General features: G+C 72.3%; 55 protein-coding genes (2 of these 55 only partly in view). 28 read left to right on the top strand and 27 right to left on the bottom strand.

From position 1 onward, the window contains the following. From ACFYL4_RS07990 to ACFYL4_RS07930, 13 genes are all read right to left on the bottom strand, one after another. Positions 1 to 1,441, bottom strand: partial view of a class I adenylate-forming enzyme family protein gene (locus ACFYL4_RS07990; protein WP_387517352.1) — the 5' portion only. 179 nt of this gene lie to the left of the window's left edge; 1,441 of the gene's 1,620 nt are visible here — the first part of the coding sequence; it begins with the start codon at positions 1,439 to 1,441; its stop codon lies beyond the left edge, outside the window. Beyond that, a complete protein-coding gene (locus ACFYL4_RS07985) occupies positions 1,438 to 2,787 on the bottom strand; it encodes a protoporphyrinogen/coproporphyrinogen oxidase (protein WP_387517350.1) in 1,350 nt (449 codons plus the stop codon). Before ACFYL4_RS07985 ends, ACFYL4_RS07990 begins: the two co-directional genes overlap by 4 nt. Next, positions 2,784 to 3,770 carry a UbiA family prenyltransferase gene (locus tag ACFYL4_RS07980; RefSeq protein ID WP_387517348.1) on the bottom strand — a complete coding sequence of 329 codons (987 nt, stop codon included), beginning with the start codon at positions 3,768 to 3,770 and terminating at the stop codon, positions 2,784 to 2,786. Before ACFYL4_RS07980 ends, ACFYL4_RS07985 begins: the two co-directional genes overlap by 4 nt. Next, positions 3,767 to 4,912, bottom strand: coding sequence for a DegT/DnrJ/EryC1/StrS family aminotransferase (locus ACFYL4_RS07975; protein ID WP_387517346.1), 1,146 nt, complete (start codon positions 4,910 to 4,912; stop codon positions 3,767 to 3,769). The genes ACFYL4_RS07980 and ACFYL4_RS07975 overlap by 4 nt, the downstream gene beginning before the upstream one ends. After that, on the bottom strand, positions 4,909 to 6,114 hold the full coding sequence (locus ACFYL4_RS07970; protein WP_387517344.1) for a DegT/DnrJ/EryC1/StrS family aminotransferase: 1,206 nt from the start codon (positions 6,112 to 6,114) through the stop codon (positions 4,909 to 4,911). The genes ACFYL4_RS07975 and ACFYL4_RS07970 overlap by 4 nt, the downstream gene beginning before the upstream one ends. Before the next feature lie 80 nt (positions 6,115 to 6,194). Continuing rightward, the gene (locus ACFYL4_RS07965; protein ID WP_357768884.1) at positions 6,195 to 6,722 is read right to left on the bottom strand and encodes an EF-hand domain-containing protein; all 528 of its coding nucleotides are present in this window, start codon (positions 6,720 to 6,722) and stop codon (positions 6,195 to 6,197) included. Between the two features lie 156 nt (positions 6,723 to 6,878). Next, on the bottom strand, positions 6,879 to 7,349 hold the full coding sequence (locus tag ACFYL4_RS07960; protein WP_357768882.1) for a DUF6917 domain-containing protein: 471 nt from the start codon (positions 7,347 to 7,349) through the stop codon (positions 6,879 to 6,881). Further along, entirely contained in the window at positions 7,346 to 8,275 is a 930-nt protein-coding gene (locus ACFYL4_RS07955) for a Gfo/Idh/MocA family protein (protein ID WP_387517342.1), read from the bottom strand. Before ACFYL4_RS07955 ends, ACFYL4_RS07960 begins: the two co-directional genes overlap by 4 nt. Next, a complete protein-coding gene (locus ACFYL4_RS07950) occupies positions 8,272 to 9,414 on the bottom strand; it encodes an Ldh family oxidoreductase (protein ID WP_387517340.1) in 1,143 nt (380 codons plus the stop codon). Before ACFYL4_RS07950 ends, ACFYL4_RS07955 begins: the two co-directional genes overlap by 4 nt. Beyond that, positions 9,411 to 10,700: a M20/M25/M40 family metallo-hydrolase gene (locus tag ACFYL4_RS07945; protein ID WP_387517338.1), complete on the bottom strand. Its 1,290-nt coding sequence runs from the start codon at positions 10,698 to 10,700 to the stop codon at positions 9,411 to 9,413. Before ACFYL4_RS07945 ends, ACFYL4_RS07950 begins: the two co-directional genes overlap by 4 nt. Next, a complete protein-coding gene (locus tag ACFYL4_RS07940; RefSeq protein WP_387517336.1) occupies positions 10,697 to 11,548 on the bottom strand; it encodes a sugar phosphate isomerase/epimerase family protein in 852 nt (283 codons plus the stop codon). The genes ACFYL4_RS07945 and ACFYL4_RS07940 overlap by 4 nt, the downstream gene beginning before the upstream one ends. Before the next feature lie 10 nt (positions 11,549 to 11,558). Next, complete coding sequence (locus ACFYL4_RS07935; protein ID WP_387517334.1) at positions 11,559 to 12,572, bottom strand: oxidoreductase; 1,014 nt, start codon at positions 12,570 to 12,572, stop codon at positions 11,559 to 11,561. Positions 12,573 to 12,806: 234 nt separating this feature from the next. After that, positions 12,807 to 13,115 (bottom strand): hypothetical protein, encoded by a 309-nt coding sequence (locus ACFYL4_RS07930; RefSeq protein WP_387517332.1) that lies wholly within the window; start codon positions 13,113 to 13,115, stop codon positions 12,807 to 12,809. Positions 13,116 to 13,483: 368 nt separating this feature from the next. Here ACFYL4_RS07930 and ACFYL4_RS07925 point away from each other — a divergent pair, with 368 nt between their 5' ends. Continuing rightward, positions 13,484 to 14,404, top strand: a complete 921-nt coding sequence (locus ACFYL4_RS07925) for a ketopantoate reductase family protein (RefSeq protein WP_387517330.1) — start codon at positions 13,484 to 13,486, stop codon at positions 14,402 to 14,404. 40 nt (positions 14,405 to 14,444) lie between these two features. Here the strand turns inward: ACFYL4_RS07925 and ACFYL4_RS07920 are convergent, their stop codons facing one another. The 3 genes from ACFYL4_RS07920 to ACFYL4_RS07910 are packed head-to-tail and all read right to left on the bottom strand — an operon-like array spanning position 14,445 to position 17,562. Continuing rightward, positions 14,445 to 15,314: a carbohydrate ABC transporter permease gene (locus tag ACFYL4_RS07920; RefSeq protein WP_357768867.1), complete on the bottom strand. Its 870-nt coding sequence runs from the start codon at positions 15,312 to 15,314 to the stop codon at positions 14,445 to 14,447. Next, entirely contained in the window at positions 15,311 to 16,306 is a 996-nt protein-coding gene (locus ACFYL4_RS07915) for a carbohydrate ABC transporter permease (RefSeq protein ID WP_387517328.1), read from the bottom strand. The genes ACFYL4_RS07920 and ACFYL4_RS07915 overlap by 4 nt, the downstream gene beginning before the upstream one ends. Continuing rightward, complete coding sequence (locus ACFYL4_RS07910) at positions 16,303 to 17,562, bottom strand: ABC transporter substrate-binding protein (RefSeq protein WP_387517326.1); 1,260 nt, start codon at positions 17,560 to 17,562, stop codon at positions 16,303 to 16,305. Before ACFYL4_RS07910 ends, ACFYL4_RS07915 begins: the two co-directional genes overlap by 4 nt. Before the next feature lie 286 nt (positions 17,563 to 17,848). Here ACFYL4_RS07910 and ACFYL4_RS07905 point away from each other — a divergent pair, with 286 nt between their 5' ends. Then, the gene (locus ACFYL4_RS07905; protein ID WP_387517324.1) at positions 17,849 to 18,370 is read left to right on the top strand and encodes a hypothetical protein; all 522 of its coding nucleotides are present in this window, start codon (positions 17,849 to 17,851) and stop codon (positions 18,368 to 18,370) included. Positions 18,371 to 18,379: 9 nt separating this feature from the next. On the opposite strand, the gene ACFYL4_RS07900 is transcribed toward ACFYL4_RS07905, so the two are convergent. The 4 genes from ACFYL4_RS07900 to ACFYL4_RS07885 form a co-directional block, all read right to left on the bottom strand. After that, positions 18,380 to 19,642, bottom strand: a complete 1,263-nt coding sequence (locus tag ACFYL4_RS07900) for an MFS transporter (RefSeq protein ID WP_387517322.1) — start codon at positions 19,640 to 19,642, stop codon at positions 18,380 to 18,382. Positions 19,643 to 19,705: 63 nt separating this feature from the next. Then, positions 19,706 to 20,389: a GntR family transcriptional regulator gene (locus ACFYL4_RS07895; protein WP_387517320.1), complete on the bottom strand. Its 684-nt coding sequence runs from the start codon at positions 20,387 to 20,389 to the stop codon at positions 19,706 to 19,708. A 241-nt stretch (positions 20,390 to 20,630) separates the two neighbouring features. Then, a complete protein-coding gene (locus tag ACFYL4_RS07890; RefSeq protein WP_357768855.1) occupies positions 20,631 to 22,421 on the bottom strand; it encodes an ABC transporter ATP-binding protein in 1,791 nt (596 codons plus the stop codon). Beyond that, on the bottom strand, positions 22,418 to 24,217 hold the full coding sequence (locus ACFYL4_RS07885; RefSeq protein ID WP_387517318.1) for an ABC transporter ATP-binding protein: 1,800 nt from the start codon (positions 24,215 to 24,217) through the stop codon (positions 22,418 to 22,420). The genes ACFYL4_RS07890 and ACFYL4_RS07885 overlap by 4 nt, the downstream gene beginning before the upstream one ends. Before the next feature lie 248 nt (positions 24,218 to 24,465). Between ACFYL4_RS07885 and ACFYL4_RS07880 the strand changes: the two genes are divergently transcribed. From ACFYL4_RS07880 to ACFYL4_RS07810, 15 genes are all read left to right on the top strand, one after another. Beyond that, positions 24,466 to 25,233: a siderophore-interacting protein gene (locus ACFYL4_RS07880; RefSeq protein WP_387517791.1), complete on the top strand. Its 768-nt coding sequence runs from the start codon at positions 24,466 to 24,468 to the stop codon at positions 25,231 to 25,233. 262 nt (positions 25,234 to 25,495) lie between these two features. Beyond that, entirely contained in the window at positions 25,496 to 26,494 is a 999-nt protein-coding gene (locus ACFYL4_RS07875; protein ID WP_387517316.1) for an ABC transporter substrate-binding protein, read from the top strand. 328 nt (positions 26,495 to 26,822) lie between these two features. Further along, positions 26,823 to 27,569 (top strand): SAM-dependent methyltransferase, encoded by a 747-nt coding sequence (locus ACFYL4_RS07870; protein ID WP_387517314.1) that lies wholly within the window; start codon positions 26,823 to 26,825, stop codon positions 27,567 to 27,569. 133 nt (positions 27,570 to 27,702) lie between these two features. Then, positions 27,703 to 28,305 (top strand): TetR/AcrR family transcriptional regulator, encoded by a 603-nt coding sequence (locus ACFYL4_RS07865; protein WP_387517312.1) that lies wholly within the window; start codon positions 27,703 to 27,705, stop codon positions 28,303 to 28,305. Positions 28,306 to 28,311: 6 nt separating this feature from the next. Continuing rightward, positions 28,312 to 29,514, top strand: a complete 1,203-nt coding sequence (locus ACFYL4_RS07860; RefSeq protein ID WP_387517311.1) for a GDSL-type esterase/lipase family protein — start codon at positions 28,312 to 28,314, stop codon at positions 29,512 to 29,514. A 399-nt stretch (positions 29,515 to 29,913) separates the two neighbouring features. Beyond that, positions 29,914 to 30,621 (top strand): haloacid dehalogenase type II, encoded by a 708-nt coding sequence (locus ACFYL4_RS07855; protein WP_387517309.1) that lies wholly within the window; start codon positions 29,914 to 29,916, stop codon positions 30,619 to 30,621. A gap of 333 nt (positions 30,622 to 30,954) precedes the next feature. Further along, the gene (locus tag ACFYL4_RS07850) at positions 30,955 to 32,079 is read left to right on the top strand and encodes an iron ABC transporter permease (protein ID WP_357768842.1); all 1,125 of its coding nucleotides are present in this window, start codon (positions 30,955 to 30,957) and stop codon (positions 32,077 to 32,079) included. Further along, positions 32,079 to 32,864 (top strand): ABC transporter ATP-binding protein, encoded by a 786-nt coding sequence (locus ACFYL4_RS07845; protein WP_387517306.1) that lies wholly within the window; start codon positions 32,079 to 32,081, stop codon positions 32,862 to 32,864. The genes ACFYL4_RS07850 and ACFYL4_RS07845 overlap by 1 nt, the downstream gene beginning before the upstream one ends. Next, a complete protein-coding gene (locus tag ACFYL4_RS07840) occupies positions 32,861 to 33,862 on the top strand; it encodes an ABC transporter substrate-binding protein (RefSeq protein ID WP_387517304.1) in 1,002 nt (333 codons plus the stop codon). Before ACFYL4_RS07845 ends, ACFYL4_RS07840 begins: the two co-directional genes overlap by 4 nt. Before the next feature lie 262 nt (positions 33,863 to 34,124). Next, positions 34,125 to 34,637, top strand: a complete 513-nt coding sequence (locus ACFYL4_RS07835) for a hypothetical protein (protein WP_387517302.1) — start codon at positions 34,125 to 34,127, stop codon at positions 34,635 to 34,637. A 545-nt stretch (positions 34,638 to 35,182) separates the two neighbouring features. Next, positions 35,183 to 35,572 (top strand): DUF5753 domain-containing protein, encoded by a 390-nt coding sequence (locus ACFYL4_RS07830; protein ID WP_387517817.1) that lies wholly within the window; start codon positions 35,183 to 35,185, stop codon positions 35,570 to 35,572. Continuing rightward, complete coding sequence (locus tag ACFYL4_RS07825) at positions 35,572 to 35,826, top strand: DUF397 domain-containing protein (protein ID WP_387517300.1); 255 nt, start codon at positions 35,572 to 35,574, stop codon at positions 35,824 to 35,826. Before ACFYL4_RS07830 ends, ACFYL4_RS07825 begins: the two co-directional genes overlap by 1 nt. 168 nt (positions 35,827 to 35,994) lie before the next feature. After that, positions 35,995 to 36,165, top strand: coding sequence for a hypothetical protein (locus ACFYL4_RS07820; RefSeq protein WP_387517298.1), 171 nt, complete (start codon positions 35,995 to 35,997; stop codon positions 36,163 to 36,165). After that, the gene (locus tag ACFYL4_RS07815; RefSeq protein WP_387517296.1) at positions 36,138 to 36,740 is read left to right on the top strand and encodes a phosphotransferase family protein; all 603 of its coding nucleotides are present in this window, start codon (positions 36,138 to 36,140) and stop codon (positions 36,738 to 36,740) included. The genes ACFYL4_RS07820 and ACFYL4_RS07815 overlap by 28 nt, the downstream gene beginning before the upstream one ends. Positions 36,741 to 36,929: 189 nt before the next feature. Next, a complete protein-coding gene (locus tag ACFYL4_RS07810; protein WP_387517294.1) occupies positions 36,930 to 38,249 on the top strand; it encodes a YjiH family protein in 1,320 nt (439 codons plus the stop codon). Positions 38,250 to 38,398: 149 nt separating this feature from the next. On the opposite strand, the gene ACFYL4_RS07805 is transcribed toward ACFYL4_RS07810, so the two are convergent. Further along, a complete protein-coding gene (locus ACFYL4_RS07805) occupies positions 38,399 to 40,975 on the bottom strand; it encodes an ATP-binding protein (protein WP_387517292.1) in 2,577 nt (858 codons plus the stop codon). A gap of 129 nt (positions 40,976 to 41,104) precedes the next feature. Here ACFYL4_RS07805 and ACFYL4_RS07800 point away from each other — a divergent pair, with 129 nt between their 5' ends. The 3 genes from ACFYL4_RS07800 to ACFYL4_RS07790 all read left to right on the top strand — a co-directional run bounded on the left by ACFYL4_RS07800 (position 41,105) and on the right by ACFYL4_RS07790 (position 42,741). After that, positions 41,105 to 41,320 carry a hypothetical protein gene (locus tag ACFYL4_RS07800; RefSeq protein WP_387517290.1) on the top strand — a complete coding sequence of 72 codons (216 nt, stop codon included), beginning with the start codon at positions 41,105 to 41,107 and terminating at the stop codon, positions 41,318 to 41,320. Then, complete coding sequence (locus tag ACFYL4_RS07795; protein WP_387517288.1) at positions 41,307 to 41,834, top strand: DUF6879 family protein; 528 nt, start codon at positions 41,307 to 41,309, stop codon at positions 41,832 to 41,834. Before ACFYL4_RS07800 ends, ACFYL4_RS07795 begins: the two co-directional genes overlap by 14 nt. A gap of 238 nt (positions 41,835 to 42,072) precedes the next feature. Further along, the gene (locus ACFYL4_RS07790) at positions 42,073 to 42,741 is read left to right on the top strand and encodes a methionyl-tRNA formyltransferase (protein ID WP_387517286.1); all 669 of its coding nucleotides are present in this window, start codon (positions 42,073 to 42,075) and stop codon (positions 42,739 to 42,741) included. Between the two features lie 175 nt (positions 42,742 to 42,916). On the opposite strand, the gene ACFYL4_RS07785 is transcribed toward ACFYL4_RS07790, so the two are convergent. The 4 genes from ACFYL4_RS07785 to ACFYL4_RS07770 are packed head-to-tail and all read right to left on the bottom strand — an operon-like array spanning position 42,917 to position 46,510. Next, positions 42,917 to 43,933, bottom strand: coding sequence for a pyridoxal-phosphate dependent enzyme (locus ACFYL4_RS07785; RefSeq protein WP_387517284.1), 1,017 nt, complete (start codon positions 43,931 to 43,933; stop codon positions 42,917 to 42,919). Then, positions 43,891 to 44,970 carry a GHMP kinase gene (locus ACFYL4_RS07780; protein ID WP_387517282.1) on the bottom strand — a complete coding sequence of 360 codons (1,080 nt, stop codon included), beginning with the start codon at positions 44,968 to 44,970 and terminating at the stop codon, positions 43,891 to 43,893. The genes ACFYL4_RS07785 and ACFYL4_RS07780 overlap by 43 nt, the downstream gene beginning before the upstream one ends. After that, on the bottom strand, positions 44,967 to 45,758 hold the full coding sequence (locus ACFYL4_RS07775) for a Rossmann-like domain-containing protein (protein WP_387517789.1): 792 nt from the start codon (positions 45,756 to 45,758) through the stop codon (positions 44,967 to 44,969). Before ACFYL4_RS07775 ends, ACFYL4_RS07780 begins: the two co-directional genes overlap by 4 nt. 23 nt (positions 45,759 to 45,781) lie before the next feature. Further along, positions 45,782 to 46,510: a methyltransferase gene (locus ACFYL4_RS07770; protein ID WP_357767899.1), complete on the bottom strand. Its 729-nt coding sequence runs from the start codon at positions 46,508 to 46,510 to the stop codon at positions 45,782 to 45,784. Positions 46,511 to 46,821: 311 nt separating this feature from the next. Between ACFYL4_RS07770 and ACFYL4_RS07765 the strand changes: the two genes are divergently transcribed. Both ACFYL4_RS07765 and ACFYL4_RS07760 read left to right on the top strand, forming a co-directional pair. Next, a complete protein-coding gene (locus ACFYL4_RS07765; RefSeq protein ID WP_387517280.1) occupies positions 46,822 to 48,054 on the top strand; it encodes an MFS transporter in 1,233 nt (410 codons plus the stop codon). Beyond that, entirely contained in the window at positions 47,985 to 48,269 is a 285-nt protein-coding gene (locus tag ACFYL4_RS07760; protein WP_387517278.1) for a VOC family protein, read from the top strand. Before ACFYL4_RS07765 ends, ACFYL4_RS07760 begins: the two co-directional genes overlap by 70 nt. Before the next feature lie 67 nt (positions 48,270 to 48,336). Here the strand turns inward: ACFYL4_RS07760 and ACFYL4_RS07755 are convergent, their stop codons facing one another. Beyond that, positions 48,337 to 49,146: a DeoR/GlpR family DNA-binding transcription regulator gene (locus ACFYL4_RS07755; RefSeq protein ID WP_357767891.1), complete on the bottom strand. Its 810-nt coding sequence runs from the start codon at positions 49,144 to 49,146 to the stop codon at positions 48,337 to 48,339. A gap of 162 nt (positions 49,147 to 49,308) precedes the next feature. On the opposite strand from ACFYL4_RS07755, the gene ACFYL4_RS07750 reads away from it, so the two are divergent. From ACFYL4_RS07750 to ACFYL4_RS07735, 4 genes are all read left to right on the top strand, one after another. Beyond that, positions 49,309 to 50,700, top strand: a complete 1,392-nt coding sequence (locus tag ACFYL4_RS07750; protein ID WP_387517276.1) for a homoserine dehydrogenase — start codon at positions 49,309 to 49,311, stop codon at positions 50,698 to 50,700. 1 nt (position 50,701) lies between these two features. Continuing rightward, on the top strand, positions 50,702 to 52,105 hold the full coding sequence (locus ACFYL4_RS07745; RefSeq protein ID WP_387517274.1) for a GntP family permease: 1,404 nt from the start codon (positions 50,702 to 50,704) through the stop codon (positions 52,103 to 52,105). A gap of 95 nt (positions 52,106 to 52,200) precedes the next feature. Continuing rightward, the gene (gene otnK / locus ACFYL4_RS07740; RefSeq protein WP_387517273.1) at positions 52,201 to 53,448 is read left to right on the top strand and encodes a 3-oxo-tetronate kinase; all 1,248 of its coding nucleotides are present in this window, start codon (positions 52,201 to 52,203) and stop codon (positions 53,446 to 53,448) included. After that, the gene (locus tag ACFYL4_RS07735; RefSeq protein ID WP_387517271.1) at positions 53,445 to 54,095 is read left to right on the top strand and encodes a class II aldolase/adducin family protein; all 651 of its coding nucleotides are present in this window, start codon (positions 53,445 to 53,447) and stop codon (positions 54,093 to 54,095) included. Before otnK ends, ACFYL4_RS07735 begins: the two co-directional genes overlap by 4 nt. 84 nt (positions 54,096 to 54,179) lie before the next feature. Here ACFYL4_RS07735 and ACFYL4_RS07730 read toward each other — a convergent pair whose 3' ends face one another. Beyond that, complete coding sequence (locus tag ACFYL4_RS07730) at positions 54,180 to 55,202, bottom strand: zinc-binding dehydrogenase (RefSeq protein ID WP_387517269.1); 1,023 nt, start codon at positions 55,200 to 55,202, stop codon at positions 54,180 to 54,182. Positions 55,203 to 55,357: 155 nt separating this feature from the next. Between ACFYL4_RS07730 and ACFYL4_RS07725 the strand changes: the two genes are divergently transcribed. After that, the gene (locus ACFYL4_RS07725) at positions 55,358 to 55,810 is read left to right on the top strand and encodes a helix-turn-helix transcriptional regulator (RefSeq protein ID WP_387517267.1); all 453 of its coding nucleotides are present in this window, start codon (positions 55,358 to 55,360) and stop codon (positions 55,808 to 55,810) included. Between the two features lie 10 nt (positions 55,811 to 55,820). Next, on the top strand, positions 55,821 to 56,071 hold the 5' portion of the coding sequence (locus ACFYL4_RS07720; RefSeq protein WP_357767872.1) for a VOC family protein. The gene runs 160 nt beyond the window's last position; only the first 251 of its 411 coding nucleotides appear in the window; the start codon lies at positions 55,821 to 55,823; the stop codon falls past the right edge of the window.

Here is a 56,071-nt window from a genome sequence, read left to right as displayed (position 1 = left end):
CGGAGTCGGTGGCCACCACCGGCACGGGATCGCCTTCGCGGACACCGAGCACGACGCACTCCAGGGCCTCGGGCAGGCGTTCGTCGACGACGTCCTCGATCTCCAGGCAGCCCCCCTCGGTGAGGGCGTCCACCTCGCGGTCCACCAGGCGGACCGCCCCGGTGCGGCTGATGGAGCCGACGTCACCGGTGCTCCACCACTGGCCCACCAGCTTGGAGCGCCAGCGCCCCTCCTCCCCCACGTAACCCAGGCACAGGGCGTCGGTCCGGCAGAACAGCAGCCCCGGCGTGCCGGCGGGTACGGGGAGCAGGGTCTCGGGGTGCACCGCCCGCAACCGGGTCCGGCCGGGGACCGGACGCCCCAGGTCGCGGGTGGTGGGCGAGGTCCCCTGGTCGCGCTCCAGCGAACGGCGGGTGAGGAAGCGGAAGGTCAGCGGCCCGGTCTCGCTCTGGCCCCAGCCCTGCGTCCAGAGCGGCCACCGGTGCCCGGTGGCGTTGAGGTAGTCGCGGACGGTGGAGGGGTGCAGGGCGTCGAAGGTGCTGACGAACAGCCGCACCCGGTCGAAGGGGGTGCTCTTTCCCCTCGTGTGCCGCTGCCAGCTCCTCAGGGTGGAGGGCTGCGCCTCCAGGACCGTGGGGCGGTCCAGCTCCAACGCCGGGGCCGCCTCGGCCCAGTCGGCGGAGGTGATCACCGACAGCGTCCTGGGCGCGAGCCGCAGGACGCTGGCCGTCCAGGCCAGGGCGCGGCCGTGCGCGTAGGAGTAGGAGGAGACGACCGTGTCGTCCGGCCTGCTCCCCAGTACGGGCCACCGGTGGGCCTCGAAGCCCGCGAGCCGCCGCATGAGGGTGCGGGTGGAGTGCACGACCAGCTTGGGGGTACCGGTGGTCCCGGAGGTGTGCATGATCGCCAGGGGCGCGTCCGGGTGGGGGCGGCGCGACGGCGGCACGGCGGCGCCGTCGAGGTCGTCCATGCTGAGGGCGCCCTCGGCGGGGCCGTCGACGACCAGGGTCCGGCGCGCGTGGACGCCCGGGTCGCGGCCCTCCTCGCGGGCGGCTCCCAGCAGAGCGGTGTCGGTCACCAGGAGCGCGGGGGCCAGGCGCTTGAGGAGCTCCTCCAGCGTTCCCGGCTCCAGGTGGGCGGAGAGCGAGGCCGGGACGGCGCCCAGGCGGGCCGCCGCGCTCGACAGCAGGACGTAGTCCCAGTGGTTGCGCTTGGCGATCGCGACCCGGTCGCCCGGGCCGACCCCGGCCAGTGCCAGGCGGCCCGAGAGCTGACGCACCAGAGCGGCCACCCGGGGGACGTCCAGCGCGATCCCCTCCCGGGGGGCGACGTCCAGGGGCCTGCTCAGGCGCACGGCGGTGGAGGTGCCGCGCTCCTCCAGGTCGTCGAAGAGAGTCCCCAGGTCCAGCGGACGGTGCGGGGGGCGGCTCAGTGGCTTCATGGTTCCTCGATGCGGATCGGTTCACGGGTGGCGGACAGGAAGGCCGAGACCCGCGCGGCGGCGGTGGTCGCCGACGCCACCGCGCCCTCACTGCACGGGCGCAGCGAGATCCAGTCGCCGGCGTAGTCGACGGCGGCGGGCGGGCGGGCGGCGAAGGCGGAGCGCGCCGCCAGGGCCCTCGGGCCGGGCAGGGGAAGCCCGTGGCGGAACCGGTGCGCCACGGTCCGGCGCACGTGGGCTCCGAGTCCGGGCAGGAGGCGTTCGGCGCTCGCGGTGAGCCCGCGCGCGATCTCGTCGTCGGATGCCGCGGCCAGGTCCCGGGCCGCGCGGGGCGTGGCGACCAGGGAGACCAGTCCACGCCCCTTGGGCGCCCGGCCCTCGTGTTTGTGGTGGTCGACGGTGAGCACCGCCAGCAGCGGGTCGTCGGGGACCAGCACGGCGAAACCCCGCCGCGACCCGCGCGGCGACAGCGGCGCGTCCAGGAACAGCGACAGCCGGAGCATGGGGGCGTATGCGCAGGACTCCAGGTAGGCGCGTTCCTCGGCGCGGGCGCCCGGGTGGAGGCGGGCCGCCACGGGGGCGGGGACCGCCAGGACGGCGGCCCGGGCGGTGAGGTCGCCGCGCGGTGACTCCAGGCGCACCCCGGCGTGCTCCTCGACCACCCCCGTGACCGGGTGTTCGGTGCGCACGTCGAGCCGTTCGGCGAGCGCGCGGGGCAGGGTGTCCATGCCGTCGCGGTAGGTGCGCCAGGTGGCGGTGCTGCCCGAGGCCGCCAGGTGGGCGGCGAAGGGAGCGGCCGCCGCCCGCTCCAGCGGCCACCCGAAGAAGCCCGAGGCCAGCGGGCCCAGGAGGCGTTCTCGGATCTGGGGGTGGCGCGGTCCCAGCAGGTCGGCGACGGTGAGGCCGGTGAGGTCGCCCCGCTCGGGGTGGTCGGGGTCCAGGTCGGCGCGGCCCAGTTCGCCGAGCAGGCGGGCCAGGTCCAGCCGGGCGCCCGGTGAGAGCCCCATGCCGGTGAGCAGCCCCAGGGGGCGCCCCGCGTGGGGGCGGGCCCGCCCGCCCCACCACACCGACAGGGCCTGGCGTACCCGGGGCACGGCGCGGGGGTCGGTGTCCAGGCCGAGTTCGCGGACGAGCCGCCAGGTCTGCGGGTAGGCGTTCGCGGACGGGATCATCTCCGCCCCGGTGTCGACCAGGTGCCCGTCGACGCGCAGGGTGCGCGTGCGCCCGCCCACCGCCTCGGCGGCCTCCAGCACACGTACGGAGCGTCCGGCGCGGGCCAGGGCGTGCGCCGTCGCCAGCCCGGCCGGACCGGCTCCGACCACCGCGACGTCGATCCTCGGGGTCACGCCGCGCTCCCCCAGAGCAGGGCGGCGCCGAGGTTGGCGCCGATCAGCAGGACCACGGTGACGCGGTGGGTGTGGATGGCCAGACGCCGCGCCCGCAGGATGTCGCCGCGCACGAACCCGACGTACAGCTGGGCCGCGCGCATGAGGGCCACCGGCAGGAGCGCCACGGGGAACCACCACGGGGAGATCCCGGCCAGGTAGGAGCCGGTGACCAGCAGGGTCTCCGCGAGGGTGAGCACGACGATGAAGACGGTGTTGGTCCTCGGGGAGACCTGGGCGGCGACGGTGATGCGTCCCGCCGCGCGGTCGCCGTCGGCGTCGTTGGTGTTGGAGTAGAGCCCGAACAGCATGGGGCCGCCGCCGAACACCAGGGCCTGGACGACGACGAACCCGTCGATCTGACCGGTGAGCAGCCCGTACGGCACCAGGACCCAGCCCACGCCGAGGCCGACGAGGAAGAGTTCCTGGAACCCCCGGTAGCTGATCTTCAGCCCCCAGGAGTACTGGACCGACGCGACCAGGCACAGTGCCGCCCCCACGATCGCCCAGGTGGGCCGGTGCGGTGCCAGCGCGATGACCAGCGCCCACAGCGCGACGCTGGCGACGGTCGCGGCCCGGCCGAAGGCCAGCGCCTGGGACTCGGTCAGGGTCCCGGCCACGAGGGGTTTGCGGGCCAGGCGGCGGCGCGCCGCGTCCGATCCGTAGTTGGCCGCGTCGCTGCCGTCGCGGTAGCCCGTGACGTCGTCGAAGGCGACCATGGCGGCCACCACGGCCACCTCCGCCACCAGGACGAGCAGGAGCAGGCCGAGGGTGTCGGTGCGCCAGCCCAACAGGGGCAGCGACATGACGAACACCAGGGGCAGGCCGATGTAGTAGTCGACGATGTCGAGCTTGGCCAGGCGGGCGTAGGCCGCGAGGGTGGCGCGCCCGGTCCGGGGGGTCGCCTCGGGCGCCGCGACGGGCGCGGTCATCTGGTCGGTCATCCGGTCCTCCGGCGCGCGAACGCGCGTACGTTGTCGGCCACCCGTTCGACCTGCGCGTCGGTCAGGTGCGGGTACAGGGGCAGGGAGATGTTCAGGCGCGCCGCCTCCCGGGCCTGGGGCCAGTGCCCGTCGGGGCTGGCGTACGGGGCGAAGGCGGGCTGGTCGGGCAGAATCCTCGGGTAGTAGACGTGGGTGGTGATCCCCTCCGCCTCCAGGTGCGCGCGCAGTCCGTCGCGGTCCTCGCACAGCAGGGTGTAGACGTAGGGGAAGCGTCCGTCGCCGCCCACCCCGGGTGCGGTGATCCCGGCGTCCGCGAGGTCGCCCAGGCGCTCGGAGTAGTACGAGCAGATCTCGGTGCGGCGGGCCACCCGCGCGGGGAGCCCCGCCATGCGGTGGAGCTGGAAGGCTGCCATCACCTCGTCGAAGCGGCTGTTGTGCCCGACGTGGTGGTGGAGGAAGCGGTTGCGTCCGTCCTGCCCGTGGTTGCGCAGCATGCGCACCCGTTCGCCCAGCTCCGTGTCGTCGGTCAGCACCACACCGCCCTCGCCGGGCATGCCGAAGACCTTGACCTGGACGAAGGAGTGGACCCCGGCGTCGCCCCACAGCCCGGCCGGACGGCCTTCGAGGGCGCCGCCCTGGGCCAGGGCGGAGTCCTCGACGAGCCGCAGGCCAGCGCGGTCGGCCACGTCCCGCAGGCGCGGCATGTCGGCCATCACGGAGAACATGTGCGCGGGCATGAGCGCGCGGGTGCGCTCGGTGACCAGCGCCTCGGCTCCGGCGGGGTCCATCGTCAGCCGCACGGGGTCGATGTCGGCGAAGACCGGCCGGGCCCCGCTGGCCAGGACGGTGCTCGCCAGGGGCGCGCACCCGAAGGCGGGGACGACGACCTCGTCGCCGGGGCCGATGCCCATGGCGGCCAGGATGAGTGTGAGGGCCGAGGTCCCGCTGGAGCAGGCCACGGCGTCGGCGGCCCGGGTCTCGGCGCGCAGGGCCTCCTCGAAGCAGGCGGTGCGGCCGCCCAGGATGAACTTCTGGTCGGGGCAGGTGCCGACCTCGTACAGCAGTTCCAGGAGGACGTCGCGGTCGGCCTCGAACAGGTCCGGCGCGAAGAACGGGACGGCGTGCTCGACGGTCGCGGTCATCGGGTCCCCCCGGTCAGGAAGCGCTCGACCTCGTCGCAGACGCGGTCGATCTGGGCGTCGGTCAGGTCGGCGTGCAGGGGCAGGGCCAGCGCCGACCGGCACACCCGCTCCGCGCGGGGGAAGTCGCCGGGCCGGTACCCCAGGTGCGCGAAGCAGGGCTGGAGGTGCAGCGGGCGCGGGTAGTACACCTCGGTGCCGATCCCGGCGGCGGCCAGATGGGCGGCGAGGGCGTCCCGGTCGTCGACCTCGACGAGGTGGACGTAGACGACCCGGTCCCGTCCGGGCGCGTGCGGGGCGTCGCCGGGGACGGCGCGCACGCCGGGCAGGTCGCGCAGGCGTTGGTCGTAGCGGTGCGACAGTTCCGACCGGCGGGCGATGTCGGCGTCCAGGCGCGCGAGCTTGGCGAGCAGGACGGCGGCCTGGAGGTCGTCCATCTTGCTGTTGCAGCCGGTGACCACCGTGGGGTTGGAGATGCCGGGGAACGCGGCCAGGGTGCGGCCGGACCTGCCGTGGTGGCGCGTCATCCGGGCGGTCTCGGCGACGGCGTCGTCGTCGGTGAGCAGGGCTCCGGCGTCACCGACGGCGCCGAGGGTCTTGGCCGGGAAGAACGACAGCACGCCCCCGGTGCTGAGCAGGCCCGCGTGGGTGCCGCCCGAGCGCATGCCGATCGCCTCGGCGCTGTCCTCCAGGACGGTGAGTCCGTGGGCGCGCGCCACCCGCGTGACGCCCTCCATGTCGGCGAGGCGGTCGAAGAGGTGGACGGGCATGACCGCGCGGGTGCGTTCGGTGACCGCCCGTTCCACCGAGCCGGGGTCGATGCCGTATCCGTGGGGTTCGATGTCGGCGAAGACGGGGACGCCGCCGGCGTGCACGACGGCGGTGGCGGTGGCCACGAAGGTGTAGGCGGGGACGACGACCTCGTCGCCGGGGCGCAGGCCCGCGGCCCTGAGCAGGAGGACAAGGGCGTCGGTCCCGGAGTTGACGCCGACCACGTGCCGGGCGCCGGTCCACCGTTCCAGCGCGCGTTCGAGTTCGGCGACCATGGAGCCGTGGGAGAACTTACCGTCGTCCATGACGCGGACGCAGTTCTCCCTGATCTCCGGCCACAGTCTTCGAAACGTCTCCGACTGGTCGAAGAACGGTATGTCCGTGCGTTTGTCGAGCTGGTCCTCGCGCACACCGGAGGAGAGTACTGGATTCACGTATTCCGTTTCACGAAAAGGGGTACGACCCGGCCGCGGAGAGAGCCGCGGCCGGGCTGGGAGGGGGACCTCGAAATGTCTTAGGCGCCCAGGAGGGGGATGTCGTTCTTGCCCAGGTGGTAGTCGCGCACGGCGGCCACCAGCTCGGCGGTGGAGAGGTTGCCGCTGTTGTCGGCGTCCATCTGGGAGAAGGCCTGGTCGGCCTGGGCGCCGTCGAGACCGATGGCGGCGAACCACTTCTGCATCTCGGAGGGGCTGACCTCGCCGTCGCCGTCCGTGTCGAGCACGTTGACGATGGCCTGGATGGTCGGCTGGACCACCCGGGCGAAGCCCGCGTCGCCCTTGCTGACGATCTCCTGCTCGGCGACCTCGACGAACTTGTCCTGGCTCATCCGGTCGGTGCCGGCGGCGGACGCGAGCAGGTCGAACATGGCCAGGTAGCTGTCGCGGAGGGCGTCGCCCTTGGGCGTGCCCGCGGCACCGAGACTGCTGAGGATGCCCTCGGCCTCGACCTCGAAGTCCGCGCGCTCGATCACGCCGTTGCCGTCGTTGTCCCACAGACGGAAGCGCTCTTCGAGGCGGTTCTCGGCCTTGGTCGCAGTGGTCATCAAATCTCCTTGGCGTTTGCATGGAAAAAGCGAATGCAATAAATGCGATGGGGTGTTCCGGCGATCTCCCGATCGCCTTCGACCCAGGAAGAGATTACCGCCTGACGCCACCCGGGAAAACCAGAATTCCGAAGAACACCGAGGGTAATGCGACTTTTATATCGGACATTCTCTGCCATTTTTTCCACTGTTCGCGAAAAGCTCGGTCCCGTCCTCGTCCGAGCGCGCCTGCTCGAACACCACGGGCTCCTCGGGCAGGAGCGCGAGGGTGGCTCCGGTCGGCACCGGGTCGGCGTGGATCAGCACGTTGTAGTGGTTCGGCGTGTGGCAGGCGTCGAAGCCCAGGACCACACCCACCCGACGGCCGCCGATCCACACCCGGTCGCCCCGGTCCACGACCCCGGCCGCGGTGATCTCCGCGAAACCGAGGAACCCCACACGGTCGATGCGGGCCCCCTCCTCGGTCTCGGTGTGGTCGGTGGCGACCAGTTCGTGGACCTCGCCCGCCCGCACGCACCTGCTGGCGAACGGCTCCAACCGCATGCCCCGCTCCGTCCGGCGGTGCACCAGCACCTTCACCAGGGCGCCCGTCACGTGCCGCTTGGGTCCGTCCTCGCCCGGGTTCACGCGCCCACCCCCTCGGCACGGGCCCGCCGCGCCTCGCGGTAGACGTCCTCGACCAGGCGCAGGGCCGACAGACCCGCACCGTCGGGAACGCCCTCACGCACCCGCCCAGCGAAGTCGGACACGATCGCGTCGTACTCGTGCCAGAGCGACTCCTTGAAGGCCGGACGGCCGGCCAGCATGTCGGCGGTCAGGAGCCGCCCGTCGACGGTGCGCACCTCGACGTCCTTGCGCTCCCCCGGGTACGACCAGTCGAGCAGGACCCGGGCCCGCGCACCGGTGGCGACGAGTCCGACGTCCGCCCGGCGGTCCACCCCCGAGGGGTCGTACTCCACCCGCGCGGTGTCCACCTCGACCCGGCCGAGCAACGCCTCCACCAGGTCGAACGCGTTGGGGCCGTTGTCCGCCACGCATCCCCCGCCGCACCGGGACGGGTCCAGGTACCAGGTGTCGTCCCCCGCGTGTTCCTCGATCCGTTCCAGGTAGCGCACGGTCACCTGCGCCGGGACGCTCCCCGCCAACCGCTCCCGCAGGGCCGCGAACTCGGAGTTGTACCTGCGGTGGAACGCGGTGAACAGCACGGCCCCCCGTTCCCGGGCCAGGGCGGCCAGGGGCGCGCCCTCGTCCGGGTCCAGGGCCAGCGGCTTCTCCACGCACACCGCCAGGCCCCCGCGCAGGGCGTCGGCGCAGATCCGGGCGTGGGCGTCGTTGGGGGCGGTGACCACGACCGCGTCCAGCTCCGCCTCGGCCAGCATCACCGTGTGGTCGGTGTACCCGACCGCGCCCTCGGGCGGATCGGCGACCCGGGCCGGGTCCAGGTCGCACACCGCCACCGTGCGCCAGGACGGGGACGCCGCCAGGGCGGCGAGGTAGAAGCGGGAGATGAACCCCAGTCCCACGACACCCACGCGCATCGGCGCTGTGTTCAACGCTGCTCTCCTCGTACCTCGGGGGCCCGTACTCCGGCCCGTTCGGCCTGTGCCACCAGCTGCGCGTACAACGGCGCGGGCAGGGGTACGCCCCGTTCGGTCCGCTCGCGCGCGAACCGGTGCTCGTGCCACCCGGGGTAGCGCACCGGCCGCTCCTGATCGGTCGGCGGGCAGTCCACCAGCGCGCCGAAGAGCCCTTCGGCGTCGGCTCGCGCCCCCGGTCTGAGGGTGTCGGGGGCGATGGCCATCAGCAGGAAGCCGATGTCGTCGTCGCGTCCGCTCGGTCCGCCGTCCCCGTCCCAGGCGTCCGGGTGCGGGCCGCGGCCGGACCCGGAGACCAGCGCGGACAGCACCTCCACGACCAGGCCCAGGCCGAACCCCTTGAACCGGCCGACCTCACCGCCCAGCCACATCAGGTGCGCGTCACCGGCGTCGAAGGCGGCGGGATCGGTCACCGGGGCTCCCGCGTCGTCGCACAGGAGGCCCTCCGGCAGCGCGCGCCCCTCTCGGGCCGCCTGCCGGACACGCCCGGTGGGGGCCGCGGTGGTGCTCATGTCCAACAGGAAGGGCGGGTGGGCTCCGGCCGGGGCGGAGACGGCGAGGGGGTTGGTGCCCAGCATCGCCACGGCACCGCCCGGCGGCCGCGCGATCCGCTGGCCGCCGCAGTTGCTGGAGACCACGCCGACCATGCCGCGTTCGGCGGCGCGCAGGGCGTGGTATCCGGCGCAGCCCAGGTGCGTGGCCCGGCGCACCGACACCATGCCCACCCCGTGCCGCGCCGCCCGTTCGACGGCCAGGTCCATGGCCCACGACGCCGCCCACAGCCCCAGCGAGCGGTGCGCGTCGACCAGCAGGGCCGCGCCCAGGTCGGTGACGACCTCGGGTTCGGCGCGTGGGTCGGCCCGCCCCTCGTCGAGCAGCGGCAGGTAGAGCCCGGCCAGGTTGGCGACGCCGTGCGAGTCCATTCCGGTCAGGTCGCCGTGGACCAGGGCCCGTGCCGACGCGTCCGCCCGGTCCGGGGGCAGGCCCCGCCGGGTGAACACCTGCGTGAGGAAGCGCGTCAGCTCGGCGTGGTCGACCAGCACGGGAGTCCCGGCCGACGACGCGGTTCCGGATGACTCCGAGGAGAGGGTGGTCACGATCCTCCATGGGTGTGTTCGGTGAAGACGGCCAGGAGACGGGCCACCGTCGCGGCGAACCCGTCGAGGTCGGACAGGCGGGCGGACTCGGCGTCGCCGTGCGCCCCGTCGGCGGCCAGGTCGCCGGGGCCCAGGACCACGGTGCACGCGTCGGGCAGATCGGCCGCCCAGATCGCGTCGCAGGTGAAGGCGGGCTCCTCGGCGGGCCAGGCGGGGACCCCGGCGCCGCGGAGCAGCGCACGGCCCCAGGGGTCGTGGTCGTCCAGCACCGGCAGCCCGCGTTTGGGCCAGTCCAGGCGGGTCGTGCGCCGGGCGTCGCGGGCGGTGCGGGCGAACAGCGCGGTGGCGGAGAACTCGGCGGTGAACTCCGCGAGGGCCGACTCGAAGGCCTCGGTCACCGCCCCCTCCAGGGAGCGGCCCGTGGCCGCGTCGCCGTACGCCAGGTTGAGCAGGAGGTCACCGCTGCCGTAAACGCGGTTGTGCAGGGTGCCGGTGTGCAGCCCGGCCACGCAGACCGCCCCGTCGCGGGCGTGCCCGTCCAGGGCGCGGCCCATCCGCTGGGCGAGGAAGCCCAGCAGAACGGAGGCGTTGTGGCCGGTGTGCGGGCGGTCGTCGATCGCGTCGTCGCCGCGTACCGACACCCGCGCGGTCATCGACGCCGTGCTGCGGGTCGAGAACCGCCCCGAGGTGGGTTCGCAGAACACGTTGAGCCGACCGGTGTACCCGAGCTCCACCAGGGGCCGGGTGCCCAGGGCCCCCATGGCGCCGCCCTCCTCGCCCGCGACGGCCTGCACGAGCACCGCATGGTGGCGGCCGAGTTCGGGGCGTCCCCCCAGGGCGGCCCGCACCCCGGCCAACAGGGCCACGGCCGGCCCCTTGGCGTCGATCGCGCCGCGACCACGGAAGACCTCGCCGTCGAAGGTGACCGGGGGGTTCCCGGCCACGGTGTCCAGGTGCACGTTGAACATCAGGGTGCGTGCGCGGGGGACGTCGTCCGGGCCCAGTCGCAGGACCAGGCTCGGCTGCGCCTCCAGGAACCCGGGGTCGGCGGCGGCCGCGACGCGCACCGCCTCGGGCACCCCGGGCCGTTCCAGGTCGGCGGGCCGGGCCGCCGCGTGGCGCACCACCCGGAAGCCGAGCCGCTCGGCCGCACGGGCGTAGTCGCGCTGGGCCTCCCACAACCTCGGCGCGGGACCGTCCCGTCCGGTCTCCAGGGGACCGGCGGTGGGCAGGCGCATCAGCCGCAGCAGCAGGGCGCGGTCGTCGGCGTTCAGAGCGGCTCTCACGGGTGCGCCTCCTCCTTGAGGACCCGGTGCACCAGGGTCTGCGCCGCCCGCCCGTACTCGACGAACGCGTCTGGGTCGCCGAGCCCGGGGTCCGCCCCCGTGGCGCTCAGGTGGGGTCGCAGGTGCAGGTGGGGTTCGATGGACCAGGCGCCCCGGTAGCCGTGGGCGGCGAGCAGGCGCACGCACTCCTCGACCCCGGCCCTTCCCCGTCCGGGCCCTACGTAGGCGGTCTCGCCCCCGGGGAGGGGGACGGCGTCCTTGACGTGAACGTGCGCCACGTACTCGACGAGCGGGCGGAGCAGGGCCGGGGCGTCGTATCCGTGGGCGACCCCGTTGCCGGTGTCGAACAGCAGCCGCAGCGCCGGGCTGTCGGCCTCGGCCAGCAGCTCCAGCGCGCGCTCGGCGCTCTCTCCAGCCCATCCGGCGCAGTTCTCGTGGACCAGGACCAGACCGGCGTCCTCGGCCCGGTGCGCGAGCTCGCGCACCCGGGCCCGGGCGGCCCTGCCCCACTCCGGCTCGGCCGTGCCGCCCGACGGGAAGGACATGATCCGTACCAGGCGCGTGCCGAGCCGGGCGCAGCGACGAGCCAGCACGTCGAGTTCGGCCAGGTCCACGGCGGGGTCGGCGGTGACCGGCCGGGACCAGTCGCCGATCTTGGCGGCCACGGCGACGACCCCGACACCGGCCCGCGCGATCCGGTCGGCCGCCCGGGCGAAGTCCGGTTCGGGCAGGGCGGCGACGGGTACCCCGCCCAGGGAGCGCAGTTCCAGGAGGTTCCAGCCGAGCGCGCGCACGGCGTCGAGCTGGTCCCCGAGGCCCGGGGCGGCCTCGTCGCCGATCCCGGCCATGCGCGGTGTGTCAGGCGCCGACGGCACTGTCGACCTCCCTGGCCCCTGTTCCCGGCGCGCACAGGTTCCTGGCCTCGGCCAGGAGGCGCACCGCCTCGATCTGCGCGGTGAGGTCGCCGCCACCGGGCCAGGAGCGGGCGTAGCGGCCGTAGCACGAGCGCAGGAACGCGGGCAGCGCGTCGTCGGCGAAGACCGACCGCGCGGGGGCGCGCCCCTCCACGGCGACCGCGAGCTGGGCGGTGTGGTCGGCCTCGCTGCACGGGTAGTGGCCGGTCAGGACCGCCGTGTCGAACTCCAGCACGATGCGGCGCTCCCGGGTCGGGCAGGTCAGGTCCGACTCGATCCGGGTCATCGTCCCGCTCTGGTGGAGGAGGTCCACGCGGGCCGCTCCCAGGCCGGGCATCCGGACGCCCTCGACGCACATGTCGCTCAGGTCCGCCGAGACCACGTCGGCGTCGCCCGCGAGAGAGACCGCGACAGCCAGGGCGTGCGGGACCTCGATGTCGAGGGCCGTGGGATGGGAGGTGGACTCCAGGCTGCGGGTGAAGCGCGGCTTGTTCTGGACGACCGTGAGGGCGCGCAGCGCCCCGAAGACGCCCGAGCGCCGGACCACGGTCAACCGTCGTGTCAGGGAGCTGGCCGACCACGGGGTGGCCACGTTCAGCTCCAGGTCCCGGGCGCGGCGCAGCCGCGCGATCCCGGCCAGCTCCACCAGGTCCAGGGCCAGGGGTTTCTCCACGATGACGCGCCGGTATCCCAGGTCGGCCAGGTCCCGCAGCATCTCCAGGCGCATGCGCGGCGGCGTGCACAGGTGGACCACGGTCTGCGCGGGCGGGCGTAACCGGGCCGCCTCCTCCAGCGAGCCGACCGTGCGCACCCCGTCGACACGGTCGTGCGCGGGGTCCAGGCCCAGGAGCGGCCCCGGGGCGAAGAGGAAGGGTGCCGCCGCCCGCGCCTTGGCGAGCGACGGCACGTGCAGACCCCGCCCGGATCTGCCCAGGCCGACGATGAGGGTGTGCAGCATGAGGTGCCGGCACCTTTCCGGTTCCTTGTTCCCGTACCGCTCGGTGTTCCCTTCGGGCACACGAGCCGTCGAACGGGCACTCATCCTCTGCGGACCGCGGGAACGGAGTCAAAGGGGAGGTCCGGTTCCAGCACCCCAAACCCCGGCCGGGACATTCCTCAATCAGGAAGTAAGAGGCAACAAAGGGGGAGATCGACGGTAGACGCCTTTCGCCCCTTTTTGCCTTCGGGGGAATCAGGCCACCGAGAAGCTGAAGAGTCCGCTCGGCGGCGCGTGCCATCCACGGTCGGGGACCACGAGGACCCCCCGGGTGAGGCAGGTGGTACCGGGATGGATGCGCACCTCCGAGTCGGTCATGTTGAACAGGACGTGCGCGGTGGCGGGGAGCTGGTGGCAGCTTCCCGGCGCCGGATCGGTGTAGCGTTCCAGGTCCTCGAACTCGGTCTTGAAGACCACGACCTCTCCGGTCGCCGCGTGTGCCGGGACGGCGCCCATGAGCACGCCGCCGAGGACGAGGGCGGCCACCGTGGACAATGCCTTCATTCCACCATCCTTTCCTCATTCATGTGCGTTTTGTGAAGCGAACCCTCCTTTTTTCCATTAACACGGAGGGTTCCGGAAGGATGCTCTCCGAACCCGGAGCCGAGCGCAACCCCGATATCCGGTAGAGCCTTTTCGGACCCCGGTTTCCGGACCCGTGAAAACAGCGGAGCACAACGCCTATGAAGTGATATCTCGCCATTCGTCAGCCCGGCGCGTGCCGACCGCCGGGGACGAGTTCCCCGTCCGCCCCATCCGCGCCGTGACCGACCCCACCCCGCCCCGAACACCCTCCAAGGACCCCCGGTCTTGCCAGCCCCACCCCGGAGCCCTACGTTTTGCGAAGATCACGAACTATCGGTGGGAGAGACATGAAGATCCTCGTCGTGGGTGCGGGAGCGGTCGGCGGCTACTTCGGCGGGCGGCTCGTCCAGGCGGGGCGGGACGTCGACTTCCTGGTCCGGCCCGCACGCGCCGCGCTCCTGGCCGAACGCGGACTCGACATCACCTCAGTGGAGGGGCGCACCGAGAACATCGCCGTCACACCGGTGACCAAGGACCAGCTCACCGACGCCTACGACCTGGTGCTGCTCTCGGTGAAGTCCTACGGGCTCGAAGGCGCGGTCGAGGACCTCGCCCCGGCCGTGGGGCCCGGGACGGTGGTCGTGCCCTTCCTCAACGGCATGCGCCACCTGGACGTCCTGGTGGAGCGGTTCGGCGAGGACCGCGTGTACGGCGGGGTGTGCATGGTGATGACCCGCCTGGACGAGCGGGGCGGCATCGTGGAGGTGGGAAGGATGGGCGAACTCGTCTACGGGCCGCTCTCCGGCTCCCCCGTGGTCGGACTCGACCGCGTGCACTCCGCCCTGGAGGAGGCCGGGTTCACCGCCCGCCCCACCAAGGACATCCGCCAGGAGATGTGGGACAAGTGGGTCTTCCTGGCCAGTCTGGGAGCCGTCACCTGCCTGATGAGGGCACCCATCGGCCGGGTGAACCGCGCCCCGGGCGGTCAGGAGTTCAGCGCGGGGATGTTCGCCGAGGCCACCGCCCTGGCCACCGCCGCCGGGTACCCGCCCAGCGACCGTATCCGGGGGTTCGCCGAGAAGGTCATCTCCGACACCGAACGCGAGACCTCCACGTCCATGTACTGGGACCTGACCCACGACAACCCCGTGGAGGGCGACCACATCGTCGGCGACCTGGTCGCGCGGGGCCGCGAGCTGGGCGTTCCCACCCCGCTGTTCTCCCTGGCCCACACACACCTGAGCGTCTACTCGGCCGCCCGCGGCTGAGGCGCGTGGCCGCCGGGGCGTGCCCCGGCGGCCACGGGGTTCACCCCTTGAGCGCCCCCGCCATGAGCCCGCGCATGAAGTACCTCCCCAGCACCAGGTAGATGAGGAGTGTCGGCAGCGACGCCAGCACGGCCGCCGCCATCTGCTGGTTGTAGGGCACCACCATGGACCCGGCCACGTTGTTCAGCTGCACCGTGACCGGCCAGCTGTTGGGACCGGTCAGGAACACCGCGAAGAGGAAGTCGTTCCACGCCGACGTGAACTGCCAGATCAGGGTGACGGCGAACGCCGGTGCCGATACCGGCAGGATGACGTGGGCGTACGTCCTCAGCAGCCCCGCTCCGTCCACCCGCGCCGCCTCGATGAGGGAGCCCGGGACGCTCGCGTAGTAGTTGCGGAAGATCAGGGTGCAGATCGGGATGCCGTACACCGTGTGCGCCAGGACGAGCGGGAACAGCCCGCCCATGAGGTCGGCGCCCACCAACATCTGCTGGAGGGGGATCATCACCGCCTGGTAGGGGATGAACATCCCGAACAGGAACAGCGTGAACACCGTGTCCGCGCCGGGGAAGCGCCAACGGGCCAGCACGTAGCCGTTCATGGAGCCCAGCACCGCGGACAGGACCGCGCTCGGCACGGCCATACGCACGCTGTTCCACAGTCCGGGGGCCAGCGCCGACCAGGCCGTGGACCACCCCTCCAGGCTCCACTCGCGCGGAAGCAGCCACGCCCGGGCCGCCGTGGCCTCCGAGAAGGGCTTGAACCCGGTCACCGCCAGCACGTACATGGGCAGCAGGAACAGCGCCGCCAACACCAGCAGGACGGTGAACCGGACGGCCCGTCCGCGTGAACCGCCTGCCGCGCCCACGCCGGAGGGGGCGTTCACCCGTCCGGGCGATCTCCGGGTCATCGGCCCTCGCTCCGTTCCTTGCGCACGGTCCAGACCAGGTAGGGGATCACGAACACCGCCACGGCGAGCAGCAGGTAGGACGCGATGGTGGCCCCCTTCGCCGGGTCCCGGACCTCGAAGACCATCGCCCACATGTACACGGCGGGGACGTCGGCGACGATCTGCTGCCCCGCCACCGCGATGATCAGGTCGAACACCTTCAGGGACATGTGGCCCAGGATGATCACGGCGCTCAGGGTGACCGGGCGCAGCTGCGGCATGACCACCCGCCAGTACACGCCCCACTCCGAGCACCCGTCCACCCGGGCCGCCTCCCGCAGCTCCTCGGGCACCCCCCGGAACCCGGCCAGGAACAGCGCCATGACGTATCCGGCCAGTTGCCAGACGGCGGGCAGCGCCATCGCCGCCATGCCGAGGTCGGGCGCGGTCCACCAGTCGTTGACGAGGAAGTCCAGGTTCAGGTGGACGAACAGGGCGTTGAGACCGGTGGCGCGCTCGGCCGGCGCCGGGTTCATCAGCCAACGCCACACGACACCGGTGGCGATGAAGGAGACCGCCATCGGGGCGAGGAAGAGGGTCCGGAACACCGCCTCGCCCCGGATGCCCTTGTCGAGCAGCAGGCCCAGCAGCCAGCCGAGGAACAGCGCTCCGCCGACGAAGACCACGGTGAACACCACCGCGTTGGCCACGGCGGCGGGCCAGCGGGCCTCCTGCCACAGCTGGACGAAGTTGGCCAGCCCCACGAAGGAGCCGTCCTGGATCGGGGCGTGCTTGTCGCTCAGGGCCAGCTGGGTGTTCCAGCCGATCATGCCGTAGACGAACACGCCGATGAGCAGGATCGACGGCGAGACCAGCAGCAGGCCCGGGAACCAGGTGCGGGCCCTGGCCAGCGCCCGCCGCAGCCGGGTCGGACGCGCGCGGCGGTCCGGGACGGGGGGTTTCGGGTGGCCGGGGTCGCCGGGCGCGGCCCCCGCCTGGGTGGGGGCGCTCATGCCGACTGGGCGGCCTCGTGCAGGGCCGCGTTGAGGGCCTCCAGGTCCTCGTTCTGGAGGTAGAGGCCCACGGCGGTGTCGATGTCGTTCTTCCACCGGTTGCCCACGGTCACCCCGTGCCAGAACGACCCCGCCAGCTCGGGCCCGGCCTGCCACTCGGTCAGCGCGGACTCCAGGTACGGGTTGTCCGCGTACCGGCCGGGGTCGGCGTCGGAGCGGGCCGGGATGGAGCCCTTGAGGGGGTTGAACAGGTCCTGTCCCTCCTGGCTGGCCACCAGGGCGAGCCAGGCGCGGGCGTTCTCCTCGTTGGGGGCTCCCGCGGGGAGGGTGAAGCTGTCCGACAGCCACATGTACGTACCGTCGGTCCCGGGCGAGGGCGCCCAGTCGTAGTCCTCTCCGGGGAGCGCTCCCAGTTCGTCGAAGTACCCGGCGGCCCAGTCCCCCATGACGTTGAAGGCCGCCTCCCCCTCCGCCACCCGGCGCGAGGCCTCCTGCCAGTCCTCGGCCGCCGACTCCTCCTGGGTGTGGGACAGGATCGTCTCGAAGGTCTCCAGCGCCTCGGCCATCCGCGGAGTGTCCCAGTCCGCGCCCGGCTCCCACAGGGCGTTGTACGCGTCGGTGCCGAGCGAGCCCAGCAGCACCGACTCCAGCAGGTGGTCGACGGTCCACTGGGCGCCCACCGCCATGGGGATGGCGTCGGTCTCGGAGGCGACGGCCTCCAGGGCCTCCACGAGCTCCGCCAGGGTCCGGGGCGGCCCCTCCACCCCGGCCTCCTCCAGCACCGAGGGGTTGAACCACAGGACGTTGGACCGGTGGATGTTCACCGGGACCGAGTACACGCTGTCCTCGTAGGAGATCTGCTCGACCAGCTGGTCGGGGTAGGCCTCTCGCAGACCGTGTTCGTCGAAGAAGTCGTCGAGCGGTGCCAGGTACCCGGCCTCGACGTAGTCCTGGAGGGACGCCCCGGCGTGGCCCTGGAAGGAGTCCGGCGGGTCCTGGCTCTGGAGCCGCCCCTCCAGCACGGCCTGGGCGTTGGTGCCCGACCCGCCCGCCACGGCGGCGTTGACGAACTCGACCCCCTGGTTCTCCTCCTCGAAGCGCTCGATGAGGGCGTTGAGCCCGGCCTCCTCGCCGCCCCCGGTCCACCAGGAGAAGACCTCGACCTGGTTCCGGTCCCCGCCTCCCGCACCGCACGCCGTGGCCAGGAGCGCCAGTCCCAGCCCCGAGGCGGCGATCGACCACCGTCGTGAACGCATACGCATTCCTCTCCGGGCGGCCGACCCGTCCCGCGGCGACGGACCGCCCCACTGTGTCGCATATCACCAAATTCCAACCCCGCCATCCTTGGCAACCCCGGCGACGTAGGTCAAGGGAGCGGCGGATCACGAATCGGAGACGCCCCATCGGCGACGGACACGCCGAAACGGCGACGCGAACGCGGAGTGCCACCGCCCCGGTCTGACCTGTGGCGTTCCCGTCCCCCGCCGCCCGCGCCCGGCGCACACGCCCACGGCGCGCCACGGGGATTGGCACAATCACGGCATGCCAGTCCTCGACCGAGCCGCCCTCCGACGGTGGGCGCTCCTCCCCCCGGCCTGTCTGCTCGTGTCCGCCTGCGCGCCGGACGGCGGCGCGGTGGGCGCCGTCGCCACCGGGCACTTCTCCGCGCGCCACCAGTTCCCCGTGGTCCAGGTGGCGTGGTGCGGGGACAGCCCGCCCGCACGGATCGACCTCACCTCGGAGGAGCACGGGTGGCGGCTGACCGCCAACCGCGCCTTCGAGGGCGACCGGCTGGAGGTGGACCTGTCCGCGCCCGGCGAGGACTGGACCATCACCGACACCGGGGGCAAAGCGGCGTACCGGGTGGTGCCCGACTCCCCCGAGACCGCGTACACGCTGGAGGTGACCTCGGCCGCCGGCGCGGAGGACGGCGCCGACGGCGACATCGCGGCGCTCGAGTTCCACACCGAGTCGCTGGCCTCCGACGACGGCCTCATCCTGGGCACCCACCAGGGCGGCGAGGGCACGCTGGTGGGCGCGCAGGAGTTCCCTCCCGAGTGCTGAGCCGACGGTTCAGCGCGGCGCGGGCAGGTGACGGCGCCAGGACAGGGAGACGGCCAGGACGCACAGCAGGGCGAGTCCGGTGCCGACCGCGAACATGGCCGGGTAGCCGAACCAGCGGGTCAGCGCCGCCAGCGAGGCCGGGACGAAGAACCCCAGGTAGGTGAGCGAGTAGTACACGGCGGTCAGCCCGGCCAGGCGGTCGGGCCCCGCGATGCGCTGCGCCTCCTGGAGTCCGGAGACCAGCAGCAGGCCGTACGCGGCGCCCAGGACGGCCGCCGCGACCAGCGCCGCCGTGACGGTCAGCGCGGTCGAGGCCCACACGGCCAGGGCCATCCCGGCCGCGGCCACGGCCAGGGCCGCCACCACCGCGCGCGAGGAGTGCGGACTGTCCACCCGCTTGGCCACCTGCTGGCTGAGGACACCGCTGGCCAGGGCCACCAGGCACAGGAGTCCGGAGAAGCCGATCTCGAAGCCGGGAACGCGGTGGGCGAGCAGGTTGGGCAGGACGGCGTAGGCGCTGGCGGCGGTGCCGAACACCCACGGCGCCATGGGCACCACCACCAGAAGGAAGCGGCGGTGGAACGCGTCGGGCACCCGGAGGTCGTCCATGAGCCTGCGGGGCGTCGTCGAGCGCGCGTGCGTCTCCGGCGCGCCCAGCAGGACCAGGGCCAGCGCGAGGGTGAGGACGATGTTGACCGCGTACGGCAGGACGGCGGACATCGGCGCGAACTGGGCGATGGCGGCCGCGACCACCGCGCCCAGGAGGAAGCCGAGGGTGAGCGCGAGCGAGGCGCGCGCCGCGCCCGCACCCGCACCGGCCCCGGGGTCGTGCGGGGGCTGGGAGAGCTCCTTGACCCAGCTGGTGCCCACCGCCATCGCGAGGCCGAGCGCCAGGCCGGAGAACACGCGCCCGGCGAAGAGGAGGGCCACCGAGTCCGAGCCCGCGGCCAGCAGAGCGCTGCCGACCACGCACAGGAGCGGCGCCGGGAGCATCAGGGGGCGGCGCCCGTGGCGGTCGGAGAGCGGACCGCCCACCAGCAGGGCGGGCACGATGCCCAGGACGTAGGCGCCGAGCAGTACGTTGACGACCTGCGCGCTCATGCCGCTGTCCAGGCGGTACATCACCAGGAGCGGCGTGAACTCGTTGCCGCCCCAGGCGACGGCGAAGAGGGTGCCGCACACGGCGAGCCATCCGGGGAGCGCGCGGCGGCGCGCGGGGTCGGTGCCTCTCCCGGGTTCCCGGTGCGGTCTGCGGGCCTCGATCGTGGCCATGGTCGGTACTTCTTCCTCAGCGGTTCGGGGTCAGGGAGGTAGGAGGGGTGTCGGCGTGCGGTGTCAGAGGGTGGAGCCGTGGATGTCGTTCAGGTGTTCGGCGGTGGCCCGGGCGTAGCCCTCGTGGTCGCCCTCCTCGATGAGCCGGGCCAGACCCGTGTGCTGGGCGATGGCCAGGTCGGCGCGCGTGGTGTCGTGGCTGATCGACTGGGTGGTCATGCGCCGGTGCCGGTCCTGGAGGAGCTGGTGGAAGCCCTGGAGGATCGAGTTGCCCCCGGCGGCGACCACCTCGCGGTGGAACTCCACGTCGGCGCGGGTGAAGGCGGCCAGGTCGTCGTCCTCCCAGGCGCGCCGCTGCCGTTCGATGACCTCGCGCAGGCGCCGCACCAGCCGCTCGGAACCGCCCGGGGAGGCGCACACGGTGCGGACCGCCTCGGTCTCGATGAGCTGGCGCGCCTGGAGGACCTCGCGGAACTCGTGCGGGGGCACGGGCCGCACCATGGCACCGCGTTTGGGGTACAGGCGCATCCACCCCTCCGCCTGGAGCTGGAGGAAGGCCTCGCGGACGGGGGTGCGGCTCATGCCGAGTTCGGCGGCGATCCGACCCTCACTGAGCATGCTGCCGTCCTCGAACTCACCGTCGAGGATGCGGTCGCGGACGACGGCGTAGGCCCGCCCCGCCGCCGACTCCGGCTCGGCGGCCACCCCGGCCACCGGTTCTCCCCCGTCGCCACCACTGGCACTCACTGGGCCTCCTCTTCTTGGATACAACATAGATACTAGTCGTATGCCAGAGCCGGTCCCAGGGCGGCCCCTGATCTGGGACCAGGGTCACCCGCCCGACAGGCGCCCCACGACGGCGGGGAGGGCGGGGCGGGGCACGGTGCGCGTCAACGCGGAGCATCCGGCGTTGACGAGAACCGGCCCCGAACACAGGGGAAGGGGGTGCCCGCCGGTGCGGGCACCCCCTCCTCCGTGTGCGGGCGGGTCAGCCCCGCCAGCTGTGCCACAGCCGCGCGTAGCGGCCGCCGTCGGCGACCAGCTGGTCGTGGGTGCCCTCCTCCACGATCCGCCCCTGCTCCATGACCACGACCCGGTCGGCCGTCTGCGCCTGGGTGAGGCGGTGCGCGACCACCAGGGTGGTCCGGCCCTTGGTGGCGGCGACCGCGGCGTCCTCCAGACGGCGCGCCCCGGAGCTGCCCGCCTCGGCGGTGGCCTCGTCGAGCACCGCCAGGTCGGGGTCGGCCAGGACGAGCCGGGCCAGGGCCAGGTGCTGGGCCTGTTCGGCGGTGAGCGCGTGACCGCCCTCCCCCACGACTGTCTCCAGGCCCTCGGGCAGGGCGAGCGCCCAGTCGAGAGCGCCCACGGTCTCCAGAGCGTCCCGCACCTGCTCGGGGGTGGCGTCGGCACGCGCCAGGCGCAGGTCCTCCACCAGCGTCCCGGCGAACACGTGGGTCTCCTGGCTGACCAGGAACACGTGCTCGCGCACACGCGCCTCACCGAGGTCGTCGAGGGGAATCCCGCCCAGGGACACCGTCCCGGACGTCGGCGCCCGCAGACCGCTGACCACGGCGGCCAGGGTGGTCTTGCCCGCTCCGCTGGCACCGACCAGCGCCACCCGCTCCCCGGGTGCCACCCTGAGCGAGACGCGGTCCAGGGCGCGCGGGGCCCCGGGGGCGTAGGAGTGGCTGACCGCCTCCACCCGCAGGGAGGAACCGGCGGGGCCCTCCTCCGCTCGCGGGTCGTCGGCGACCGGCAGGTCGATGACCCCCGCCAGACGGGCCAGGCTCGCCCCGGCCTGCTGGACGTCGTTGAAGTTCATCACCAGGAACCCGATCGGCCCGAACAGCCGGTGGAAGAACAGGGCGGCGGCGGTGACCATGCCCACCGTGGCGAGTTCACCGCGCACCAGGAAGAAGCCCACGACCAGGACGGCGCCCAGCCCCACGAACTCGGAGCCGTTCATCCGCGCGCCGAGCCTGGTGAAGAGGTAGAACACGTCGATGGTGAGCCGCATGGCGGTGCGGGACCGGTCCGCGATGACCCGCTCGTGCTCCTCCTCCAGACGGTAGGCGCGGACGGTGCCCCGGCCGCGCAGGGCACCCATGAGCGCGTGCGAACGCTCTCCCATGGCGATCCGCTCACGTGCGTAGTACGGGCCCGAGCGCGGCATGTACCAACGCACCGCCCACACGTAGAAGGGCAGGGCGGCGAGCCCGGCCAGGCCCAGACGCCAGTCGAGGGCGGCCATTCCGGCGGTGGTGAGCACCACCATGGCCAGGGCGGTGACGACCTCGGGGCCGTTGCGCGCGATGGCGTTGGTGACCACCGCCACGTCGTCGCCGACCCGGGAGAGCAGGTCGCCGATCCGTACCTTCTCCAGGCGCGCCGCGGGCATGTGCAGGACGCGTTCCATCACGCGTTCGCGCAGGCGGGCCAGGACCGTCTCACCGACCCGGCTGACCTGCCAGGCGCCGAGTCCCACGAAGACGCCGCCGACCACGGCGGCCCCGGCGATGAGGGCGGCTGACCGGAGGATCGCCTCCGGTCCGGCGCCCTGGGAGATGTCGTCGACCATGGAACCGAGCACCCACGGCGCGACGAGTCCGGCGGCGCTGCCGAGGAGCACGGTGGCCAGGGCCAGCGCGGTCGTCCACGGGATGGCCCGCAGCCCGTCACCGAGGACGGCCCAGGTACGCCGTGCGTCGGCGGTGGGCAGGAGTTCCGGGGTCGCGGCCGTGGCGGGCGCCCCGGGTTCGGTGGTGGGTTCCGTGCTCAACGCAGCACCGCCTCACGGTAGTGGGGGTCGTCTTCGGCCAGTCGTGCGTGGGTGCCCTCGGCGTGCACGCGGCCCTCGCGCAGGACCACCACCCGGTCGGCGCGTGCCAGCAGCGCGGGGCTGCTGGCGATGACCAGGGTGGCTCCGCCGGGGGCTCGGGCGGCGCGCAGTGCGGCGGTGCCCTGGGCGATGGCCGCCTCGGTGACGGCGTCGACCGCCGTGGTGGGGTCGTGCAGCACCAGCACGGGAGGGTCGGCGACCAGCGCGCGAGCGAGGGCGACCCGCTGGCGCTGACCGCCGGAGAGGTTGGCGGCTCGGTCGGCGACGGGCCGGTCGAGCCCGTCGGGATGGCCGCTGACCAGGTCCTCGGCGGCTGCCGCGGCCAGGGCTTCGCGCAGGAACCGATCGTCGTCGGTGTTCGCCGCGGCTTCGGTGGAGGGAGCGGTGTGTCCGCCGCGCGCGGTCCGGCTGACCACGAGGTTGGTGCGCAGGGTGCCCTCGAACAGGACGCTGCCGTGCTCTTCCACGAGCACGGCGCGCCGCAGGGAGGTGAGGTCGAGTTCGGGGACGGGCCGGCCGCCGACGAGCGCGGTGCCTCCGGCTCCTTCGGCTCGTCCGGCGAGGAGGTCGACCAGGCCTTCGGCGTCACGGGGGTCGGTGGTGAGGATGCCGACGAACTCTCCCTGGGCCAGGGTCAGGTCGACGTCGTCGAGTGTGCCGTGGGAGACGCCGCGCAGTTCCACGGCGGGCGGGACCTCGGGGAGAGCGTCGGGGAGGAGCCGGTCACCGGGGTGGACGGCGTCCGGGGCGTTGAGGAGTCGGGTCAGGCGCTGGGCGGAGGCTCGGGCGATGGCGAACAGCTGGCCGACCAGGCCCAGTGCCCGGACCGGTTCGGTGAGGAACTGGGCGAGGCCGACCACGATGACGAGTTCGCCGATGGTCAGGTGCCCGCGGAGCGCCATCCACCCGGCGGCACCGGCGACGACGCCGAGGAAGACCGCTCCGGCGGCGGTGACCAGTCCCGTGTAGAGGCCGTTGGTGGCGGCGGCGCCCACAGAGGCGGTGAGGGCGCGCTCGCTGGCCCGCTGGTAGCGCAGGGAGGCGTTGTGCCGGGCGCCGATGCCCATGAGCACGCGCAGCCCGCCGACCAGGTCGGTGGCCATCGCGGTGGCGCGGGCGGCGGTGGCCTGTTTGGCCTCGGTGCGGCGGGTGATCCGGGCGGCGGGAATCCTGAGCAGTAGGAGCATCAGCGGCACGCCGAGGAGGACCCCGAGCCCGAGGGGGACGTTGATGGCGAGCAGGGTGGCGGTGGTGACGACGATCGCGGTGACCTGCGCGATCCCCATGGCCCAGGCGCGCACGTAGGTGGCCACCTGCTCGGCGTCGGAGGTGGCGACCGCGAGGATCTCACCTGAGCGCAGGCCGCTGAGTTCGCCGCGCGGGTGCAGGACCCGGCGGGCGGACTCCAGGCGCAGCAGGTGGGCTTCGCGTTCGGTGGCGCTCAGGGCGAAGCGGGCGCCGAAGCGGTAGGCGGAGGCCAGGCAGGTGAAGAGCAGGGCCAGGCCCGCCACGCACCACAGCAGCGCGGTGGTGTCGCCGGTGGTGACGGCGAGGTCGATGGTGAGCCCGATCGCCACCGGGACCAGGACCTCGCAGGTCTGGTGGAGCGAGAGCAGGAGGGCGCCGAGGGCGACCCGGCCCCGTTGGCGGCGCAGGGTTCGGGTGCGCAGGGCCTTGGCGGTGCCGGGGACGGGCTCGGCGGCGGCCTGGTGGGCGTCGGCGGTGGCCGCGGTCACGGGGTGACTCCGTTCGGGTGGGAGTGGTGTGGCGCAGGGGCGGGGAGGGGGATTCGGACCGTGGGGTCGTCCCGACCGACCCAGGGTAGCCAGCGGGGTCACGGCCTCCGACCACGGGTTGTCCCGGTTGGCACCGGTACGGCCATTGCCGAGACACCATGATATTGGTTAGCCTAACCTCACATCCCGTCGACACTCCTCCGCGAAGGGTCACCCGCTTGCGTATCCAGCCCCCGCGCCACCGCCAGATGATCCGTTCCCGGGTCGTACGCACCGAGCGGACCACCGACCACTTCGTCACCGTGACCGTCAGCGGCCCGGAGTTGTCCCGGTTCGAGTTCCTCGGCAACGACCAGTGCGTGCGGGTCTTCCTCCGCCGACCGGGGCAGGAGCGGCTGGTCCTGCCCGACGCCGACGACGACGGCTGGTATCCGCGGTACCGCGAGATGGGCGACGACGTGCGCCCCTACGTCCGCAACTACACGATGCGCCGGTTCGACCCCGAGGCCCTGGAACTGGACATCGAGTTCGTGGCGCACGGCGACGGCGGACCCGCCTCGACCTGGGCCCTCTCGGCCAGCGAGGGCGACGAGGTCGGCCTGTTCCCCGAGGGCGTCTACTACCTTCCCCCCGCCGACGCCGACTGGCACCTGCTCGTCGGCGACGAGAGCGCCGTTCCCGCCCTGCTGTCGATCGTGGAGCAGGCCCCGCGCGACCTGCGCGCCCAGGTGTTCCTGGAGGTGCCCTCCCCCCGGGACGTGCGCCCGCTGAACGCCCCTCCCGGGGTACAGGTGCACTGGCTGCCGCGCGAGGACGCCCACGCCACCCCCGGCCGCCTGGCACTGGAGACGGTCCGCGCCGCCGAACTGCCCGAGGGACGCCCGTACTGCTGGGTCGCGGGGGAGAACGCGCTCCCCACCGGGTTGCGCCGGGCCCTGGTGCGCGAGCGGTCGGTGTCCAAGGACGACATCACGTTCGTGGGCTACTGGCGCGCGGGCGTGGCCGGGGTCGACTGAGGGACGATCCGTCCGCACGCGCCGAGGAGCGAACGCCCTCACAGGCTCGTCGGGTGGCCTCCGTTCGCGCCGCGCACCGGAGTCGGGCCTCCCCTTCCCGGCGCCTCCTCCGGCGGGGGTCGCCCCTTTCCGTGGGACGCCTCGGAATCCCCGCGGTGGCCCACACCACTCCTCCCCCGAGGGTCACACCGCGCACGATCCGCGCTAACCTGGTCGAACCCGGCTTAGGCAAGGCTAAGCTCACTTTCATCAGCGAGGTCCCATGAACCCCGGTCCGTCCACCCGACGCGGTCTGGTCGCCGCCGGCGCCCTGTCCACCGTCCTGCTCGCCGCCTGCGGCGGCGCGGGCTCCTCCTCGGAGCCGACGGGCCAGGCTTCCGAGGGCTATCCGGTCACCGTTGAGACGCTCTTCGGCGACGTGGAGATCGAGGACCTCCCCCAGAACGTGGTCGCGCTCGGCTGGTCCGACGCCGAGACCGCCCTCGCCCTGGGCGTCCAGCCCGTCGGCGTGGCCGACTGGCAGGGGTACGGCGGCACCGGCGTGGGGCCCTGGGCGGCCGAACTGCTCGAATCCGAGCCCGAACAGCTCGGCACCATGGAGCCCAACATCGAGGCGATCGCCACCCTGGCCCCCGACGTCATCCTGGACACGCGCTCCGACAACTCCCAGGAGCGCCACGACCTGCTCTCCCCGGTCGCCCCCGTGGTGGGCCCGCCGCCGGGCGTGGAGGTCACCTACGGCACCACCTGGCAGCAGCAGACCCGCCAGGTCGCCCAGGTCCTGGGCGAGGAGGAGCGCGGCGAGGAGCTCGTCACCGAGCTGGAGGGCCGTTTCGAGGAGCTGCGCGCCGACCACCCCGAGTTCGGCGACCTCACCATCGCCGTGGGCGCCTACTTCGACGGCCAGTACGGGGCCTACGTGCCCGGCGACACCCGGGCCGACCTCCTGGCCGAGCTGGGCTTCGAGTACAAGCCGGAGCTGGTCGAGCGGGCCGAGGGAGCCTTCTACACCGACCTCAGCTCCGAGCTCGTGGAGGAACTGGACGCCGACCTCACCATCGTCTTCCCCATCGGCGACGAGGCCGCCGAGTTCCTGGACGGTGACCCCGTCCTCCAGGGCATCCCCTCCGCCGAGGCCGGACGCCTGCTCGTCCTCGACGACCCGGAGCTGGTCAACGCGTTCTCCAGCGGTTCGACCCTGGGCGTCCACCACGCCCTGGACGAGATCGTCCCCCTGATCCAGCAGACCCTGGAGGACTGAGGGGTCCCGGGCCGGAGCGCCACAGAGCCGCGTGACGATGCGGCGGTTCCGTCGCGTCCGGTCGGTACGGTGCCGGATACGAGCCCGTCTCATGAGGGCAGGTTGATCCCGGGGTGGCCGGGATCGATCCCGGGGCTGGCCCAGGGTTGACCGGCGCCCGACCCCGAAACGGTCAGACTGGCGGGGTGACCGCTCACCGACGGCACCGCGCTCCTCCCACCGCCTCCGCTCCGAGGTCGGTGGGCGCGCCGCGCCCGCCCGGCATCGAGCGCCCCGACCGGAACACCGCACTCCAGCCGCCGGAGCGACCGGCGGAAAGGAACCGACCATGGACCTGCCCCGCATCTTCACCATCAGGGAGAGCGGCCACCGCATCCACAACCCGTTGACCCCCGAGAAGTTCGCCGTCCTGGGCGAGGCGCTGCGCCTGCCGCCCGGGACGAGGGTGCTCGACCTGGCCAGCGGGTCGGGCGAGATGCTGTGCACCTGGGCGCGCGACCTCGGTTTCACGGGGACGGGCGTCGACATCAGCACGCTCTTCACCGAGCAGGCCCGTGCGCGGGCCGAGGAGCTCGGTGTGGCCGACCGGGTGGATTTCGTCCACGGTGACGCGGCCGGTCACGTCGCGCAGGAGCCGGTGGACCTCGCCGCGTGCGTGGGCGCCACGTGGATCGGCGGCGGCGTGCCCGGGACGGTCGAGTTGCTCGAACGGAGCCTGCGACCCGGCGGCCTGATGCTGGTCGGCGAACCCTACTGGCGCCGCACGCCCCCGGACGAGGAGACGGCGAAGGCCTGCCACGCCACATCGTTGGCGGACTTCCTGCCCCTGCACGGGCTGGTGGGCCGGTTCGGCGAGCTGGGGTACGACGTGGTGGAGATGGTGCTGGCCGACCAGGACAGCTGGGACCGGTACAGCGCGGCGCAGTGGCTGGCCATGCGCCGATGGCTGGACCGCAATCCCGACGACGAGATGTCGGCCGAGGTGCGCGCCGAACTGGACACCGAGCCGGTCCGGTACACGCGTTACTCGCGCGAGTTCCTCGGCTGGGGGGTCTTCGCGCTCATGAGGCGCTGACGACGTGCTGACCGGCGGTTCGGGGCCGGGGCGGGATCTCCCGCCCCGGCCCCGCTGTTTCCTCACCCCTCCGAGATTTGCCTACAACCTTTAGGTAAACGTAGGATCGCTTTCGGAAAAGAGGAGGAACCCCTTGGCACGCGCTGGCCTGACACCCGAACGCCTCACCCGGGAGGGCGCCGACCTGGCCGACGAGGTCGGCCTGGACCAGGCGACCCTGTCCGCACTGGCCCGGCGCTGCGGCGTGCGGGTCGCGAGCCTATACTCGCACGTGCGCAACTCCCGCGACCTGCGCACGCGCATCACGCTGCTGGCGCTGGAAGAGCTGGCCGACCGCTCCGCCGACGCCCTCGCGGGCCGCTCCGGCAGGGACGCCCTGGTGGCCCTCGCCGACGCCCACCGCGACTACGCCCGCGCCCATCCGGGCCGCTATGCCGCCACCCAGCGCCCGCTCGACACCGAGACGGCGGCGCACAGCGCCGGGGTCCGGCACGCCCGCATGACACGCGCGCTGCTGCGCGGCTACGACATCGAGGAACCCGAGCAGACCCACGCCGTCCGCCTGTTGGGGAGCGTCCTGCACGGCTACGTCTTCCTGGAACTGGGCGGGGGCTTCGACCACAGCGCCCCCGACTCCCAGCAGTCCTGGACGCGGACGCTGGACGTGCTCGACCACCTGTTGCGGAACTGGCCCGACGCCGTCCCGACCTCCCACGAGCCGACCTCCCACGAGTAGGACCCCATGCGCACCGAGAACCACTGGATCACCACCCCCGTCACCACGGACCTCCTGCTCGGCGCCCTGGAGTGGGAACGCACCGAACGGGGCCTGATCCCGCACCGGCTGCCCGCCCGGGCCCGTGCCCAGAACCCCGACCCCCTGCTGGGCCTGGCCGAGGTCCAGCCCTCGGGCGTACGGATGCTTCTGCGCACCCGCGCGACCGCAGTCGAGCTCGACGTCCTGCCGACCAAGCGGGTCTACCCCGGGATCTCCGCCCGACCGGACGGGGTGTACGAACTGCTCGTGGACGGCCTCCTCACCGCGAGCACCACCGTGCCCGACGGCGACACCCTGACTCTCGACATGGCCACCGGTTCCCTCGAACACAGGGCGGGGCCGGTCGGCACCGCCCGCTTCACGGGCCTGCCCGACCGGGTCAAGGACGTGGAGATCTGGCTTCCCCACGACGAGGCCACCCAGCTGGTGGCCCTGCGCACCGACGCACCGGTGGAGCCGGTCCCGGACCGGGGCCGCCGGGTGTGGCTGCACCACGGAAGCTCCGTCAGCCACGGTTCGGACGCTGGCGGACCCACCTCGACCTGGCCCGCCGTGGCCGCCGCCCACGAGCCCGTGGACCTGGTCAACCTGGGGTTGAGCGGCAACGCGCTACTGGACCCGTTCACCGCCCGCGCGATGCGGGACACCCGGGCCGACCTGATCAGCGTGAAGATCGGCATCAACCTGGTCAACGCCGACCTGATGCGCGCGCGGGCCCTGGGCCCGGCGGTCCACGGCTTCCTGGACACCATCCGCGAGGGCCACCCCGACGTCCCGTTGCTGGTCGTCTCGCCGATCCTGTGCCCCATCCACGAACACACCCCCGGCCCCACCGCGTTCGACCCCGAGGCGTTGCGCACGGGGCGCAAGGTGTTCCGGGCCACGGGCTCCGCCGCGGAGGCCTCCGCCGGGAAGCTCACGCTCACCTCGATCCGTGAGACGCTCTCCAGGATCGTGCGGGAGCGTGCCGCCGAGGACCCGTACCTGTCCTACCTGGACGGGCGCGACCTCTACGGAGAGAAGGACCACGAGGAGCTGCCGCTGCCCGACCGCCTGCACCCCGACACGGCCGCCCACCGGCGGATCGGGACACGCTTCGCGGAGCTGGTCTTCGGGCCCGGCGGCGCCTTCGCCCCGGTCTCCGGCTCCGGCACCGGCACCGGCTGAGCCCGAGGTGAGGCCCGGGTCACCGGACGGCGCGGTCGCGTCGCAGGTGGAGCCTTCGTCACCGGTCGGCGCCGTCGTGCCCGGGCCGCGCCAGCCCGAAACGACCGGGCTCAGGTCGGCCCACCGGTCGGCCGAGGGACCGGTGCCCGACACCGTCGGACCAGCGACGGCGTCGCGTCGGCCGACACGCGCGCACCGCCGCCCAGCCCTGTCCTGGCCGTCCGACACACGCGGGCAGGAACCACCCGGGCGCACCGAACCCTGACGTACCCGGCGGGCTATGCTCACTGGGCCCGGTGCGGTCCGGCGGCAGCGCGCCGCCGCCCCCGTCCGTGGCCCCATCCGACACCGAGCCCGCGCGACCGGGCGGCGCGGACACAGCCACCGAGGAGCCCTCCCGTGACCTCAACTCCCGCAGTACCCGCCCTCGACATCGACGTGGTCGTCTTCGACGTCCTCGGCACGATGGTCGACGAACCCGGTGGGATCGAACGGGGTATCCGCGCTCTGCTCCCCGACGCCGACGACACGGAGGCGCGGCGACTCCTCGGTGTGTGGTCCGGGCACGTGGAGGAGCGCCAGCGCGCGATCCTCGCTGGGGAGGCGCCCTATGCGAACAGTGCCGTGATCGACCTGGAGGCGGCCGGCAGGGTGGCGGTCGAGGCGGAGGTCGACGACGAGGGGGCGATCCGCGACCTGGCCGCCGCCGCGCAGCGCCTGGCGCCCTGGCACGACTCGGCGCGGGCCCTGGACCGGCTGGCCTCGCGCTACCCGGTGGTGGGTCTGTCCAACGCGAGCGGAGCGGCACTGACCCGCATCAGCTCCCATGCCGGTCTGCGCTGGCACCAGGTGCTCTCGGCGGAGGACGCGCGCTCCTACAAGCCACACCCGGACGTCTACCGGCTCGCCATCGCCAACGCGGACACCGCGTCCGAGCGGCTGCTCATGGTGGCCGCGCACGCCTGGGACCTGCGCGGCGCCCAAGAGCTCGGCATGCGGACCGCCTACGTCGAGCGGCCCGTCGGTGACCCGCCGCGCGCGACGGACGCCTTCGACCTGACCGCTCCCAGCCTCGACGCGTTGGCGATCCAGCTCAACGCCCTCTGACCCTCATCGGGGCTCCGCGCCCGTTGGGGGCCCGTCTTCTCCCGGTTCATGGCCTTCGGGAGACACGGTGCCGCCAGCGGGCGCTTTCGTGCGTCCGGGCCCGCCGTACCTGACCCCCTGCCCCGCCCCGTCCGTCCTCCCCAGCCCCCGCCGCGCCCGCCTCCTCTCCAGCCCTGCCTCTTCCGGGCCCTCGCCGCGGTCGCCACCGGCCCGTACTGGCCCCGCCCGGGCCCCGTTCTTCCGAAAGTGGACGCGAGCGGCCAAGTATGTGCTTAGAATGAAAACCGTTTTCATATCCACTCGTTTCTCATCCCCCACAGGAAGGGAGGCCGGATGCGGCACGCCCCCGCTCGCACCACTCCCCCCGCTCCCCCGGGAGTCCCGGAGCAACCCCCGCCCGCCGTCCGACGCCGCTGGCTGACCACCCCCGCGGGCACCGCCACCGCGTCCCTCGTCCTGACCCTGACACTGACCGCGTCCGTGGTCGTCGCGATCGGTCTCGGCTCGGCCGTGGTCCCCCCTCAGGAGACCGTCCGCTACCTGTGGGCCGCCCTGACCGGAGGGGCCATCCAGGCCGACGAGGTCACCCGCTACCAGGTCATCTGGGAGATCCGCACTCCGCGCGTGCTCCTCGCCGCGGTCGTGGGCGCGGGGCTCGGCGCGGTCGGCGTGGCCGTCCAGGCCATGGTGCGCAACCCCCTCGCCGACCCCTACATCCTCGGTGTCTCCTCAGGGGCCTCCGTCGGCGCGGTCCTGGTCAGCGTGCTGGGCGGAGCCGCGGCCCTGGGCGTGCACGCGGTCTCGGCCGGGGCCTTCGCCGGCGCCCTGGCCGCCACCCTCCTCGTCTACGCAGTCTCCTACTCGCGCATGGGGGTCACCCCACTGCGCCTGGTCCTGACCGGGGTGGCGCTGTCCTTCGGATTCCAGGCGATCATGAGCGTGATCGTCTACCTCGCCCCCAGCAACGAGGCCACCAGCACCGTGCTCTTCTGGACCATGGGCAGTTTCGGAGCCGCCACCTGGGGGTCCCTGCCCGTGGTCGCGGCCGCCGTGATCCTCGGAGCGCTCCTGCTGCGGTCACTGGCCCGCTCCCTGGACGTCACCACACTGGGCGACGAGACCGCCGCCAGCCTGGGCGTGGACGCCGACCGCCTGCGGCGGCTCCTGTTCGCCCTCACCGCCGTGATGACCGGAGCGATGGTGGCGGTCAGCGGCGCGATCGGGTTCGTCGGTCTGGTGGTGCCGCACGTCGTGCGCATCCTCGTGGGCGCCGACCACCGCCGCGTGCTCACCGTGGCCCCGCTCGCGGGCGCGCTGCTCATGGTCTGGGTGGACCTGGTCTCGCGGGTGGCGGTCGCCCCCCGCGAGCTGCCCCTCGGCGTGATCACCGCGCTGGTCGGCGTCCCGGTGTTCATCACCCTCATGAGGCGACGCGGCTACCTGTTCGGAGGACGCTGATGGACCTGCGCATCGACGACCTCTCGGTGGACCTGGGCGGCACGAGGATCGTGCGGCGGCTCACCCTCGACGTACCCGACGGCCAGGTGGTGGGCCTGGTCGGCCCCAACGGCTCCGGGAAATCGACGGCGCTGCGCTGTGTGTACCGGGCCCTGGGGCCCAGCGCGGGCCGGGTCCTCCTGGACGGGGAGGACCTGACCTCGATGAGCCCGCGCGCCAGCGCCCAGCGCGTCGCCGCCCTCACACAGGAGAACGGCAGCGACCTCGACTTCACCGTCGAGGAGCTGGTGGCCCTGGGCCGCACCCCGCACCTGCGCGGCAACCAGCCGCTGAGCGAACGCGAGCGCGAGCTGTGCCGCGACTCGATGGAACTGCTGGACGTGGCCCACCTGGCCGGGCGCGGTGTGCTCGAACTGTCCGGCGGCGAGCGCCAGCGGGTCCTGGTCGCGCGCGCGCTGGTACAGGAGCCCCGCGTGCTCGTGCTGGACGAGCCCACCAACCATCTCGACGTGCGCCACCAGCTCGACCTGCTCTCCCTGCTCCGGGACGTGGGTGTGACCGTGCTGGTGGTGCTGCACGACCTCAACCTGGCCGCCTCCGCCTGCGACGTCATCGGAGTGCTCTCCGAGGGGGCGCTCGTGGAGGCGGGCAGCCCGGAGAAGGTGCTCACCCCCCACCTGCTCCGGGAGGTCTTCGGCGTGGACGCCACCGTCGTCCCCCATCCCCTCACCGGCGGCCCCCAGTTGCTGTACCGGCTCCCGCCCTCACGGAAGGAACACGCATGACCCCCACAACACGCCCGCGCCCCCTCGTTCTGGTGCCCCTGGTCGCCCTCACCGTCGTGCTCGCCGGGTGCGGCGCGCGGGTCGAGGGGGTCTCCGAGGCCGGGGCCGGGCCCGTCACCGTGCCGCGCTGCGGTGAGGAGGTGGAGTACACCACGCCGGAGCGGGTGGTCGCCTACGAGGGCGGCAGCGCCGACAAACTGTTCGCGCTCGGGCTGGTGGACCACGTGCACGGCTACGTGATGCCCCCGGCCAACCCGCCGGTGGAGGAGTCGCCGTGGGCCGACGACTACGCGGCGGTGGAGTTCCTCAGCGACGACCTGCTCAACCGGGAGCTGGTGGTGGACGCCGAGGCGGACCTGGTGGTCGCGGGCTGGAACTCGGGCTTCAGCGACCAACGCGGTATCACCCCGGAGATCCTCGACGGCATCGGGGTGCAGAGCTTCATGCACGCCGAGTCCTGCTTCAACTACCCGGGGCACCCCGAGCGGGTACGGCCGTTCGAGGGGCTCTACACCGACCTGGAGCGGCTGGGCCTGATCTTCGGGGTCGAGGAGCGCGCCGCCGAGGTGGTGGCGGGGTACCGCGAGAGGGTGGAGGCGGTCCGGGAACAGGCGCCCGAGGGTGAACCGGTCCGGGTGTTCCTGTACGACTCCGGCACCGACCAGCCCTTCACGGCGGGCAACCAGGTGCCGCCGGACGACATCATCACGCACGCCGGGGGCGAGAACGTCTTCGGCGACCTGGAGCAGCGGTGGACCCAGGTGGGCTGGGAGGCCGTGGTGGAGTCCGAGCCGGAGGTGATCATCATCCTGGACTACGGGGACCAGCCCGCCCAGGACAAGATCGACTTCCTGACGTCGTCCCCCACCATGGCGGAGGTCCCGGCCGTGGTGGAGGAGAACTTCTTCGTGCTGGACTACAACGAGGGGATCTCCGGCCCCCGGGTCATCGACGGTCTGGAGGGGTTCGCGGAGTACCTGCGCGCGCTGAGTTCCTGAGGCCCGGGCTCTCCCGGTAGTCCGGCGTCGGTGTCGGGGCCGCAGGCCTGGAAGTGGTAGGAACCCTCGAAGGTGCGGCGAGGTCCGCGCGGTGGACAACGTAGGCCTTCTCGTACTGGTCCTCGATCAAGGTGGGGGACGACGAAATCGGTCCCCCCGGCATCAAAGACGATGACCTCAGAAGATTGCGCGTCGGGGCATCGCGCGGGCGTTCGGCGAGTTCGGTGCCTCCGACGCCGGGACGAGCGAAGGAGTCTACTCAGTGTCGAAGACGAGGGGTCGGATGCGGTCACTCCTGGCATGCGCGGGAATCACGGTGCTCCTCGCCGGATGCTCGTTCGGCGCCGGGCGCACCGACGAGAACGGCGGCGAGGGGCAGGTGGTCGATCAGACCGAGGAGGCCTACCGAGCGTTCAGCGAAATGCCCCCGCGCGAGGACGTGGCGGAGCTGGATGTCCACGGCGCCGAGGAGTTCCCCAACGGGAGCACGACCTACTGGATCAACTACGCGACGACCGGCGCGGACTCCGAAGCCGTGTGTGAGGCGCTGGGAGACACCAACCCCATCCCGGTCGCACGGATTCAGGACGGCGACGCGGAGAGGCTGAGAATCCCGCGGGACTTCCTCGATGCCCAGGAGGGAGGGGTGCGGGTGTGCAACGCGAGACTGGAGAGCCACGATGTCCGCGTCGCGATCTTCTATCCGCCCGGGGAAGAGATGGAACCGGAGAGCACGGTCACCGTGTACCTCAGAGAATCCTTGATGGGAAGCTGATGTGACGTTGTATCGCCGCAACGGCGCTCGTCATCGCGGTGGCCGTGACCCGCTCCGGCGCGGACGGCTCGGATGCCGACGGGCCCCGGCGACGATCTCCCGGAAGGCCTGACCGTCTCCGGGAGCGTGGGGTCGCCCCCGAGGTGAGCGCCGAGGACGGGCCCGGAAACGGCTATCTCGGGCTGCCGGGGGCGAAGGGTAGGAGATCCCGGACGGGTCCCTCATGATCGTCGACGTGGTGACGTACATCTGGGGCCCGGACGGGACGATGATCGAGTATGTGTCCAGCTATGACCTGGGCTTCCGGAGCTTGCTCTCCCTGGCGGGGAGGGGTGATGGCTCCCTTCGCCACTTCGGTGATTCCCAGTTCAGGTCCCGGTCCATCCCCGCATGCGCGGGGAGCAGTACCTGCAACGCAGTTCCTCGGCCATCAGCAAGGGTCCATCCCCGCGTGCGCGGGGAGCAGACTTGCTGACCAGCACTCACTGGTCGGCACAGACGCTGGCACAAGTGCGGAACAGGTGGATCGATGGGTCAAGCTAAGGATGGATCGCCAGAAGATCCCGCGCGAGGAGTCACCAAAGGAGCATGAGGTAGTGCTGGATGAATCGGCGCTACGTCGCCCCATCGGCGGTGTCGACGTCATGAAGAAGCAGCTGGCGCGTCTGCGCAAGATGGCGGAGGAAGGCCTCGCCTCATTCCGCGTGCTGCCATTTGACATCGGTGCTCATCCCAGCCCAGAGGGTGCCTTCACCCTGCTCGATCTGGGCGCTCCCTTCTCCACAGTCGCACACATCGAAAGCCGTGGTGGCGGGATCTACCTGGAACGCGGCGACGTCGACAAACTGGACGAGGTATACGGTCGATTGCAGGAGATGAGTTTGAGTCCTGAGGACTCGGTCGCGTTCATAGCGGCCTTGGAGAGGAAGCTGTAATGAATCGGGACACGTCGACCGTGACTAGCTGGCGCACCAATAGCTACAGCGTGAACGGCGGCGGCCAGTGCGTGGAGGTCGGCTGGCACATCAGCAGCTACAGCTCTGACACTGGTGGGCAGTGTGTCGAAGCGGGCCCCTTCCTGGGCGAGCCCCAGCGGTTCGCCGTGCGCGACTCCACGCAGCGCGACCTGGGCTACCTCTCCTTCCCCTCCTCCGAGTGGTCCGCGCTACTGCGTGTCTCCCCGTTCTGAGCCCGGTACCCGGCTCCTGGAACCCGGCTCCCGGGGCGGCCAGCCGTCTCTACCGGGAACGAAGGAGTCCGGGGGTAGGTGTCCGTCGTCCGAGGAGGTCCGAGGCTGTCACCTCCGCCGGAGAAAACCCGGTGACGTCGGCGATCGCCCCCGGGATACTGGCCGTCTATGGATGAGATCGAAGTCGTCGTCGCCCACTCCGAGCGCGCGACCCTGCGCGTCGGGGACGTCTTCCTGAAGGTGGACGCCGACCGGGAGCGCATGGCCGCCGAGGTCGAGGCGATGTCCCTGCCCCCGTTCCGACACCGGAAGTGCTGTGGCACGAGCCGCCCGCGCTAGCGATCGCCGCGCTGCCGGGAGCAACGTTGGGGAGCCTCGGCGGTGAGGCGTCCGGGTCAGCGGCGGCATGGGCCGCGGCGGGAGCTGTCATCCGGCAGCTGCACGACGCGCCTCCACCGTCTCGACTGGGGCAGGCGGGCCGGAGCATCGACGTCCTGGCCAGGAAACTCGACGACGAGTGCGCGGCTCTCGTGGCCAACGGAGTCCTCCCCGCCGAGCTGGTCACCCGCAACCGGGAGGTCGCCGAGGCCGCGCTCCGGCCGTGGACCCCGGCGTTCACGCACGGCGACCTCCAGATCGCGCACGTCTTCCTCGACGGTGACGAGGTCACGGGCGTCATCGACTGGTCCGAGGCGGGCCGGGGCGACGCCCTGTACGACCTGGCCACCTTCACCCTCGGGCACGAGGACCGCCTCGACGACCTCCTCGCCGGTTACGGCACCGACGTCGACCGCGACGTGATCACGGGGTGGTGGTCGCTGCGCGGCCTGCTGATCGTCCGCTGGCTGGCCGAGAACGGGTTCGACCCGTTCGCACCGGGTTGCGAGGTCGACGTGCTCAGGGCCCGTATGTGAGAGTCGCCCGTTCGCACCCGCTCCCGCCTACGGCACCGGCGCGGATGCCGGTGCCGTAGGTGGGCAGCTGCGGACAGGCGCAGGATGTCCGAGATCTCGGACGCTTTCTCTCCTCGCACCCACGTGTCCCAGATCACTTTCTGCTTCGATTCCCGGAATACTCCCCTTCCGGAAGCAGGAGGAGCCCCCGTGAGCGACAACACGACCCCCGCGAGACCGGCCGGGACGTGGCGCCTGATCGTCTACAGCGGTATCGGCATCGTCATGTTCTTCGTCCCCGTCACCGTCGGGGACCGCAGCGCCATCCCCCTGGACCACCTGGTCACCCTCCTCCAGGCCGCCCTCGGCCCCGCGCTCCCCCACGTGATCTGGCTGATCATCGCGGCCGGAACCGTGGTCCCGTTCGTCACCGGAACGTGGCGGCGCAGCCGGGTCTCCCTCGTGTTCTCCCTGCTCAACGTCGTGGGCCTGGCCGTGGCCTCCATGGTCGTCCTGGACGCGGGCCCCGACCTGGTCATGGCCGACGACCTCGCCCCCTTCCTGTTCAACGCCGTGGCCGTCAACGTCGGCCTCCTCGTGCCGGTCGGCGCCGTCTTCCTCGCGATGCTGATGGGATACGGACTGATGGAGTTCGTCGGCGTCCTGCTACAACGCGTCATGCGGCCCGTGTGGCGCGTCCCCGGGCGCTCGGCCGTGGACGCCGCCGCCTCCTTCGTGGGCAGCTACTCGCTGGGACTGCTCATCACCAACCGCGTCTACCAGTCCGGGCGCTACACCGGCCGGGAGGCGGCGATCATCGCGATCGGCTTCTCCACGGTCTCGGTCACCTTCATGGTCGTCATCGCCAACACCCTGGACCTGATGGGGATCTGGCTGACCTACTTCTTCCTGACCTTCTTCGTCACCTACGCGGTCACCGCGGTCCTCGTGCGCGTCCCCCCGCTCAGCCGCATCCCCGACGAGCCCTTTCCCGGCGCCACCCCCCAGCCCGAGGAGGAGGTCACCGGGAACCGGCTCGGGCACGCCTGGGGCGAGGTCCGGAGGGCCCTGCGCGCCGCGCCGTCCCTGCCGCGCAACGTGTGGGTGAACTTCGTCGACGGGGTCCGGATGAGCATGTCCATCCTGCCGTCGATCATGTCCGTGGGCACCCTCGGGCTGGTCGTGGCGCACTCCACCCCGGTCTTCGACCTGCTGGCCTACGTGTTCGTGCCCTTCACCTGGGTGGTGGGGCTCTCCGACCCCGTGCTGGCCGCCAAGGCGGTCGCGGTGGGGATCGCGGAGGTGTTCCTGCCCGCGACCGTGGCGGCCGGGTCCGAGGACCTCGTGCTCCGTCTGGTGGTCGGGGTCGTGTCGGTGTCCTCGATCGTCTTCTTCTCCGCCCTCGTCCCCTGCGTCCTGGCCACCCGCATTCCGCTGACCGTGGGCCAGCTCGTGGTGATCTGGTTCCAGCGGGTGATCCTGAGCATCCTCGTCGCGGGCCCGCTCGCCTACCTCCTGGTCGGTCTCTGACCACGAGACCGCGGGTTCTCCGGCCGCGAGGGGTCGGAGTCTTCTGGTGAGACCTGCCCGGATTCGGTGCCATCGGCCATGACCCGTGCCCTCGGCGGTTGGGGTAGCCCCGTTCCCTCCCGAAACAGCGGCCGTCTGCCCCGCGCACCTCAGGTCAGAGGTCGGCGAGGGGCTTGGGCCTGCGCCTCGATGTCGGAACGTCGCGCCCGCGCCGCCGGCCCCGGGAAGGACCTGAGCAACCCCAACGCCTCGCGGCGGCGTTCCCCCGCCTCGTCGGAACTCCCCTGCCTCGTGAGCGCTGTCGCGAGGTGGGCCAGGGAGAGGGCCTGGGACCACTGATCTCCCTTGGCGTGGAAGACCGCGATCGCCTGTCGGTGGAACGCCACGGCGTCCTCCGCGCGCCCGAGCGACAGGTAGGCCTCGCCGGTGACGCCCCAGGCTGCGGCCTGAAGATCCAGGCGGCCCACCCGCGGAAACAGGACGGCGGCCTGCTGAAGGCAGCCGAGCGCTTCGGTTCCCTTCCCACGCGCCAGCAGAATCCGCCCCAGTTCCAGGAGAGCGAGTCCTTCGAAGAGTTTCCCGTCCGCCGTCCCCGCGATGGCCAGCGCCCGCTCCGCCGTCTCCTGAGCCGAGGTGTGGCGCCCCGCCCGTCGATGGACCGCCGCCAGAAGGGTCAGTGCTTCGGCCTGTTCCAGGGGCTCGTTCGTGGCGGCCAGAACGGTGGCGGAGCGGTTCAGGAGCTCCTCGGCCCGGCCGAGTCCTTCGGGAGCACCGTGTTCGAGGAGCACCCAACCGAGGTTGCGGGTGAAGGCCCCCACGTAGACCGGATCGTCGAGTTGGACCGCCTGTTCCAGAGCCTGCTCGAAGCAGGACGCGGCTTCTTCGAACCGGTGCGCGAACAGACGGACCACACCGAGCCCGTTGGCCGCCTTGGCCTGTCCGAACGTGTCGCCCAGCTCCCGAAAGGCCGCCAACGCGGCGGAGAAACACGCGTCGGCCTCATCCAAGCGATACAGGTGCCGGAAGGCGATCCCCAGGTTGTCGAGGGTGATCGCCTCGCCGTACCGATCACCGACGGAGTGCGCGGAGGACAGGGCCTGCCGTTGGGCGGGCAGCCACGTGTCCGCCGGTTCCCTGTCGGCGATGAGCATGGTCACGGTCGCGGGAATCTGCCAGGCGATTCCGTGCATGCCGTGACTGTCCGCGACACGTACGGAGCTGATGAGGTTGTCGCGTTCGGCCTCGTACCAGGCGATCGCCGCCTTGGCCTCGTGGAACTCCACCGCCTCGACCGGCTCGTCCCGGGGACCGGAAAGGGGTTCGAGGTCCAGGGCCATCCCGTAGGCGGCTGATCCGGTGCGGGCGGCCGCGGCGGCCGAGTGCAGGTACCAAACCAGGACGCGCCGCAGCGCCTCCCTCCGGCCGTCCTCCGGTTCCCAGTGCCTGGCCTGGTCGGTGGCGAAGGCACGCAGCAGGTCGTGGAACTGGTAGCGGTCGTGACCGCACTCCTCCAACAGGTGCGCCCCGGTCAGGACGTCCAGGTACCTCCGGGCGCGTACCGGGGTCGTGGCTGTGAGGGCAGCGGCGGCTTCGACGGAGAACTCGGGGCCCGGATGCAACCCCAGCAGACGGAACACGCGGGCAACAGGTGGCGAGAGTGCGCGGTAGGACCAGGCGAAGACCGTGCGCACCGCGTCCGCCTCATCGGCCGCGCCCTCTCCGGGCACCGACAGCGCGTCCCAGAGCCCGGACTCGTCGCGCAGCTCGGTGATCAGGTCGCGTAACGGCATATGCGGTCGTGCGGCGGCCCGCTCGGCCACGATTCTCAGTGCGAGTGGCAGTCCGGCACACAAACGAGCGAGTTCGACGAGGTCGGATTCATCGTCACCGGTGCGGTGTCCGGCGATGACGGTGCGCAGCAACCGCACCGACTCTGCTGGTGACAACGTCTCCACACTCACGCGGTGCGCCCCTTCTCGTATGACCAAACCAGACATGCGCGTACGGCTCGTGATCGTGACCAGGCAGTTCGGGGACCCGGGGAGGAGCGGTCTGACGTCCCCGACTCCCGCGGCGTTGTCCAGGACGATGAGCACGCGCTGTTCCGCGGTCACGGAACGGAACAGCTCGGCGCGCGGTTCCTCCCCTGCGGGGATGCGATCCAACGGCACGTCCAGGGCCCGCAGGAAGCGACCGAGTACGTCCGATGTCGCCACCCGTGGTCCCGGATCGTATCCGTGCAGGTTGACGTATAACTGACCGTCGGGGAAGTGGTTCCTGACCCGATGCGCCCAGTGAACAGCGAGAGACGACTTACCCGCCCCGGGCGTACCCACGACCAGAGCGATCCGTAGAACTCCATGGTCCGGGGCTCCGGTGGAAGCGTTCCCCAACAGGGAATCCAGGAGTCTTACCTCATCGGTGCGGTTGACGAATCCGCGCGGCTCCCCGGGGAGTTGGGCCGGACGGCGCAGGGGTGCCGGTGCCGGGGTGTGGAAATGCACGCCACCGCCGATGTCACGCGCCTGAACCACGCCACTACCGGTCGGGGCGGAAAACGTGTTGCGGACCTTCGAATCCGGCTCCGCATCGTCGTCGTGGTGGCTCGGCCGTCGAGTCACATCCGCTCCTGTTCGTCTCCTCCGGAACCGCCTGGCACACCGGCCCTGACTCCCGAGAACGATACCCACAGGCTGATCGCCCCATTCCTCAGATGCGATCACCATACGCCCCATTATGCGCATAGGGAACGAGCGCTACGGAACCTCTTCTTAGGGCCCACTACGGATGCTATTATCCCTGCAACCGATCGAGCATTCCCCCAGGTTCATGACGTTGAGACATGCGAGGCTCTCATGAGAATCGAGTTCGTCGGCGGCACTACCGGGCAAGGCGGTTCACCCCGTTTGTACCGAGATGAGGAAAGCGGCGATTTCATCGTCCAGGGATACGCCATCAGCGATCCGAGCGATTTGGAGCAGATGAAAATCCCCAGCGGCGAAACGGTGACCCGGGTCCCGGCCAGTCTGTTCGACCACCTTCCGAAGGACGGTACGAGTGGAGTCTCTTGACGCCGAGGGCTGGGCACGGATCTTCCAGGAGTGCCGGGAATCCGCCTACCACCTGGAGATGCGCGACCACTACGCGGTCGCCGAGGAGCAGGCCGACGTCGAGAGGTGGCGCGTCGGCGACTGGGGGCCGGAACAGGACGCGCGGAGCAAGGCCGGCTGGCTCGAACTGATGCGGGCCACCGCCGCGCGGAACGTGTCCCTGCGTCGAGTGCGCATCGTCTCCGAACCGGTGAGCGAGTACATCCGTTTCGAGCACGAGGGCACTCCCCAGAACCTCGGGGCCGGAGAGGACATTCGCTGGTTGCCGCGCCAACGCGCCTCCAGCCTGGCTCTCCCCGGGAACGACTGCTGGATCTTCGACGGAGCGAAAGTGCTGTTCAACCATTTCACCGGAGACGGCGGCTGGGTGGGCAACGAGATCAGCACCGAACCGGACGTGGTGAAGCTGTGCGCTCAGGCGTTCGCATCAGCGTGGAATCGCGCTGTCCCCCACGGTGATTTCCTCCTGAAATGACCGTATATCCGAGGATCAAAAACTCTATTCATGGAGAAACAGGGAGATGTCGACCCCTCTCCGCATTTGCGTGATCTCCTCCGGAGCCGACGAGTTCCGCACTATTCACGCGTCCTGCGCGGACTCAGGCCACCTTCCGGCCGCCTACTTCCAAGGACGTTCTCTGCGCTCCGGCGGCCCCAACCTCGACGACGCGGCGGAAACGACCTCGGCGATCCTCGATGTCCTTCCACGGGGAATGGATCTCCTACTCCCCGGCAGTGTCGAGGGCCTGGCCCGAGCGCTGGAGAGCTACCGACCCGACCTGGTGATCGTCTTCGGTTTCGCGTGGAGGCTTCCCCGTTCCGTGCTGGACATCCCGCGACACGGCGTAATCAACGTCCACGTGTCGATGCTGCCGAAGTACCGGGGTCCGGCGCCGCTGCTCTGGGCCATTCGCAACGGCGATCGCACCGGAGGTGTCACCGTCCACCGGATGGACGAGGAGTTCGACACGGGCAACGTCCTCGCCCAACAGGACGGCGTACCCTTGGCCGACGACATCACCTGGTCGAACTACTGCGCGGACGCGATGCCGGTCACCTACGCGCTGCTCCGCACAGCTCTGGCCCGCGTCGTGGCCGGGAACCCCGGTGATCCGCAGGAGCACGCGACAGCCTCCTACGCGGGGTTCATGGAGGAGGATTTCGCGCGCATCCGCTGGTCCGACGACGCCCGCGCGATTCACGACCAGGTCAGAACCCACCGCTTCATGCGCTCGCCCGAGCACCCGGTCGCCGAGGTCGACGGTGCCCGGCTCGTGGTGAAACGCACCAGCCTGGAGCCCGCCGAGGGGACGCGGGTCGTGTGCGGAGACGGCGAACCGCTCTGGATCACCGAGTCCCGCGAGGTCACGCCCGTTCCGTGACGCGACGGACCGGAGGGTGATCGGGGGCCGGGTTCGAGGAGTGCGGAGGCCTCCCCGTCTCGCGGCCTCGGGCCGGGCGGACCGCGCGGGCCGGGCGGAGCTTCGTCCTCGCACCACCCGGCCCCGGACCGTTCGTGACCGCACCGCGCGGGACAACCGCTCGGCGATCCCCGGGTCAGTCCTGGTGCACGGCCTGTTCGGGGGCGCTTCGACGCCCCCAGGCCATCCGGCACCAGGGCGGGGAGAGCTCCTTGAGTTCGCCGACCTCGCGAGGGGCGAGGTCGGCGACGTCGGCGGCCTCCTCGTGCCGCGCGAAGACCGTGTCCACGTACCGGTGCCCGGTGTCGGCGGCCACGAACACCACCCGCCGGTCCGGTGCGGCCGCCGCCTCCCAGCGGGCCACGAGGTAGGCGGCGCCCGAGGAGAGCCCGGCGAAGACCGCGTGGCGGCGGAGCAGGTCGGTGCTCCCGGCCAGGGCGGCGTCGAAAGCGGTCCAGTGCACAGTGTCGTACAGCGTGTGGTCGACGTTGCCGAACGGGATGGAGCTGCCGATGCCCGCGATGATGATCTGCGGGTCGGTGACGTGGTCGCTGCCGAAGGTCACGCTGCCGAACGGCTGGACCCCCACGAGCGGGGTTTCCGGGTCGCTCTCCCGCAGGTAGCGGGCGAGCGCACCGGTGGAGGCCCCCGATCCGACGCCGCCCACCAGGGTCAGCGGGCCGTCACCGGTCTCCTTGCGGATGTGGTCGGCCACCGCGCGGTAGCCCAGTCCGTGCACGACGTCGTGGTACTGGCGCATCCAGTGGTAGTCCGGGTGTTCCCGCAGCACCTGCCGCACCCGGCGGACCCGGCGGTGCTGGTCCAGTCTGAGGTCGTCCGAGGGCGGCATCTGCTCCAGGGTCGCGCCCAGCACCGCCAGCTGGAGCCGCAACGGCTGGTCGATGGTGGTGGACCCGATGATGTGGCAGCGCAGACCGTACCGGTGGGCGGCCAGCGCCAGCCCGTAGGCGTAGATGCCGCTGGAACTGTCCATGAGGGTGTCACCGGGGCGGACCACCCCGGTGTCGAGCAGGTGGCGCACGGCCGCGAGCGCGGAGGCCACCTTCATGGACTCGAAGCGCAGGCACAGCAGGCCTCCGCCCAGGTCGATCAGGTCGGGTCTGGCGATGGATTCGGAAACGTGCTCGTCCAAGTCGGCTCCGCTGAGTCAGGGGGTGGAGGGGTGGGGAGTGGAGAGAGCGCGGTCGCGGCGACCGGGGCCGACGCGACCGCGGTGAGGACGGGCCGTGCCCCGACGCCCGCCGCCGGAGTGGTCGGCGTACCCGTCCGGTCGGACGTGGCGAACACGCGGTGCGGGGTGAGCCCCGCGCGGTCCAGCCTGCGGGCGGCCTCCTCCAACCGGTCGGCGAGGCCAGGCGCGGCCGCGTCGAACAGCACACCGGCGACGTTGCCGCTGTGGGCCACCTGGAGGCCGACCGCACCGCAGGCACGTGCCACCCCGCGCAGCGTGCCCAGCTCGTCCTTGGGCAGCACACGCTGGTTGAGGATCGCGCTCTCGGTACTGACGTGCCCGACACCGGATACGTCCCCCTCGGCGATCGCGGTACGCAGGGCGGCACGCAACCTCTCGTAGACGGCGATGTCCCCCCGTCGTGCCTTCCCCCTCAACGCGAGGGTGTCGACCGGTTGGCCACTTCCGGTCAGACAGCCCACCACCGCCATCGGTGGCAGGGCCGGGCCCAGCTCCTCCAGCACCCGGCCCTCACGCTGGGCGAACAGCAGGGGCCGGTCGCCGAACATGATCGGGTCACTGGCCCCCTCGGCGGCGACCGCCACCCTGGCCACCGACTCCGGTGGCAGCTCCACGCCGAGCCCCGCCGCGACGGCGCGCACGGCGGCCGTCACGTCGCTCGTGGAGGAGCCCATGCCCAGCCCGGGCCAGGCCCCGCCCCGGACGCTGAGGTAGCCGCCCACCGGCGTCACCCCGCCCACGCGCGCGCACTCCTCCACGGCCAGTTCGGCGGCGCGGGCCGCCTTGGCGCGTTCGGGCGGGTCGACGACGACGTGTCGGGGCACCCGAGCGGAGAAGGGGGTGAACACCGCGCGGGTGCGGGGCTCGGCCATCGGCAGGGTGACCAGACCACGGGTGGGGCGCCCCCGCTCGTCGAGGAACACCCCCTGGAGGATCTCGCCGTGGTGGCAGGTCGCCTGTCCTGTTCCTGGGGTCACTCTCGTGTTCCTTGTCGGTAGCGGTAGAGGGTGGTCGGTTCCGCGCTGAACTGGGAGAACGGGAAGGGTTCGGCGGAGACGGCGGTGACGCCCGAGCCGAGGAAGGCGCGGGCGACGGCGCTGCCGCTCTGGGCGTACAGGACCAGCGGCAGGCCGCGTTCCCGGCAGCGCTCCAGGATGCGGTCGAAGGTGCCGTTGCCGAGGGTCATCCCGGTGGCCACGACCGCGTCGGCCTCGGCCAGGACCTCCTCCATGTCGGGGTTGACCGGGTCGCCCCACTGGGTGCTGCGCAGGTTGAGGTCGCAGGGCAGGCACTGGCCGCCGCGTTCGCGGATCGCGGCGACGAGGGGGTTGACCACGCCGATCAGGGCGATCCGGCGCCCCTGGGGGTCGGGGAGGAGTCCGGCGATGGCGCGGTCGCGGGCGACGGCGCGCTCCTCGGGGGTGCCGTGGGGAAGGGTGACCGGTTCGGCTCGGGGGTCTTCGGAGTGGGGTCGGTCCTGGCCCAGGTAGGCGTCCAACGCGGCGAGCCGTACCGGGGCCGGGCCTCTCAGGAGGTCGGCCAGGGGTCTGCCGGACAGGTCGGCGCACACGTCGGGGTCGAGCTGGCCGGGTTCGAAGGAGCAGGCGCCGAAGGCCCGACCGACGCGTACGAGGACGTACTGGTTGAGGTAGGTGACATCGCCCCCGGCCAGGCGGGTGCCGTGGTGGACCCAGAAGACGCTGGTGGCGACGGGGAGGTCGGGGGTGTCGAGAACCCGCTGGTGGAGGGTGCCGAGGTCGGAGATGCCGAGGTCAGGGGTGCGCTGGCTCACTTGACGTTCTCCCGGGTGAGGCGGAACAGGTAGGTCAGGACTCCGTCGTCCCAGTCGTGCAGGTGGTGGACGTGGGCGGTGAACCCCTGGTCGGCGGCGTGGCCGACGATGCCGCGCAGGTCGGCGGTGTTGGAGGCGACGAAGAACACCTGGCCGCCGGGGGCGAGGAGGTCGCGTTCGGCGAGCTGGGTGAAGAACGCGTCGGTGACGGGTCGGCCCGCGCAGACGTTGCGGACGATGTGGGGGTCGTCGCTGACGGGTTGGCTCACGGCGGGCGGGTTGAAGGTGACCACGTCGAGCCGTGTTCCGTCCGGGACCGCGCCGAACAGGTCGCTGACCTCGGACGTGAACGGCGGGGCGCCGTCCTCGGGCGTGCCGACGAGCCGCCGGTAGTGGTGCTCGGTGGCCCGCGCGCTGGCGGGGTGGACGTCGAGTGCGAGGACGCGGGCGGCGCCGCGCAGTCCGGCGACGGCGGCCTCGACCCCGAGCCCGGCTCCCATGGCGGCGTAGACGCGGCCACGGACGTCGATGTCGTCGTCGAGGATGCGCTGGTGGATCATGCGGCTGGTCGCGCCGGGGACGAAGACCTCGGGCGGGACGTCGAACTCCCATCCGTTCCAGGTGTAGGAGCGGTGGGTGTGCAGGTCGGCCTTGGGCTGGTTGAGGCCGATGATGCGTTCGGGGGGCAGGGGCGGGGGCAGCTGGGCGATCCGTGAGGGGTCCACGCGGGGCCTTTCGGTGTCGGTCCGGTCAAGCGGGGAGGGCGGGGGTGCCGTTCGGTGGCCGTCGGGCGGTTCCGGTGTCGACGACCCTAGCGAAAACGATTATCGTTGTCACTCGAATCCCGCCACCCCACGAAGTCGCTGCCCCCACACGTCGGAGCCAACCCCCGCAGAAGCGGACATCCACTCCCCCAGCGGACATCCGAGCCCCACGGCCCCCACGGGTCTCAGTTTCACCAAGAACAGCGCGACTGATTATCGTTTTCAATAGAGTGCGACTCTACACACACTCCGAACCGAGATGAGTACTCCTCGTGTCCACGACGCCGAACCCGACCCTCCCCCAGGAACGCCGGGCCTCCCCGCTCCTCAGGCCGACCTTCGTCCGCCTGTGGTGCGCGACCACCGCGTCCGGCCTGGCCACCTGGGCCATGCCGTTCATCCTGGGACTGGCGGTCCTGCACGGATCGCTCAGCGCGGTCGGCCTCGGCCTGGTACTCGCCGCCCGCACCGCCGGGTTCCTCGTGGCGGTCCCCCTCGGCGGGCTCTTCGCCGACCGCCACTCGCGCCGCGCGGTGGTCCTGTGGTCCGGCCTCGCGGCCGCCGCGGCCAGCCCCGTGCTCGCCGCCGGACTGGGCACCTCGGTGGCGCTGATGACCGCGGCCGCCGCCGTCGTGGGCGTGGGGCAGGGGGCCTGCCGGCCCGCCTTCCAGGCACTCACCGCCGAGGTCGTGGCCACTGAGGACCGCCAGCAGGCCAACGCCGCCCTGACCTTCTCCGTACGCGGGATGACCTTCCTGGCTCCCGGCCTGACCGCGCTGCTGGCCACGGTCACCAGCCCCCGCGTCCTCCTGCTGGTCACGGCGGCCCTGTGGCTGGCCGCCGCCCTCCTCCCCCGGGGCGGCCGCCCCGCACCCTCCGAGCGCCCCGCCCGGGCGCCCTTCCACGTGGAGTTCGCCGAAGGGCTCACCGAGGCGCGCCGCCACACCTGGTTCCTCGCCGGTCTGGGCGCGCTGACCGTGGTCATCGCCCTGGGCTACTCGGCCACCAACGTGCTGCTCCCCCTGGCCAGCCGCGACCACTACGGCACCGAGGCCGTGCTGGCCGGTGCACTGACCGCCTACACCGCCGGTGCCCTGGTCGGTGCGCTGCTGGTCGCGCGGTGGAAGCCGCGCGCGCAGGGCTGGTGGGCGCTGTTCGGGCTGGGCCTGTACGCGCTCGCCCCGCTGAGCCTGGTGTTCCCCGTGGGAGGGGTATGGGTGTTCGCCGCCTACGCGGTGGTGGGCCTGGGCGTGGAGCTGTTCAACGTGCCGTGGTTCACCGCCGCCCAGCGCGAGGTCGCCCCGGACAAGCTGGCCCGGGTGTCGTCGCTGGACTTCCTGTTCGCCTACGGGTTCGCCCCGGTCGGCCTGGCCCTGATCGCCCCGGCCGCCCAGGCCTTCGGCGCGCAGAACGTGCTGCTGGCCTGCGCGGCCCTGTGCGTACTGGCGCCGGCACTGGCCGCACTGGCCCCCGGCTCCCGCGACTTCCGCACCCGCCGCCCCTGACCCCGCGCCCAAGAGCCCGCGACCAGCCGCCCGGGTGGCCGGGCTCCGACGCCCCGCAGCGGTTTCACCTGGACTTCGCGGCGCGGGACCCCGAGCACGCGGAGGCCGCGCTCCTCGCCCTGGGCGCGCCCCGCCCCGGGCACCAGCCGGGCGGCGACCGGTGGCGTGTCCTGTTCGACCCGGCGGGGAACCACTTCTGCGTGACGGCGAGCTGACCCCCTTCAACGCCCCCCCGGGGGGGCCGAACCCCCGCGCCGTGGGACGGGGGCCCGCGCCGGGGGCTCACACGGTGGGTTCGAGTCGCGCCGCCTCCTCGGGCCCGCTCTGGGGGGCCACGACCACCAGACCCACGCCGACCTCCCGGACCGCGCGCGCCGACGACTCCGCCAGGCGGTCGTCGGTGATGACCGTGGAGAAGCTCTCCAGCGCGGCGACCTTGAAGGTGCCGAACGCCCCGTACTTGTCGGCCCCGGCGACCAGCACCGAGGAGGAGGCGGCCGCCATGGCGGCGCGCTTGACGGCGACCTTGGAACGCGAGGGCGTGGTGGAGCCGCGCCCGATGTCCCACGAGCTGGTGGACACGAACGCGACGTCGATGTTGAACTCGGAGACGGTCTGGGCGGCGATGTCGCCGACCGCCGAGCGGTTCTCGCGGTCGATCTGGCCGCCCACGAAGTACAGCGACAGGTCGGGGTGGTCGGACAGCGACGCCGCCGTGGTGAGGTCGTTGGTGATCACCGTGAGGCCGACCGTCCCCCACAGGGCGGGCACCAGGTGGCCGAGCGTGGTCCCGGCGTCGAGGTAGACGGTGTGACCGTCCTCCACGAGGGCGGCCGCGGCCTGGGCCATCGCGCGCTTCTCGTCCAGGTCCACGCGGGACTTGTCCAGGTAGGAGGGTTCGGAACGGACCTGTGAGGCGAGTTCGACGCCTCCGGGCACCGACCGGACCCGCCCCTCCTCCTCCAGGGTCATGATGTCGCGGCGGACCGTCATGTGCGAGACGCCGAGGATGTCGCAGAGCTCCTTCACGCTCAACACCCCCGTGCCCCGCAGTTCCCTCAGGAGCAGCTCGCGCCGTTGCGCCGGGATCATCGTCCTCCTTCAAGTTCGTTCACAGAACCATGCTATCGAGTGTTACCAGATGATACGAGGCGTGATAATTATTGACTCAGATGTTCCTCTCCTGTTAAACAGGGCGTGTTGCCGTTGCGGATGAGGACAACGTGTCCACCGTGACGTGAGAGAAGGAGAACCATGCACGCCACCAGCACCACGGGCTCACCCCCGCCGACCGTGCGCTACGCGATCACCGGAGCGCGGGGCGGGTTCGCCCGCACCCTCCTCGCCCAGACTCCGCGCACGGACCGGCTGCGTCCCTCGGTCCTGTGCGACCTGGACGCCGAGGGGACCGTCGCCCTGTGCGTCGAACTCGGGTACCCGGCCGCCGCGTTGACGGTCTGTACCACCCCGGAGGAGCTGGCCGCGCTCTCCGACGACCAGACCGCCGTCATCACCGACACCGCCCTGCTCGCGCACGCCGCCTACGACGTGCTCGTCGAGGCCACCGGCAGCCCCGTCGCGGGCACCGGCGCGGCCCGGCTGGCCCTCACGACCGGCCGCCACGTGGTGATGGTCTCCAAGGAGGTCGACTCCGTTTCCGGTGTCGCCCTGGCCGCGCTGGCCGAGGAGCACGGCGTGGTCTACACGCCCGGCCTCGGCGACCAGCCCGCCAACCTCGTCGAGTGGTACGAACGCACCCGCCTGCTCGGGCTCGACGTCGTCGCCATCGGCAAGTCCGGTGAGTACGACCTCGTCTTCGACCCCGCCACCGGACGCGTGCGCCAGCTCGACCAGGAGGTCGACGCTCCCGAGCTCGCCTCCCTGCTCACCCTGGGCGAGGACGTGCCCGCCACCCTCGCCGCCCGGGCCCGGGCCGTCGCCGACATCCAGCGCTCGGCCGCCGCCGACTACTGCGAGATGGGCGTGGTCGCCAACCTCACCGGCCTGGTTCCGGACGTGGAGACCCTGCACTACCCCGTCGCCCGCACCGCCGAGCTCGCCGACGTGTACGCGCTCGCCGAGGACGGCGGCGTCCTGCGCCGTTCGGGCGCCGTGGACGTCTTCAGCGTGCTGCGCCTGCCGGAGGAGGCCTCCTTCGCGGGCGGCGTGTTCGCCGTGGTCCGCACCGGCGACGACGCCTCCTGGGCACTTCTGGCGCAGAAGGGGCACGTCGTCTCGCGTTCGGGGCGCTACGCGTGCCTCTACCTCCCCTACCACCTCATGGGAGTGGAGACCCCGCTCAGCATCCTGGCCGCCGCCGACCACCACCGGGGCTCCGGATCGAGGCCCCCGGCCCCGCACGCGGTCCTGGCCGGACGCGCCCGCACCGACCTGCCCGCCGGAACCCGGCTCGACATGGGCGGGCACCACCACGACGTGACCGGCGTGGCGCCCGTCCTGCTGGACTCCGCCGACGCGCCCCGCGACGTCGCGCCGCTCTACCTGGCGGCGCACACCACCCTGGCCCGGGACGTGGCCGCCGGGGAGCTCCTGCTCCTGGGCGACCTCGCCGACCCCGAGGACACGCTCCTCGACACCTGGAACCAGGCCCTCACCCGCTCACCCCTGAACACCGGAGGGCAGTGACGTGTCCGACGCCCTCACTCTCCTGGCTTTCCTGGGCGCCATCGTCGTCCTCGTACTCTTCATCGCCCGGTTCAAGGTCCACCCCGTCGCCACGCTGTTCATCGTCGTCGTGGCCCTCGGCCTGGTCCTGGGCATGGGCGGCACCGGAACCGTCGAACTGGTCAAGGACGGTTTCGGCAACACCCTGGCCAACGTCGGCCTGCTGATCGTCTTCGGCTGTGTCCTCGGCAAGATGCTCGAACTGAGCGGCGCCGCCATGAAGATCACCGAGACGGCCCTGCGACTGTTCTCCGAGAACAAGGTGCCGTGGGCGATCGCCCTGGCCTCCACCGTCCTCGGTATCCCGCTCATCGCGGACACCGCCGTGGTCATGCTCATCCCCATCGTCTCGGCCCTGGCCTACCGCACGGGCATCTCGATGATGAAGCTGGGCCCCATCCTCTACATCGGCGCCTACGTGATGACCTCGGTCATCCCGCCCGGTCCCGGTCCGCTCGCCTCGGCGTCGCTGCTGGACGTGAGCATGGGTGAGGCCATCGTCTACGGTCTGGCCGTGGGTGTGCCCGGCATCCTTGCCGCCACCGTCTACCTCACGCGGACCAAGACGCACGTCCCGCCCAAGCCCGAGTTCGTCGAGCACCTGGCCGACGCCGCCACGGGCGGGACGGGCGCGACGCCGGGGTCCACCGGTTCCGCCGGGGCCCCCGCGGACGACGTCGCCGGTGCCTCGGACGCGCCCCGGGTCGGCCTGTTCGGTTCCCTGCTGCCGATCCTGGCGCCCATCGTCCTCATCGTGTTCGCGTCCCTTGCCGGTCCGGCCCTGCCGGAGGGCTCGTGGGTCACCGCGACCGTGCTGTTCGTCGGCGAGCCGACCATGGCACTGTTCCTCGCGTGCCTGCTCGCCCTGCCGCTGTTCCGGGGCCGCTGGCGGGACAAGTCCACCCTCAACGACCTGTTCGAAGCCGGTCTGCGCATCGCCGCGATGCCCCTGGCCCTGACCGGCGTCGGCGGCGCCCTGGCCACGATCATCCGGGAGACCGGGGTGGCCGAGAACGTCGCGGGAACCATCGAGAGCACCGGGCTCTCCCCGGTCATCATCCCGTTCCTCATCGCCGCCGCCGTGTGCACCATCACCGGTTCCAACATCCTGGGCGTCATGACCTCGGCCGCCATCATGCAGCCGCTCCTGCCCGCCCTGGACCTGTCGCCGCTGGTCGTGTACCTGGCCTGCGCGACCGGCGCGCAGATCATGAAGCACGCCAACTCGTCGGGCTTCTGGGTCACCACGACCCTGTCGAACATGACCGTGGGGCAGGGCATCCGCTCCATCGGGGTGGCCTCGGTCATCTCCGGTGTGACCGGGTTCGCCGTCCTCAACGTCCTCATCGCGACCGGGCTCGTCTGACCCGCCACCGGTTCCGGGGGTGTTCCGCGGAGGGCGACCCCTCCGCGGAACACCTCCTCCGTCCGTCCACCACCCTCGAACCCACAGGAGCACCCATGGCGACTCTCGGCGCGATCGCCGACGATCTCACCGGGGCCACCGACCTCGCTCTCACCCTCACCGCCGCGGGCTTTCGCACCACGGTCGTCCTGGGGGCCGACCCGCACGCCGAACGGCGCACCGCCGAGGCCGCCGACGACGCCGACGCCGTGGTGGTGGCCCTGAAGTCACGCACCATGCCCGTCGACGAGGCCGTCGCGGTGTCGCTGGACGCGCTGGCGTGGCTGCGCCGGGCCGGGTGCGAGCGGTTCTACGTCAAGTACTGCTCCACCTTCGACTCCACCCCCGAGGGGAACATCGGCCCGGTCAGCGAGGCGGCCCTGGAGGCCCTGGGCGAGGAGGTCACGGTGGTCGCCCCGGCCTTCCCCGCCAACGGGCGCACCGTGTACCGCGGCCACCTGTTCGTCGGCGACGAACCTCTCGACGAGTCGTCCATGCGTCACCACCCGCTCACCCCGATGACCGACTCGAACCTACTGAGACTGCTCGAACCACAGCTCACCAGGGGCGCCGACGACGTGGCCCTGGTGCCCTGGCCGGTCGTGTCCCGGGGCGCCGACGCGGTGCGCGCGGCCATCGCCCGGGCCCGGGAGGACGGCGCCCGGTTCGTGGTCGTGGACGCCCTGGACGACGCCGACCTGCGGACCCTGGCCGCCGCGACCGACGACCTGCGCCTGCTGACCGGCGGCAGCGCCCTGGCCCAGGGGCTCAGCGGCCCCCGGACCGAGGGCCGGGAGGGGTTCGCCCCACCCGACGGTCCGCGCGTGGTGCTGTCCGGCAGCGCCTCGCGGGCCACGCAGGGTCAGGTGCGGCACGTGCTCGCCACGGGGGCCGGGCTGCGGCTGCGCGCCGACGACCTGCGGGCGGACTTCGGGGCGGTGGTGTCGGGGGCCGTCACGGAGGCGCTGGGCGGCACCGCGGCCCCGTTCGTCGTGTACGCGACCGCCTCGCCCGAGGACGTCGTGGACACGGCTGACGCGCCGATCATCGAGGAGGCGCTGGCCGAGATCGCCGAGCGGTTGGTGGCGGCGGGCGTGCGCTCGCTCCTGGTGGCGGGGGGCGAGACCAGCGGGGCCGTGGTGCGGAGTCTGGGCGTGGGCTCCCTCGCCCTGGGCCCCGAGGTCGACCCGGGTGTGGCGTGGACGCGCGCCCGCCGCGACGGAGGGGACCTCCACCTCATGCTGAAGTCGGGCAACTTCGGCGCCCGGGACCTGTTCGTGCGGGCCTGGGAGGCGGGCGCGTGAACGAGCGCACACGAAGGGCCGCCGAGCAGCTGTGCGCGGCGGGGCGCCGGGCCGTGGATCTGGGGCTGAGTCCGGGGTCCTCGGGCAACGTCTCGGTGCGCGTCGGCGACACCGTGCTCATGAGCCCGACCGGGGTGGCGCTGGGGGACCTGGCGCCCGACGCCCTGTCCGTTCTGGACACGGCCGGGGCGCACGTCTCGGGGCCGCACCCCTCGAAGGAGTTCCCGCTGCACCTGGCGATGTACCGCAGGTCCGCCGAGGCGCGCGCCGTCGTGCACCTGCACGCGCCGCACTCCACCGCGGCGTCCTGCCTGCCGCCGTGGTCGGCCTCCTCGGCGCTGCCCCCGATCACGCCGTACCTGGTCATGCGGGTGGGCCAGGCTCCCCTGGTGCCGTACGCGGCGCCGGGGAGCCACCAGCTGGCGGAGAACCTGGCCAAGCTTCCGGGCCGGTTCGGTGCCGCCCTGCTGGCCCACCACGGTTCCCTGGTGGCGGGGGCGGACCCGGCCGAGGCCCTGGAGGGGGCGGTGGAGCTGGAGGAGGCCGCGCGCGTGGTGGTCTCCCTCGGGGAACGCCCGTTCTCTGTGCTCTCCCCCGACCAGGTGCGCGAGCTCACCGACCGGTACGGGACCGCCTGGGACCTGTGATTCGGGCGCCGGGGGCACCCGGTCGCCGAGGGGCCCGGCCGTCCTCCGGGCCCCTCCGCCGCCGGGTGCCCCGGCCGACCGGTATCAGGGCGTGACCAGGACCTTCAGGACCTCGCGCCGGTCCATGAGGCGGTAGCCCTCCGGGACACCGTCGAGGTCGACGGCGTGGTCGAAGACCAGCCCGGGGTGGACCGCGCCCTCCAGGATGCCGGGGAGCAGCTCCTCGACGTAGGACCGCACGGGGGTGGGCCCGCCGGTGAGGGTGACGTTGGCGGCGAACATCGCGCCGACTCCCAGCGGCCCGTGTTCGTACTGGGGCAGGCCGACCCGGCTGACGGTACCGCCGGGGCGGACCACGCCCAGCGCGGTCTCCAGGGCGTCGAGGTGGCCGACCGCCTCGATCACCGCGTGGGTCCCCTGGCCGCGGGTGAGCTCGCGGACCCGTTCCACCCCCTCGGCGCCGCGCTCGTCGACCACCTCCACCGCGCCGTACTCCCGGCCCAGGTCCGTGCGGTCCTTGTGACGGCCCATGAGGATGATCTCCTCGGCGCCCCTGCTCCGCGCAGCGAGCACCGCCATCAGTCCCACCGCCCCGTCGCCGACGACGGTGACCGAGGTGCCCGGCCCCACTCCGGCGGTCCGGGCCGCGTGGTGTCCGGTGGGGTAGACGTCGGCCAGGGTCAGCAACGACGGCAGCAGGGACGACTCCTCCCGGACCGGGAGCCGAACCAGGGTGCCCTGGGCCTGGGGGACGCGGACCACCTCCGCCTGGGCCGCGCTGAGCAGGCCGCCGTTCGGACAGGAGGTGTGCAGGCCCTCGCGGCACAGCTCGCACGTGTGGTCGGCGTAGGAGAACGGGGAGACGACGAGGTCGCCCGGCCGGACCCAGGTGACCTCCGGCCCGGTCTCCTCCACCACGCCGACGAACTCGTGTCCGACCTGGACGCCCTCCTCCGAGGAGGGCATGCCCCGGTAGGCGTGCAGGTCGCTCCCGCACACGCACGTGCGCACCACGCGCACCAGGGCGTCGGCGGGATCGACGAGCTCCGGGTCGGGCACGTGCTCCACACGTACGTCACCGGCGCCGTACATCAGGGCCGCTCGCATCGGTTGACTCCTTCCGGGCCAGACCCACCTGGGTCGTGACCATGCGTGATTCGATGGCTACGAATGGCAAGATAGCGTGTCGCGGCGCGCCCCGGTGCGGGTTCGGCGCGTCCGCGCGGTCCGGTCGCTGGAGTACGCCCCGCCCGCGTGGCACGATGTGTCGCGTGACCAGGAGACCCACCCCCGAAGAGCACCTGAGCGACCTCGCCCGCCTGCGCCGGGTCCGCGACCGGATCGACCGCGAGTACGCGCTCGCGCTCAACGTCGAGCAGCTGGCCAGGGACGTGCACATGTCGGCGGGGCACCTCAGCCGCGCGTTCCGCCGGGCCTACGGCGACTCCCCGTACTCCTACCTCATGACCCGGCGCATCGAGCGGGCCATGGCCCTGCTCCGGCGCGGCGACCTCAGCGTCACCGACGTGTGCTTCGAGGTGGGCTGTTCCTCCCTGGGCACCTTCAGCACCCGCTTCACCGAACTGGTCGGGATGCCGCCCAGCGCCTACCGGAAAAGGGCCGTGGGCGACGCGGAGGGCATCCCCTCCTGCGTGGTCCGACAGGTCGCCCGACCGATCAGGAATCAAGAAGCGCGGCGGCCCGACCGGTCGTAGTGTGACCTGCATGGACATCAAGATCAACGCCAGTTTCCTGCCGCACACCGACCCGGAGGCCTCACTGGCCTTCTACCGGGACGTCCTCGGGTTCGAGGTCCGCCTCGACGTCGGGTACGAGGGAATGCGCTGGATCACCGTGGGCCCCGCGGGGCAGCCCGACACCTCCGTGGTCCTGGAGCCGCCCGTGTCCGACCCGGGCGTCACCGACGAGGAGCGCCGCGTCATCACCGAGATGATGGCCAAGGGCACCTACGCCTT

The organism is Nocardiopsis sp. NPDC006938 (genome assembly GCF_042869555.1).
Classification (GTDB): Bacteria; Actinomycetota; Actinomycetes; order Streptosporangiales; family Streptosporangiaceae; genus Nocardiopsis.
The sequence above is the reverse complement of the archived record's forward strand: the minus strand, read 5'-3'. Positions and strand labels throughout refer to the sequence as shown.

Bases quoted from the DNA above. Each gene is read 5' to 3' on its own strand.
- ACFYL4_RS07980 (WP_387517348.1), bottom strand. From the start codon at position 3,770: ATGACCGACCAGATGACCGCGCCCGTCGCGGCGCCCGAGGCGACCCCC.
- ACFYL4_RS07975 (WP_387517346.1), bottom strand. From the start codon at position 4,912: ATGACCGCGACCGTCGAGCACGCCGTCCCGTTCTTCGCGCCGGACCTG.
- ACFYL4_RS07965 (WP_357768884.1), bottom strand. From the start codon at position 6,722: ATGACCACTGCGACCAAGGCCGAGAACCGCCTCGAAGAGCGCTTCCGT.
- ACFYL4_RS07940 (WP_387517336.1), bottom strand. From the start codon at position 11,548: ATGGCCGGGATCGGCGACGAGGCCGCCCCGGGCCTCGGGGACCAGCTC.
- ACFYL4_RS07935 (WP_387517334.1), bottom strand. From the start codon at position 12,572: ATGCTGCACACCCTCATCGTCGGCCTGGGCAGATCCGGGCGGGGTCTG.
- ACFYL4_RS07930 (WP_387517332.1), bottom strand. From the start codon at position 13,115: ATGAAGGCATTGTCCACGGTGGCCGCCCTCGTCCTCGGCGGCGTGCTC.
- ACFYL4_RS07925 (WP_387517330.1), top strand. From the start codon at position 13,484: ATGAAGATCCTCGTCGTGGGTGCGGGAGCGGTCGGCGGCTACTTCGGC.
- ACFYL4_RS07920 (WP_357768867.1), bottom strand. From the start codon at position 15,314: ATGACCCGGAGATCGCCCGGACGGGTGAACGCCCCCTCCGGCGTGGGC.
- ACFYL4_RS07915 (WP_387517328.1), bottom strand. From the start codon at position 16,306: ATGAGCGCCCCCACCCAGGCGGGGGCCGCGCCCGGCGACCCCGGCCAC.
- ACFYL4_RS07910 (WP_387517326.1), bottom strand. From the start codon at position 17,562: ATGCGTTCACGACGGTGGTCGATCGCCGCCTCGGGGCTGGGACTGGCG.
- ACFYL4_RS07905 (WP_387517324.1), top strand. From the start codon at position 17,849: ATGCCAGTCCTCGACCGAGCCGCCCTCCGACGGTGGGCGCTCCTCCCC.
- ACFYL4_RS07900 (WP_387517322.1), bottom strand. From the start codon at position 19,642: ATGGCCACGATCGAGGCCCGCAGACCGCACCGGGAACCCGGGAGAGGC.
- ACFYL4_RS07880 (WP_387517791.1), top strand. From the start codon at position 24,466: ATGATCCGTTCCCGGGTCGTACGCACCGAGCGGACCACCGACCACTTC.
- ACFYL4_RS07875 (WP_387517316.1), top strand. From the start codon at position 25,496: ATGAACCCCGGTCCGTCCACCCGACGCGGTCTGGTCGCCGCCGGCGCC.
- ACFYL4_RS07870 (WP_387517314.1), top strand. From the start codon at position 26,823: ATGGACCTGCCCCGCATCTTCACCATCAGGGAGAGCGGCCACCGCATC.
- ACFYL4_RS07860 (WP_387517311.1), top strand. From the start codon at position 28,312: ATGCGCACCGAGAACCACTGGATCACCACCCCCGTCACCACGGACCTC.
- ACFYL4_RS07850 (WP_357768842.1), top strand. From the start codon at position 30,955: ATGCGGCACGCCCCCGCTCGCACCACTCCCCCCGCTCCCCCGGGAGTC.
- ACFYL4_RS07845 (WP_387517306.1), top strand. From the start codon at position 32,079: ATGGACCTGCGCATCGACGACCTCTCGGTGGACCTGGGCGGCACGAGG.
- ACFYL4_RS07840 (WP_387517304.1), top strand. From the start codon at position 32,861: ATGACCCCCACAACACGCCCGCGCCCCCTCGTTCTGGTGCCCCTGGTC.
- ACFYL4_RS07830 (WP_387517817.1), top strand. From the start codon at position 35,183: ATGGATCGCCAGAAGATCCCGCGCGAGGAGTCACCAAAGGAGCATGAG.
- ACFYL4_RS07825 (WP_387517300.1), top strand. From the start codon at position 35,572: ATGAATCGGGACACGTCGACCGTGACTAGCTGGCGCACCAATAGCTAC.
- ACFYL4_RS07820 (WP_387517298.1), top strand. From the start codon at position 35,995: ATGGATGAGATCGAAGTCGTCGTCGCCCACTCCGAGCGCGCGACCCTG.
- ACFYL4_RS07805 (WP_387517292.1), bottom strand. From the start codon at position 40,975: ATGGTGATCGCATCTGAGGAATGGGGCGATCAGCCTGTGGGTATCGTT.
- ACFYL4_RS07800 (WP_387517290.1), top strand. From the start codon at position 41,105: ATGAGAATCGAGTTCGTCGGCGGCACTACCGGGCAAGGCGGTTCACCC.
- ACFYL4_RS07790 (WP_387517286.1), top strand. From the start codon at position 42,073: ATGGATCTCCTACTCCCCGGCAGTGTCGAGGGCCTGGCCCGAGCGCTG.
- ACFYL4_RS07755 (WP_357767891.1), bottom strand. From the start codon at position 49,146: ATGATCCCGGCGCAACGGCGCGAGCTGCTCCTGAGGGAACTGCGGGGC.
- ACFYL4_RS07750 (WP_387517276.1), top strand. From the start codon at position 49,309: ATGCACGCCACCAGCACCACGGGCTCACCCCCGCCGACCGTGCGCTAC.
- otnK (WP_387517273.1), top strand. From the start codon at position 52,201: ATGGCGACTCTCGGCGCGATCGCCGACGATCTCACCGGGGCCACCGAC.
- ACFYL4_RS07730 (WP_387517269.1), bottom strand. From the start codon at position 55,202: ATGCGAGCGGCCCTGATGTACGGCGCCGGTGACGTACGTGTGGAGCAC.
- ACFYL4_RS07725 (WP_387517267.1), top strand. From the start codon at position 55,358: ATGTGTCGCGTGACCAGGAGACCCACCCCCGAAGAGCACCTGAGCGAC.